This is a genomic window from Pseudomonas fluorescens, assembly GCF_900636825.1.
GTDB classification, from domain to species: Bacteria; Pseudomonadota; Gammaproteobacteria; order Pseudomonadales; family Pseudomonadaceae; genus Aquipseudomonas; species Aquipseudomonas fluorescens_BG.
Genome location: NZ_LR134318.1, coordinates 3,072,553 through 3,130,223 on the forward strand (window position 1 = coordinate 3,072,553; position 57,671 = coordinate 3,130,223).

Sequence of the window (57,671 nt, forward strand, 5' to 3'; positions counted from 1 at the left end):
CCATGCGCGCCATGGCTTCGGTGCGGTTGCTCCACGCGTGATTGGTGCCGCGCTGGACCACGACGTCACCGCGTTTGAGCTGGACTTCCTGATCGTCGAGCACCAGCCACACTTCACCTTCGGTGACGATGCCGTAATCGAGGGTTTCAGTGCGGTGCATCAATTTGTGCCGCGCATTGCCGTTGCCAGTGCCGGCGTGCGATTGGCCGATCTCGGCGAACACCGCCGCTGCATCGGCATCGCTGACCTGGTTCTGCACGCTGTCCGGCGGAATATCGACCACGCGAATGACGCTGCCCTGCCCGTCCGGGCTCAGTTGCAAGGGTTTGCGCGTTGGGTCGTCGCCGTTATCGAGCACCGCCGGGCTGGCGCTGCTGTTCCACAATTCATGAAACACCGTGCCGGGCACGGCTTGCAGCTCGAATACGCTGGCGGTCGGGCCGCAACTGGCAATCACCGCGCGGCCGTGGGCGTCATGCCCGGTGACCACGCGTTTGAAGGGGGGAAGCGCTTGCATGGAAAATCCTCGTTCAATGGCCGTTTTCGATGGAGTCGTGGCCACCGACATTCGGCCGAGCCAGCAGACCACCGAGCCTCGGCACGGAGAGACAGAACAGCGCCACGACCAGTTGCAGCCAACTGATCATGGCCAACGCTTGTGGCAGCACCGAAGTCGCGCCGCCGGTGATGCCCAGCACCGCCAGCGGGCTGATGAACTCACCGGCGAAAATCGCCGCGGTAAAACATCCCGCCGCGCGTCCGCGTTGATCGAACCCGACTTGCGCCATGATCCAGGTGATCAGCGTCGGCAACATCAAGCCGATGCCCAGGCCGTTGACCAGCACCGCGACCACCACTTGCGCGTGACTTCCGGCGGCGGCCATCAGCAAACCGCCAATGCCCGCCAGTCCATAGGCAATCAGCAACACGTGCTGGCTGCGCACGCCGCTGAGCAAACGAAAACTCAAGGCGCCGGCCAGCACGCCGAGTTGGTTGGCGCCCATGGTCATACCGATCTGCTGCGGTGCATCGACGTGCAGCAGGTTGAGCAGATAACCGGCCTGCACCGGCACGATGAACAGGCTCAGGCCGGCGAGCAGCGACAGCGCGTACATCGGCGTCAGCGCGCGCCATGGAAATGCGCGCAGCGCCGGCACCGGCAAAGCTGTCGTCGCTTGCACGCGCGGTTGGGGCTCCCAGAGTTTCCAGGCCATCAGCGGCAGGAAAATCAGCCCGACTGCGTACAAAGCAAACGGCGTACGCCAGTCGTTTTGACCGAGAAAGCCACCGAGGGCGATAAACACCGCTGCCGACAGCGAGGTAGCGACCATCTGCAAGGCGAACAGCCGTTCACGCCGCGCGCCGCTGTAGTAATCGCCCATCAACGTCGTGCAGCAGGTCATGATCCCCGCCTCGGCCAGCCCGATACCGGCGCGGCTGGCGACGATGGCCGGCAACGAGTCCAGCCACAACGGCAAGACGCCGCAGACCACGTACAGCGCCATGCTCGCCAGCAACAGCGGTTTGCGGCCGAGGCGATCGACGATCAGTCCGGCAAATGGCGCGAGCAAGGCAATCATCAACGCCGGCAGGGTCAAGACGATCGGCACCAGAACCGCACTGCCCGGCACTTCGGCGAAATGCGCCTGCATGCGTGGCAACACTGGCGCCAGTAACACCGCGCCGAGCACCGGCAAACAGCTGCCGAACAGCAACAGCAGCGATTGCATCAATCCGGCTTCACGGCCGTGGTTTTGCACTGACGATTCAACGGCCATGACAAGTCTCCCGATGCCGCGATTGGTGAACGTCCGCCAGCACGGCGCTGGGCGGCTGGGCCACGCTGATCACCTCGACCGACGCTTGCGCGCCGCGTTGAGGGCGCTGCGCCGGCAGCAGGAAGTACGCCAGCGCCGGCAGCAGCACCAGAGCGCCGACCATGTTCCAGACGAACATGAACGCCAGCAGCACGCCCATGTCGGCCTGGAATTTGATCGGCGAGAAAATCCACGTCGCCACGCCAATCGCCAGGGTGATCCCGGTGAGCATCACCACTTTGCCGGTCGATACCAGCGCGCGGTAATACGCCTCGGACAGGCTCGCGCCCTGGCGCAAATGGCCGAGCAGAATGCTCATCACGTACAGCGCGTAGTCGACGCCGATGCCGACGCCCAGGGCGATTACCGGCAAAGTCGCAACCTTTACGCCGATGTTCAGCCAGACCATCAGCGCCTCGCACAGAATCGAGGTGACCATCAGCGGAATCACTGCGCACAGCGTGGCGCGCCAGGATCGGAAGGTAATCAGACAGAGGATGATTACCGCGCCATATACCCAGAACAGCATTTCGCGGTTGGCCTGTTTGACGACGATGTTGGTCGCCGCTTCGATCCCCGCGTTGCCGGCGGCCAGGAGAAATTGCACGTCCTGATTGTTGTTGGCCGCGGCGAATTGCTCGACGTGCTCGACCAGCCGCGTCAGGGTTTCGGCCTTGTGATCGGTGAGATAGGCGTACAGCGTCAGCAGGCTGCAGTCTTCGTTGTACAGACCGCGCGGTGCGCTGGCGGTGATCATGTTGAGCATCGCCTGATTGTTCTGCAGCTCGTACCACTTGGCGCTGCCTTCGCTGAGCCCGACCAGCATGCGCCGGTTGAGCAACGCCAGCGAGTTGGTCGAATCCACCCCCGGCAGTGCGCGCAATTGCCAGTCCAGCGCATCGACTTTGGCCAGAATGTCGTAACGCGCACACTGGCCCGGCGGGGTCTTGACCATTACCGCGAACAAGTCGCTGCTGGCGCCGTAATGCCGGGTCAGCAAGGCGTCGTCCTGGTTGTAGCGCGAATCAGCGCGCAGTTCAGGGGCGCCGGCATCGAGGTCGCCGATCTTCAACTGCAGGCTGACCACAAACCCCGACACCGCCAGCGCCAGGCTGATGGCGATGCACAGGCTGGCCCAGCGCCGCTGGGTGAACAAATCCAGGAAGCGCCAGAAACCGTGACGACGCTGGCCGGCCTGTTCGTTTTGCTCGCTCTTCAGGCTCAGTTGCGCCGCGCGTGGCGTGACGCCCACATACGAGAGCAACACTGGCAAGAGGATCAGGTTGGTGAAAATCAATACCGCGACGCCGATGCTGGCGATCACCGCGAGGTCCTGAATCACCTGGATCTTGATCAGCATCAGCACGGCAAAGCCCACCGCGTCACACAGCAATGCGGTAAGCCCGGCGAGAAACAGTCGGCGAAAGGTGAACCGCGCCGCCACGACCCGGTGCATGCCGCGACCGATATCCTGCATGATGCCGTTCATTTTCTGCGCGCCGTGGCTCATGCCGATGGCGAATACCAGGAACGGCACCAGCACCGAATACGGGTCGAGCTGATAGTCGAGCAGCGGCAACAGGCCGAGCTGCCAGACCACCGCCACCAGCGAGCAGAACACCACCAGCACGGTGCTGCGCAGGCAGCGGGTGTACCAGAACAGCACCGCCGTGGTGATCAGAATCGCTACGGCGAAGAACAGCAGGATCTGCTTGAGCCCGGCGATCAGATCGCCGACTTTCTTGGCGAAACCGGTGATGTGAATACCGATCTTGTCGCTTTGATATTCGCTGCGCAGCGCTTCCAGTTGCTCGGACAGTACCGAGTAATCCAGCGCCTGGCCGTCGCTGGTAGTTGCCAGCAATGGCACGTAAATAATGCTCGAAGTCTGATCGAATGCCACCAGTTGCCCGAGTTCGTTGGAACGCTGCACGTTGCGGCGCAAGGCGTCGAGGCTCGCCGGGGTGCCAGCGTAATCATCGGGAATCACCGGCCCGCCATCCAGACCGTCCTCGGTCACCGCGACCCAACGGGTGGCCGGCGTCCACAACGACTTCATGTAAGCGCGATCGACACCCGGCAGCAAATACAGCTTGTCGCTCAGCGCCTGCAGGGTTTTCAGATAGTCAGCGTCGTAGATATCGCCCTGACGGTTGGCGACGACAATGCGCAGCGAGTTGCCCAAACCGCTCAGCTGCTTTTGATGCTCAAGATAATTGGCAATGTACGGCTGCTGGGTCGGGATCATCTTTTCGAAACTGGCGTTCAGTTCGATGCGCGTGGCCTGATAACCGAGCAATACCGTGGTCACCAGACATACAAGCAACACCCACAGGCGATGATTGAACAATGTACGTTCCACCAGCGAGCCGGAGCGCGGGTCGAAACTCGCCAGGCTGGCCGTGGCGTTATCGAATGGTTTCATAACCTCACTCCGAAGCAATTGCGGTGGGCGACGCCAGGCGCGTCAGACCGGTGAACCCGGCGGCGACCAGACTGCCGTCGGCAGCCTGCACGATGCTGGCGACCGGTTTGCCCAAGGGTTTGCCGTAAGGCTGTAGCGCTTGGCTGTCTGCAGTGGTGCGAAACATTGCCCCGCCCTGATTGACCAACAGCAACTGGCCGTCGGCGGTGCGGATCGCATCGCTGAAAGACACCGGCACCGGCACGGGAGCCGGAGCGAAGCTGGTGCCGGCGTCGGTGGAGATGAAAGCGTTGCCCTTCAGCCCGGCCGCCAGCAATGTGCCGTCCTCGCGCACTTGCAGGGCGAAGAAGCTTCCGCTGTAAGGGCTGTCGAGCGCGGCGAAAGATTGTCCGCCGTCATCGGATCGAGCCAGATACCCTTGCTCGCCGGCGATAAACCAACGCTGACCTTGCTCGGCAATGGCATACAGATGCGCGCCCATCGGGTTGTCGATACCGCCCATCAACGAGTGCCAACTGACGCCACCGTCAGCGGTTGCAAAGGCCAGGCCGTAGGCGCCGACGATCAAGCCGTGGCGGGCGTCAGTGAACCTGAGTGCAAGAAACGGTTTGTCGGCGCCTTCGTTGACCATGCGTTCAGCGGTCTGCACGCGCGCCGCCGCTGCGTCAGCGTCTGCCGCACCTGACGATTGCTCGCGTGCGGCGTGCAATTCGAGTTGCGCCGCGCGGTTGCCGTCAAGTTGCAGGCTCCAGTTTTCGCCACCGTCACGGGACATCAGCACGGCGCCGGCATGACCGACTGCCCAACCGGTATTCGCATCGACAAACTGCACCGCGGTGAGCGTCACGGAAACCGGCACTTGGGCCTGACGCCAATTGCTGCCGTTGTCATCGGAAAGCAAAACGATGCCGCGCTCGCCGACCGCGACCAAGCGTGCGCCGGCTCGCGCCAGATCCAGCAATACCGCTTGCCGGGCCTGTGGCGCGGGCATCGCCGGGGTGTTCAATACAGCGCCGACAGCAGCGGCGTGGGCCTGGCTCATGGGTAGCACCCACGGCATCGCCAGCCCTACCAGCACACGCCCGGCCAACTGACAGATTCTGTTCATACCGACCTCGAAACCACCTGTGAAACCGGATCGCGACGTGCGCCGCGACCCGGCCCGATTCAACGAACCCCGGCACCCGCCATCGCCGCAGGCGAGAATTCCGAAGCCTTGTAGCGATCGACCACGCCGTATTGCTCGGGCAGGCCGGTGTAGACGTTCTGGATAAACCAGGCGCCGGACGTCAGGTCATAGAAACCCGAGGACAGCTGCGCCTGCGCCGGCAGATCCGGCAGCACGGCCGGCAGTGACCACAGGGTTTTGGCCAGTTGGCCGTTGGCGTCCCAGCGATCGCCGAGCATTGCTTGCCAGGTGTCTTCGTCGAGGTAATAGCGGCCCTTCGGCAATTGGTGACGCTTGCCCGGTGCCAGTTCGGCGTCGACCACCCAGACGCGATGCAGCTCCCAGCGCACGTAATCGGGGTTCATGTGATGCGCGGAAAACAGGTCTTCGGGCTTGTTGGCGGTGAGGACTTTGTTGGCGTTGTACGGGATGTACATTTCCTGCTTGCCGACCAGTTTCCAGTTGAAGCGATCCATGCGCCCTTGAAACACGCTCAATTCATCGAACGACATCACCCCGGCGGTGGCCGGTGTCGGCGTGTCGCAGCAGGCGTTCGGCAACTTGCGCACGCGGCGCTGTCCGGTCAGGTAAACGTGAGCCTGCGACTTGTCGCCGTTGATGTTGGTGCGGCCCATGATCTGTTCACCGGCGCGCAGCGGCGGGCCGACGTTGAGCAAGCGGAACAGCCAGTAATCACCGGCGAACGTCTCGGGCGAACCGTCCTGGTAGTAATACGGCATGTCCTGAATCGCCTGGCCGTCAGTGGTCATCACCGATTTGCCGTCAGCGGTCATCAGGTAATGGCGGAAGTGCATGGCCAGCGACGTGCCGCGCCAGTTCAGCACATGGTTCCACATGGCCTCGGCGCCGTTGCGCGGGATCGGAAACGGGATGCCGCCGAACGCGCCTTCCGGGACTGGCCCGGCGCTGCTGTCAACCAGCTTCGCACGGGTGGCGTTTTTCAGGGTGTTGTCGTACACCCACTGCGGCGCGGCGGCCGAACGCCGGGTCGGATACACGTCGATGCGGTAGCTGTCCGGGAAACGTTTGAACATTTCCTTGGTGCCGTCGCTGAGTTTGCCAGCGTACTGCGCGAGATTTTTCGAGGTAATGCTGAACAGCGGTTTGTCTGCCGCGAAGGGGTCGCTGCGCTTGCCGCCCGGTTTGTACGCTGGATCAACCTTGGTGTAACCGCCCTGCCAGGCCGGAATGCTGCCGTCGGCATTGCCGGCGCGCTCGGCGCCCATCGGCGTCAGCGTCGTTGACAGTTTCGCCGCTTCTTCGGCCGTGGCTGCGGTCGCGCCCTGGCTCAGGACGGTCAGTGTTCCGAGCAGTGCAAAGCACAACGCCTTGAGCCGTGGCGTGCGGTTGTGGGAATCAAAAGTCATGCGCAAGTCCTCTTAAAACGTGGTCTTGACGGAAAAGGCCAGGTAATCCCGATCCTTCAGCGATTGCTTGTAATTGAACTGGCTGAGGCCATTGAGATTGGTGTCCTCGGCGCCGTAGTAATGCGTGTAGGTCAGGCCGGCAGTGACTCGGTCGAGGTAGGTGGCGGTGATGCCGATGTTGAAGTCGCCGCCGTTGTCCGGGCCGAACGAGCTGACCACCGCCGATTTGCCCAAGGGGAAGTAGCTGACGCCCACCGGAATGCTGATATCGACGCCGGAGAAGAACTGGCGATAGGTCGGCGTGTACACCAGTTTGAAACCGAGGCCGTCGTCGGTGGCGTTGGGGTCGAGCGCGGCGCGGTTTTTGGTCACGCTGAGCAAGCGGTTCCACGCGACTTCACCGACCAGCCCGGATTCGCGGGCGAGAAAGTTGGGGCCGAACGAGGCGATCACGTTGAGGTTGATGTGCGCGGTGCGACCGACCGCGTACAACGCGTCGTCATCGTTGTCGGCGACCATCCCCGGCAATACCGTTTGGCCGTTGGACACCAGCGGCATGTTCCAGCGCATCGACGCTTCGCCGGCGAAGCTGTACTCCTCCATCGTCGTGGAGAAGCTGGCGCCAAGGGCGCGGATGTCTTCCGGGTAGACCCAGTAGTACTCGCCGATCTGCCCGGTGCTGAAGTTCGGCGCGCCGGCCGAAGGTTTCAGGTAAAGCTTGGGCGTCTTGTCGTGGTACTGGATCGCGTAGAGGCCGTAATCGACGCTCTCGGCGCTGTACTTCAATTGCAACCCGCCCTGCCCCGAACTGCGTGCTTCCTTATCATTGCCATGGAAGAACGCCGCCGGGCTCGCCGGGTTGCCGCCGAGAAACGCCGGGAACGGCGCGCCGACGATCAAGCGCTCGTTGCCTTCGCCGATGGTGTCGCTGGTGGAAAAATAACTGCCGGCCGCTGGCAGCCGCGTCTCTTCCCAATCCAGTTGGTAGTAGCCGCCGAGCGAGACGTCGTCGGTTAACTGGAAAGTACCCGAGAGTTGATTGACCGGACGGGTGATTTCCTTGAACTGGGTGTTCGGCACCGATTGCGCCTTGACCACATCGACCGGGGCCATGCCGCCCGCAATGCCGTTGGCGCCGAAGAACAGGCTTTCGCCCCAGATCAACCCGTGGCGGCCGGCGCGCACCGAAGTGGCCCGCTCGGCCAGTTCACCGTTCCAGTAAACGAAGGCATCAAGGATTTCACCATCACCGCCATGCAGATGACGGGTATCATCGGTGAACTCGTTGTAGCCCACCGAACGCGCGTTGGCACGGGACGGATCGTTGTTGTCGTTGTCGTCCTGGTATTCGCTGTCATACCAACCCGCGCCGCTCAAGCGCGCGCCGAATTCCCGGTACGACAGGTCCAGCTCGGAAAGGATGTCGGTCCGACTGGAAATCAGGCCTTTCTTGAACGCACGATCACCATCGTCCTGATTGAGCGCGACCTGGCCTTTGGTCAATTTGCTGCTCGGATTTTGCGTGCGCCACGCGGCGCTGTACTTGACCGTGTTATCCCAGCGCAACTTGAAATCCGGATTACCGGTGTCGATATCAAACGCCTGGGCCGCCTGGCTGCACAGCACCAGCACGGCGGCGACGCTCAAACCAAAGGGTGCAGACGAGCAGACCCGGCGACGCGCGAGCGCCGCAGTCGTAGAACTAACCATCGCGTTAACCTCTTGTTTTTATAGTGGTAACTGCTGTGGATCAGTCGGCAGTGAGCGCTTAGATAGGCTCCGCCGTGCGCGCGAGCATTTGCTTGACCAGACCGATGCGATCGAAGCTGCGGTCGTGCTGCATCTCCTTGTCGCCGGCGAGCACCGAGCTTTCGCTGATGTATTTGCAGCGCTCGAAACGCCGCGCCATGAAGCGCTGCAATTGCGCCTCGACACTGCTGGCGGCAGATGTATCGCGGGTGAGCTCTTCGCTCAACACGATTGCGTCCTCGATGGCCATGCCGGCGCCCTGCCCCAAATGTGGCGTAGTGGCGTGGGCCGCGTCGCCGATCAGCAGCACGCGACCGCGATGCCACGGCTCATCGACGAACACCACTTCCATCGGCTTGTAGACGACTTGGCGGCTGTCGGTAATTTGCTCACGCAGTTCGCCAATCAGGCCGGTGAAACCTTGCAAGCGTTGGCGCATCTGCGGTGCGAGATCGGCGGGGTCCATCCATGGGTTGGACGGCTCGTGGGAGGTCAGGAACATGTACATCAAATCACCGGCCAGCGGCACCAGCCCGGCGTTGCCTTCGGCGCTTTGATAGTTGGCCAGGTGATCGATCTGCGGTGCGCGGGGGAAGTTGTAGCGCCACACCGATTGCCCGGTAAAACGCGGGGTGTAGGTATCGCCGAAAACCAGGCTGCGCACTTTCGAGAACAGACCGTCGGCACCGACCACCAGGTCGTAGACACCTTGGCTGCCGTCAGTAAACAGCACATCGACTTGCTGGCCGTTGTCGTCCAGCGTTTCGACGCTCAGGCCCAGCCGCACTTTTGCGCCAAGGCTGAGGGCGGTTTCGCTGAGCACCTTGTGCAGGGCCAGACGCGAAATGCCGACGTTGGCCGGATACTGCGGACCGGCCAGACGCTGCCCCGGAATGCGCGCCAGTTGCTGCCCGCCCGGGCCGTAAATGGCCACGTCTTCAAAGGCGTACGCAGCATCAAGATAGCCGTCGAGTACGCCAAGTTTGGCCATCTCGCGGACGACGTTGCTCTGTTGAATAATCCCGACGCCATAGACTGTCCATTCGGACTTGAGCTCGATCAGCTCGACCTCGATACCTTTACGCCGCAAGGCGATGGCCGCACACAAGCCGCCGATACCACCGCCCACGATCAGAACGTTGCTCACTGCACTCATGGTGTTCTCTCTTTTTATTCTTGTGATCGAAGCAGCGTCGGGCACTGCGTCGTTAGGTGAAGCTTCCCGGCAAAGCAGGGATTTGACTAATCGCGAGTAAGGATGCGATGTATCGCCGTACGCGATACCTCGATTTATCCGGGCAGCGGCACCGGTTGCGGCAACTGCACCAGCAACCAGCCGTCCTGCGCCCGCCACGGCAGCGCCTGCAACGATTGCCCGAGACACGGGCCGTAGACGCATTCGCCGGTAGCCGGGAGAAACTGCGCGCCATGGGCGTAACAGACGATCAACTGCGCATCGGCGGACAGAAAACGATCCTTGCGATACTCCAGGCGCACGTCCAGATGCGGGCAGGAATTGCGATAAATCCGCACCTCACCGCCATGGCGCAGGGCAAACAGACTGTCGCGGCCCTGCTGCAACGGATCGAATCCACGCGCCTGCCCTTCGGCCAGTTCATCCAGCCGGCACAGCGGCCACTCGCGTTCACTCATTTCCCGACTCAACCCAGCTTCGGTGGCGGGCCGCCGGGTGCCCATTTTTCCTTGCTGGTAAACAGGAACAGCTGCGAGTTGTCCGCCGACAGCGGCGCGCGCCGGGCTTCCCAAGCGTCATCGTGCTTGTCCATGTCGGCGTCGTATTCGATGTGGCAGCCCAGCGGACTGTTGAAGTACCAGAACCAGTTCGAACCAAACAGGTGACGGCCCGGCCCCCAGAAACTGGTCCAGCCCTTCTGCTCGAAACGGGTGCCGGCCAGCAGCACTTCGGTGCCGCTACCCATGTGAAAGGTGAAGTGTTCGCAGCCTTTCATGTGCGGCGGCGTCTGGATCATGAACAGGCAATGGTGGTCGTCAGAGCCGGCCGGACGCATGAACGGTCCGGCGCCGATAAACGTGTCGGTGGTGCGGAAACCCAGGCGCTGCGCATAGAACGCCTCGGCTTTGGCCGCATCGGGAACGAAATACACCACGTGCGACAAAGTGCGCGGAATCGCTTGCATGTCGAGGGTGATGCCGGGCTGGTTGAGTGGCCGTTGCGGAGCATGGCCGGCGGCGTTGCTCAGGTCATCCGGGGCGTTGTAGGGCTTGCGCACGGTGACTTGGAAAGCAATCGCAAACCCCATGTCGTCAACACTGTGCAGCACACCGTGTTGATCGCGGCGCACCGGACGGTCACGGGCGAGTTCATCTTCGATGGCATCCAGATCGCTGCTCGCAGCAACGCCGTAAACGGTTTCACGAATCGACGGTGCCGGGCCGATTGGCGCGGGTAAATCAGGATCGTCGGCGCGACGGATGATTACCGCGGTGCCGTCCAGTGCTTCGAAACGCCCGCCCTCGTTAGTGACGTTGACCGGCGTCAGGCCGTAGTCGCGCAGGCAATCGGTGCAGGCTTGGATGTCATCGACGCCAAAGATCAGGGCATCAAGGCCAATGATGTTCATGGCTTACCACTCCATTGAAATTATGATCCGGTAACCGCTGCCGCGAGCGCCGTGCAGGCGTCGGGTCAGGCTGGAAACCGGTGGTGGTGTCGGCGGCTGTAGGCCGACTGCGGCGAAGATTGGCGCAAGGGTCGGCAGCTGACTAATCGCGAGTCAGGATGCGACCTATCGGCAAACGCGATACCTGCGACGAAGGTTGACGCGCAGATGGATTCGTTCGAATGTATTGCCAAAATAAATACAACAAACGGATCCTGCCCATGCGTTTCAACCACCTGGACCTGAACCTGCTGGTGGCGCTCGATGTGTTGCTCGAAGAGCAGAACATCACCCGCGCTGCCGAACGCCTGCACATGACCCAGTCCGCCACCAGCGGCGTGCTTGGGCGCTTGCGCACCTATTTCGAGGACGAATTGCTGGTGCAGGTCGGGCGCAAAATGCAGCCCACGCCGTATGCCACGGAACTGGCAAAACCCGTGCGTGAGGTGTTGTTGACGATTCAGTCTTCGATTACTGCCAAACCGGTGTTCGACCCCGCGACCAGCAAGCGGCACTTTCGTCTGGTGACCTCGGACTACCTGATCAGCGTGCTCTTCGCGCAGGTCATCCAGAGCATTCATCAGCAAGCGCCGAACATCACTTTCGAGATGCTCGGGCCGAGCGACAACTCCGGGGAATTGCTCGTTCGCGGCGAAGTCGACCTCATGATCGTGCCCGAGCGTTACATCATTGACGGCCATCCTTCGCGCCTGTTGTTCGAAGAAGAACACGTCTGCGTGGTGTGGCAAGGCAACACGCAAATCGGCGCTAGCCTGACGCTTGAGCAGTACATGGAAATGGGCCATGTCTCGGTGGGTTTCGGGCGCACGCGGCACATGAGCATCGAAGAATGGTTCATGAATCAGTACGGTTTCAATCGCCGTCTGGAGGTGATCACCAGCGACTTCAATACTTTGCCGCAACTGATCGTCGGCACGCAGCGCATCGCCACGATGCACCAGCGCCTGGCCAATCTCTATGCGGACTATTTGCCGCTGCGCATCCTGCCGCCGCCGGTAAAAATCCCGGTCATGCGCGAGTACATGCTGTGGCATCGCAGCGTCGACGGAGACCCGATGCACCGCTGGTTGCGTGAACGCATCAGCGAGTCCATCCAGCATTTGCAGCACGCGCCCATCGGCTCCCGCGATACCTCGTATCCGCCGTCACGATTGGCCAATTAGTCGGGTGATCCTTAACGTGCCTGGTGAATGCCAAGGCAACCACAAGGACAACAATAATCATGTTCCGCTACTTCCCGACCAATTACGTTTGGAATCTTTCTGTCGACCTGGCCATCGAAATGGGCGCCCGCATGGGTGAGATCGAGGAGATGTGCGCGCCGTTGCAAGAAGCCGCCAAACAGCCGGACGCCGCCGGTACCAAGGCCTTCCGCGAGACCTGGGCGAAAATGGCCGACAAGCTCTGCGGCCTCGCCGAGGAAGATGAAGGCAATGGCCGAATGCTGTCTGCCGGCGAAAAATACAACCGCGCCGCGACCTATTACCTCACCTGCGAACGCCTGCAAGCCCACGGCGCGGCGGGTCGCACCGAGCTGTATCAACGCTTTCTGCAGACGTTCAAGCGTGGCATCGAACTGTCGCGGGAGAACTGCGAGCGCGTTGAAATCCCCTATGAAGGCAAGCATCTTTCGGGACTGCTGGTGCGCGCCGAAGGTGTCGAGGGGCCGGCGCCGATTCTGGTGCAGGTCAACGGCCTCGATTCGACCAAGGAAATGAAATATCGCGTGGGCTTGCCGGCGTGGTTGGCGAAACGTGGCATTTCGTCACTGATCGTCGACCAGCCGGGCACCGGTGAAGCGTTGCGTTTGCATGGTTTGACGGCGCGCTTCGACAGTGAGCACTGGGCCAGTCGTGTGGTGGATTGGCTGGAGACCCGTGATGACGTCGATGCAAAACGCATCGGCCTCGAAGGTGTGTCGCTGGGAGGTTACTACTGCCCGCGCGCGGTGGCGTTCGAACCGCGCTTCGCCTGCGGCGTAGTGTGGGGCGCGAACCACGACTGGCGCGATGTGCAGAAGCGTCGACTGGAAAAGGAAGGCAGCTTCCCGGTCCCGCATTACTGGGCGCACGTTTGCTGGGTCTGGGGCGCCAAGAATGTCGAAGAATTCATGGGCATCGCCGAAAACGTCCACCTCGACGGTGTGCTGGACCGGATCAAAGTGCCGTTCCTGGTGACGCACGGTGAACAGGACTCGCAAATTCCGTTGAAGTGGGCGCATCGCACTTATGAGCAACTGGTCAACAGCCCGAAATGCGAATTGAAAATCTTCACCGAACGCGAAGGCGGCGTGCAGCATTCGAGCTTCGACAACAGCATCAACGCCGGCCATTACATCGCCGACTGGGTGGCAGAAACCCTGAACGGCCGCACCGCGTAACGCGTCAAAGTCCCTTGCAGGAACTGACGATCGCAGCGAGGCTGCTTTCCAGGATCAAAAGATCGCAGCCTCGTTGCACTCGTCAGCTCCTACGAAAAACTCGCGTGGCCCCTGCGCAGCCATTGACCGCGTCAATACTCGCCCATCGATGCAATCTGCTGTTCGCGCCGCTCCCCTCGCCTTAGCCTCGCTTTGCATAACCACAACAAAGCGAAATCACCATGACTACCCTGCATCTGAAATGCCAGACCCTGTTTGACGGCACCGGTCTGCAGACCCGTCAGCAGCAAACCCTGGCCATCCAAAACGGTGTGTTTACCTACGTCGGCCCTACCGGCTCGGCGCCGCAACCCATCGCCGGCGATACGGTCATCGATGCCGGTGATCACTTTGTGATGCCAGGCCTGGTGGATGTGCATACCCACCTGGCGTTCGGCAATGCGCAGAGTGAAGAAGACATCGATATCTGGACCAGCGACGAGTTTCGTGCGCTGCGCGGCATGTTCTTCGCTCAGCATGTGCTCGCGGCGGGCGTGACCAGCATGGTTTGTCCCGGCGACAGCGGCCAGCTGAGCATCGCTGTGCGCAACGCCATCGGCGCCGGTTTGTTTGAAGGGCCGCGCATTGCCGCGAGCAGTCGGGTCATTACCAACCGCCAAAGCCTCAATGACTGGTTCCCGAGCCGCATGGGCGCGCCGGAGTTTTTCACCGCCCGCCTCGTCACCAGCCGCAGCGAAGCCCTGGCGGAAATCCGCAAGCAGGCGAAGGACGGCGTTGACCTGATCAAGATCGCCATGGACGGCACCCACCGGCGACCCGATGGCGAGATCATCGCCGCGTTTACCGCCGATGAAACCCGCGAAATGGTCGATGAAGCGCACCGTCTCGGCTGCAAAGTCGCCACCCACGCATACGGCCGCGAAGCCGTGCTCTACGCGGCTCAAGCAAAAGTTGATCTGGTTTTTCATGGCTTCTACATGGATGACGCCTGCATCGAAGCGTTGCTCGAGGCCGGCAGTATTCTGGCGCCGACGATGACGTTTCCGCAAAACACCGTGGATTTCTGCCAGCCGCATGATCCGGCAATCACCACCGGTTACGCAGGTTACTGCGCACGCACGCTGGACATCGGTTCGGCGGTGCTCAAACGCGCGAAAGCGGCTGGTGTGCCATTCGCCTGCGGCAGCGACAGCGGTTTCGCCGTGACGCCTTATGGGGAGTGGCATGCGCGCGAGCTCGAGTTGCTCGTCACCCGCCTCGGATTCACTCCGGCGCAAGCACTGCATGCCGCCACAGCGGTCGGCGCGCGCTGCATGCCGCGCGGTGAAACCCTGGGCACGCTGGAAGTCGGCAAGCAGGCGGATTTTCTGCTGCTTGATGGCTCGCCGCTGCACGACATTCGCATCCTCCAGGATCGCGCGCGCATCAAGGCCGTGTACAAGGCCGGGCAACCGGTGCGCCTGGAACGCAGCCCCTATAACCCAAAGCAAGTCTCGGATTTCAATTCACTGAAATGGACCGACCTGTACACCCGTGATCGCGTTTCGCAACTGGGCAAGTGGGCGCTGTGAGGACTATCGACATGCAACGCATCGACCTGAACACCGCGACGCTCATAGCCAGCCGCGCCATCGATATCGCCCGGCAAGCCGGATTCAAACCCATGGCCGCCGCCGTGCTCGACGCCGCGGGACATCCGCTCGCGGTGCTGCGTGATGAAGGCGCCAGTTATCTGCGCCCGCAAATCGCCACCGGCAAGGCCCGGGGCTGTCTGGGAATGGGTTTTGGCGGTCGCGAACTCGCGCGACGGGCGCAAGCGATGCCGGCATTTTTCGCCGCGATCAACAGCCTCAGCAGCGGCGAAGTGATTCCAGTGCCGGGCGGCGTGCTGATTCGCAATGCCGAGGGCGCGCTGCTCGGTGCCCTCGGGATCAGCGGCGACACCTCAGACAATGACGAACAGTGCGCCGTGCAAGCCATCGCTTACGCCGGCTTGCACGCCGACACGGGTGACGCGCCAACCGGCTGACCGAGCCGCGCAGCCTGCTCCAGCAGCAGGCTGCGAAACCACATGATCGCCGGATCGCGATCCTGATACGGATGCCATTGCAGCACTTGCACCGCCTCGGGAAACTTCAGCGGCGCGGGCAGAATGCGCAAATCAAAGCATTGAGCGAAGCGCTCGGCCTGACGGCGAAACACCGTGGCGATCCGCGGCGTGCCAATGATGAATTCGGGAATCAACGCAAAACTTTCCACCGACACCGCGACCTGCCGAGTGATACCGGCCTGCTGCAGATACTCGGCGTCCAGCGCCAGATTTCGCCCGTCGGCAAAGGCGCGCACCACATGCTCGGCTGCACCGTAAGCGGCAAGATCCAGACCCTGTGCAAATTGCGGCTGTTGCGCGCAAACGACGCAGCACAACGTGTCGCTGATCAATGGCACATGGGGATAAGCCGAATTCAGGCGCCGCTCGGGCACCACGGCGAAGTCGCTGCGCCGATAATCGAGCGCCTCACCGACCACATCGGCGTCGCGTGGCGCGGGCAGATCGCGCAGGCTCAGGCGCACGCCCGGCGCAATGCGCGCCAGTTCGCGACTGACCGCGGGCATCAATACGCCAATCACATAATCCGAGGCCACCAGCGTGAACTCCCGCGTGCAGGTCGCCGGATCGAAGTCCACGGGTGCGTCGACAATCTCCCGCGTCAGCGCCAATGCCTCGCGCACTTTCGGCAGCAGTTGCAGGCCGAGCGCGGTGGGCTCGAGACGACGGCCGACCGCGACCAGCAGTGGATCGTTGAAATGCTCGCGCAAGCGTCCAAGCGCCGAACTGGTTGCCGACTGCCCCAAGTGCAAACGCTCGGCCGCCCGGCTGACGCTGCACTCACTCAACAGGGCGTCCAGCGCCACCAAAAGGTTCAGATCGAGTCGTCGATATCGCATGGATCACTTCCTGAAAAAAGGATAGCTCGAGCGCAGTGGTGTTTAACAAGTCACAGTGAATCCCAGGCACCCTCGATCATGGCGGCGAAGATACACGACGACAATGCGATTTTACTCACACCGCCTGTCCGTATCGTGAAACCATGCAGCCGCGCCTTGAACTGATGCCCCTTGCCCTCGGTCGAACGACCACGGCGGCGGGTCAGTGCTTACTGCCTCTGTGCCTTGAAAGGATCAAGACACACGCCAAGATGCCTTCCTCTGACGCACGTCGAGCATCTCGCAACCTGGAGCAATCCTGTCCATTCCTCAGCGCGACACTACGTCCAGGAAGCACGTCCACATGAGTATCGAACAACGTAATAATGTGAAAGTCATGGGTAGCGGATCCGCCACCCTGATTTTTTCCCACGGCTTTGGTTGTGATCAGGCCATGTGGCGTTATCTCGTCGATCACTTCGCGGCGCAATTCAGAGTCGTGATTTATGACCTGGTCGGCGCCGGCCAATCCGATCTGCGCGCCTATGATCGCGAGAAGTATGCGTCCCTTAAGGGTTACGCTGCAGACCTCAATGAAATCATCGACCACTACGCAGTTGGCCCGGTGATTCTGGTCAGTCACTCCGTCAGCGCGATGATTGCCACCATCGCTGACCGACTCGTGCCCGACCGGATCGCAGCGCACGTCATGGTCGGGCCGTCGCCTTGCTACATCGACTCGGGCGACTACGTGGGCGGCTTCAAACTCGAGGATATTCATTCGCTACTCGAAACCCTTGAGAGCAATTACCTTGGCTGGTCGAGCACCATGGCCCCGATGATCATGGGCGACTCAGGCCAACCGGCGCAAAAGGAAGAACTCACCAACAGCTTCTGCCGCACCGACCCCGACATTGCCAAACAATTTGCCAGGGTGACGTTTCTGTCGGACAACCGTGACGACCTGATCGGTCTGACCACGCCGGTGCTGATCCTGCAGTCCACCGAAGACTTCATCGCGCCAGTCGAAGTCGGCGAGTACCTGCACAGCGTGCTGCCCAACAGCACGTTTTGCCTGGTGGACAACATCGGCCACTGCCCGCACATGAGCGCGCCGAGTGCCTGTTCCGAGGTGATGGACACTTATCTGTCGTCGTGGGTCGCCGTCGATGCCAGCTGAGCCACCGGCACTGCCCGATTGGCGGACCTTGCTCGACAGCGCGCCGTGCGGGTTGGTCACGACCAAAGAAGACGGGACGATTCTCTACAGCAATCAAATGCTCAGCGACTGGGTTGGCATTGAACGCGGCGCGTTGATCGGTCGCCGTTTCCAGGAGCTGCTGACGATTGGTGGACGCATTTTTCACCAAACGCACTGGGCGCCTCTGATGCGCATGCAAGGATCTGTGGCAGAGGTCAAGCTGGACCTGATGCAACAAGATCGGCGCGTTATCACCGTGCTGCTCAATGGCGTGCGGCGTGAGTACCCCACCGGCGTCATCTATGAACTGGCGCTGTTCAGCATCATTGACCGGGACAAATACGAGCGCGAACTGCTCAGTTCGCGAAAGACTGCAGAGAACCTGCTGCGGGAAAAGGTCGAAATCGAAGCCGCGCTCAGGCTCGCTCAGGCAGAACTGAATGACGCCTACGAAGGGGCTCAGCGCCGCGCCTCGTTTGCCGAACAGATGGTGACGATTGTCAGTCATGACCTGAAAAATCCGCTGACGGTGATTCGTTTGGCCTCCGATGCCTTGAATCGGGGCGAGCGCAACGCCAAAGAGGCGAAACTGCTGCATCACATCACTCACTCGGCGCACCGTGCCGAGCGCATGATCGTCGACCTGCTGGACCTGGCCCTGGTCAGAGCCGGCAAAGGCATTGCGCTGTCCAGATCATCGACCGATCTGCATCGGTTGGTCCTGCACAGCGTTGAAGAACTGCGCGTGACCTACCCCCATGTCACCCTCAATCATGAAAGCGCTGGAGTCGGTCATGCCTATCTGGATGGCGATCGAGTCCAACAGGTGATTGGCAATCTGGTGTCCAACGCTGTCGCTTACGGCGACTTGCAACAGCCGGTCACCGTTGCTTCGCTAATCGGCGACGATGAGATGGTGGTCTCGGTGAACAATTTCGGCGAGGTAATTGCCGCTGAATCCATGGCTGCACTGTTTGAACCGATGAACAGAGGCACGGATGTGGAGATTGGCGGGCGCAGTGTCGGGCTTGGGCTGTTTATCGTTCGTGAGATTGCGCGAGCCCACGGCGGTCGGGTGGCGGTGACGTCAGATCGAGCGACCGGTACGACCTTCAGCATCCATATCCCTGCCGCCGAATACCCTGTCGCCTAGAGTCATCAACGCTCTCGGGAATGAGTGACATCAATCGCGCGGGGCTCAGCAAAGAACCGACGCCCCCTGTAGGAGCTGCCGAAGGCTGCGATCTTTTGATTTTTGTTTTTAAAAGCAGATCAAAAGATCGCAGCCTTCGGCAGCTCCTACAGGGGTGATATCACAAGCGTTCGCAGAATCAGGCAAGCATTCAACAGGAATGCACTAGGGAACGGGCAGATCGACCGGGAGAATGTGTCGATCTGTTACCGGGAGCCAATGCCAATCGCATGAAACTCCGCGCCCTACCCCTTTACGTTTTTGCACCACAGGTATTGCCATGACTGTTCCATCTTCAGAAAAACGCGGCTGGAGTGCCGTGCTCGCCATGTCGTTGGCGGCATTCGCTCTGGTCGCTTCAGAATTCATGCCGGTCAGCCTGCTCACGCCGATTGCCGCCGACCTGCATATCACCGAAGGCCAGGCGGGCCAGGGTATTTCGGTGTCCGGCGCGTTTGCATTGATCACCAGCCTGGTCATTGCATCGGTTGCCGCTCGCGTCGAGCGCAAGAAATTGCTGCTGGGCCTGACCTTGCTGATGATTGTCTCAGGGACGGTCGTGGCGATCGCACCGGGTTATCCGTCCTTCATGCTCGGACGCGCCTTGATCGGCGTAGCCATCGGCGGTTTCTGGTCATTATCGGCGGCGACCGCAATGCGTCTGGTGCCGCCTGCAAAAGTCTCCCGGGCGATGGCCATCGTCAACGGCGGTAACGCATTGGCAACGGTGATTGCCGCTCCGGCGGGCAGTTTTCTCGGCTCGCTGATTGGCTGGCGCGGCGCGTTTTTCTGCGTGGTACCGGTCGCGGTGCTGGCTGCACTGTGGTTGCTGATCAGTCTTCCGTCGTTCAAACCTGAACGCAACGCGGGCAACAACAACGCCCTGCGCCTGATGCGCCAGCCAGCGGTGGCGCTGGGCATGGTCGCCGTCAGCGTATTTTTCATGGGGCAGTTCATGCTGTTTACCTACCTGCGGCCGTTTCTCGAAATCGTCACCGGGGTGAGTGTTTCGACCCTGTCGTTGATGCTGCTGGGGTTGGGCGTTGCCGGGTTTGTCGGCACCTTCCTGATCGAACGCTTCATGGGCAAAGGCCTTTATCGCACCCTGACGGTGATCCCGCTGATCATGGCCTGCATCGCGTTGGCGCTGGTCAACTTTGGCCAATCGCCGATGCTGACCGCCGTGTTGCTCGCCGGCTGGGGACTGGTCGCGACGGCCGCGCCGGTCGGCTGGTGGACATGGCTGGCGCAAACGCTGCCGGATGATGCCGAAGCCGGTGGCGGCATGCTCGTCGCCATCGTGCAACTGGCCATCGCCGGCGGCGCGGTGGTCGGCGGCCTGGCGTTCGATCTGAGCGGTTACAAAGCCACCTTCGAGCTGAGCGCCGGCGTGTTGGTTGTGGCCTCTGGCCTGGCGTGGCTGGCGGGACGCGGTGCAACTGAAGTGCATTTGAGCGAGTCGGGTGCGGCGGCTTGAGGCGATCCGATAGCCTGACTATTGCGCGGGGTTCGAAGCCGAATCGACCGCCTGCTATTGCATCACAACACCTCGAACAACCCCGCCGCGCCCATTCCACCGCCGACGCACATGGTCACAACGACGAACTTCACCCCGCGTCGTTTTCCTTCCAGCAACGCGTGCCCAACCATGCGCGCTCCGCTCATGCCGTAGGGATGCCCGATCGAGATAGCGCCGCCGTTGACGTTCAGCTTCGCCGGATCGATCCCAAGCCGCGACGCGCAGTACAGCACTTGGCAAGCGAACGCTTCGTTAAGCTCCCACAAGCCGATATCGTCGACCGTCAAACCGTGCTGACGCAGCAATTTGGGCACCGCCAACACCGGTCCGATGCCCATTTCTTCCGGCGCCAGCCCGGCGACCGCAATGCCGCGATAAAGTCCTAACGGCGCGCTTCGCAAACGCGCCGCCAAGCCACCTTCGAGCAATACGCACGCACTGGCGCCGTCAGACAATTGGCTGGCATTGCCGGCGGTGACACAGCCGCCTTCGATCACTGGCTTGAGGCCTTGCAGATCCGCCAAAACGGTAGCGGGCCGATTGCCCTCATCCTGGGTGAGCGTGACCTGCACGTGGCTGACCGCACCGTCCTCCGGGTTTACGATCTTCTTGCGTGCTGTGACCGCAACGATTTCATCGGCAAACAGGCCGGCGGTCTGGGCCGCCGCGGTGCGCTGCTGAGACTGCAACGCATAGGCGTCTTGCGCCTCGCGACTGATGCCGTAGCGCGCGGCCACTCGCTCGGCGGTTTGCAACATCGGCATGTAGGCATGCTCGTTCATGCGCAGCACAGCGGCGTCGTATGCCTCGCTCGCTAGGCGATTGTGAGTCGATTGCACAAGACTGATCTGCTCCTGACCGGCGCCGATGGTCACCTGCATGCCGTCCACGATGATTTGCTTGGCGGCGATGGCAACTGCCATGAGGCCTGATGCGCATTGGCGGTCGACGGTCTGCCCACTCACCGACACCGGCAGACCGGCCGCCAGCGCCGACAGACGCGCGGGGTTGATCGCTGCAGTGCCGCTTTGCATGGCCGTGCCCAGCACCAGGTCTTCAATCTGGTCCGGCTCGATGCCGGCACGTTCGACTGCTGCGCGAATGGCGATTGCCGTCATGCTGGGCGTCTTGAAATCATTGAACGCGCCGCGCATGGCCTTGGCAATCGGCGTGCGAGCGGTGGAAACAATCACAGCATCTTTCATGGTTCAAGATCCTAGGTCGTGGAAGCGGACAAGTTGCAGATCAGTTTCCCTAACGCCACGCGCAACCGTTCGGGAATCGGTACCGGGCAGCGTTCGATCCGATCGACAAAAACATGCACGAAACGCCCGGTGGCGCTGGCCAGTGGCTGCCCTTCGCGAAACACCGCAAGTTGATAATGCACGGAGCTGCGGCCCAATTTGCTTACCGCGAGTGCGACCTCGATGCGCTCTGGAAAAGCGACCGGAGCGTGGTAATCGCAGCTGGAGCTGACCACCAGCCCGATTACCGGACCGTCATGGATATCCAGCCCGCCCTCCCCGATCAATACGTTGTTCACGGCACTGTCAAAAAAACTGTAATAGACGACGTTGTTCACGTGCCCATACACATCGTTGTCGTGCCAACGGGTCGTGATCGAGGTGAAGTGTGAGTAGTTGGCGCGCTCTCGGATGTCGGTCATCAATAGGCCGCCTCATAGATTGCCAGCGCATCGGCTTCGCTGACGGCGCGCGGGTTGTTCACCAGCAGCCGCTGTTGTTGCATCGCATCTTTGGCCAGTTGGCCCAGGCTTTCTCTGGGCACGCCGGCATCGCGCAGCGTGTCCGGCAATCCGCAACGGGCGCCCACTTGCGCCAACTCGCAAACAAATTGCTCGCTGCGGCTCTCGCGATCGCCGGCCTGCAGTCTTGCTCCCAGCAAGGGCGAAGCCAGTTCGGCGTAGTCGGTCAACGCATCTGGCAGGTTGAAGCGCATTACATGAGGCAGCACCAGCGCATTCGCCAGGCCATGGGGAATGTGAAAATGTCCACCCAGCGGATACGCCAGCGCATGCACCGCCGCCACTGGCGCGTTGGCAAATGCCTGACCGGCGAGGCACGCCCCGAGCAGCATTGCCTGCCGCGCGGGTAGATTGCCGCCGTTGTATACAGCCTGATCAAGATTGTCAGCCAACAGCCGCAGCGCCTCTCGCGCCAACAGGCTCGACAGCGGATTACGCTTGAGTTTGCTGGTGTAGGCCTCGATCGCATGCACCATGGCATCGATGCCCGTGGCTGCCGTGACGGCCGGCGGCAGACCTAGCGTACAAACCGCGTCGAGGACGGCAAGATCCGGCAGCAGCAATGGCGAGACGATCCCCATTTTGGTGGTCTCACCGGTTGTCACAATCGCGATGGGTGTCACCTCCGAGCCGGTCCCGGCGGTGGTCGGCACCTGGATCAGCGGCAGGCGCGGCCCCTTGGCCTTGTCGATACCGTACAACTCGGTAATCGGCTGGCCGCATCCGGGATGTGCGAGCAGAGCGACCAGTTTGGCCACGTCCATGGAACTGCCACCGCCGAAGCCGACGATCATGTCGGCACCAATATGCCGTGCGCGGTCCACGGCGGCGAGCACACAGTTCTGGCTCGGATCCGCCGTCACGTCACTGAAGATCGCCAAACCAACTTTGGCGAGGGTGAAACCGGGCAAGACGTCATCAAGCATGCCAAGTCGGGCGATGCCGGGGTCGGTGATGATCAGGATGCGTCGCGCACCACGCTCGCGGCACAGGCTCGCGAGACGTTGCGCCGCGCCGCTTTCGCAAAGAATCTGCGCAGTTGTGGCAAAGCTGAAAGGCTGCATGTCAGCGACTCCCTGTTCTTGGTAATACGTCTGCGGTCAGCAACTGAAGTCACTCGCCGCCATCGCCATCAAGCAGCTCGCACCGCCCAGCAGCGCTTCCCGGTGCGCACTTGCACGGGGCAATACGCGGCGCCAGTAAAAGTCAGCGGTATGCAGCTTGGCCTGATAAAAAGCCTCATCGTCGGTACTTGCGGCCAGCGCTTCATGGGCGCGCACGGCTGCCTGCATCCATAAACCGGCCAGCAGGACGTAGGCCGAGTACGCGAGGAAATCCACGGAAACCGCGCCGATCTCCTGCGGATCGCGCTGGCAGGCCTCGATAACGCTAACGCTCAGCGCTCGCCATTCTTCGAGGCGCTGACTGATCGCTGCGGCCATTTCGTTCAATGATGGGTAAGCGCCGGCGGTGTCTGCGTGCTGTACCAATTCGTTGATCAGTGCGTGCAATTCGGCGCCGCCATCGCTGATCAATTTACGCCGGATCAGGTCCAGTGCCTGGATACCATTGGTGCCTTCATAGAGCTGGGTAATGCGACTGTCACGCATCAGTTGTTCCATGCCCCATTCGCGAATGTAGCCATGCCCGCCAAACAGTTGCACGCCGAGGCTGGCGACTTCCTGGCCGACATCGGTGAAAAACCCTTTGACGATAGGGATCAGAAGCGCGGCGCGGCGCATGGCGGCTCGACGAACGTCGGGGTCTGCTGCTGCGTGTTCCAGATCGAGTTGTCGCGCGGTATACGCACCCAACATCCGGCAACCTTCAGTGAGGGCCTTTTGGGTCAGCAACATGCGCCGCACATCGGGATGAACGATGATCGGGTCGGCAGCCTTTTCCGGCGCCACCGCGCCGGCCAGCGAACGCGACTGCAAACGTTCGCGGGCGTAAGCCAGGCCCCCTTGAAAAGCCGCTTCCGCAATGCCCAGGCCCTGCAAACCGACCTGGAATCGCGCGTCGTTCATCATGGTGAACATGCACGCCAGGCCTTGATTCGGCTCGCCGACCAACCAGCCCTGAGCACCGTCGAAATTCATGACGCAAGTCGAAGCACCCTTGATGCCCATCTTGTGCTCCAGGGCGCCGCAGCTCAGCGTGTTGCGCTGGCCGTCGGGGAGGATTTTGGGTACCAGAAACAGGCTGATGCCCTTCACGCCCACCGGTGCATCGGGAAGACGCGCGAGCACCAGATGAATAATGTTGTCGGTCAGATCGTGCTCACCGCCGCTGATGAAAATCTTGCTGCCATCGATGCGATAGCCACCATCGGCCTGGGGCTGCGCGCGGGTGCGCAGTAGCGCCAGGTCGGTGCCGGCCTGTGGCTCGGTCAGGCACATGGTGCCGGTCCATTCGCCGCTGACCATTTTGCCCAGCCAGGCATGCTTGAGGGCGTCACTGCCATGGCAATGCACGGCCAGCACCGCGCCTTCGGTCAGGCCGGAATAAATCCGGAACGACAGCGAGGCCGCCATCAGCATTTCATGCACGCAGGCCGAGACCATTTGCGGCAATCCCTGGCCACCGTACTCTGTCGGCCCGCTCATGCTTGCCCAACCATTGTCGACGTACTGGTGATAGGCATCGCGGAACCCGTCGGGCGTGCGGACGTCAGTGCCGATCATTTGACAGCCTTGCTCGTCGCTGTTGCGGTTGAGTGGTGCAATGACTTGGCCGGTAAAACGTCCGGCCTCTTCAAGAATGCCGTCAAGCGTGTCGCGGTCGAGCTCCACGCCCAGCTGTTCGCAGTGGCCCACTACGTCGAACAACTCGTGCAATACGAAACGCATATCGCGCAAAGGGGCTTGATAATTCATACCGCGCCCTCCACGACATCGGCGAAACGTTTGCCGCTGACCTTCAATCGCTGGAGCAGACCGGCTGCGCGCCAGTGCTCGCCGAACATGCCCTGCAAGTGTTCCAGCCCAGCGACCATCTGGCTTATGCCCTGCTCATCCGCCCAGTGCATAGGCCCTCCGGTTTGCGCCGGAAAACCATAGCCGTTGAGCCAGACCTGATCGATGTCATGGCTGCTGGCAGCAATGCCTTCTTCGAGAATTTTTGCCCCTTCATTGATCAGCGCGAGGAGACAGCGCTGCAGAATTTCCTGCGCGTCGATTTCACGGCGACGATAGCCCAGACCCTGAGACACCTCGAGCACCAGGTTATCTACCAGCGGATCATGCTCGGCCACGCGGCTACCTGCTGCATAGCGGTAATAACCCTGGCCGGTCTTCTGGCCGAGACGGCCGAGATCGCACAAGGCGTTGTCGATCCTGACCAAGGGATCATCCATGCCCTGCCCTGCCAATTGTCGGGCGCGCCATTCCAGATCAATGCCGACCACGTCATACATGCGGAACGGACCCATGGCAAAGCCGAATTGCTGCAACGCGTCGTCCACCTGCTGCGGCATCGCTCCTTCAAGGAGCAGTTTGCGCGCTTCGGCCACATAGCTGCGCAGCATCCGGTTGCCAATGAAACCGGGGCAGTTGCCCGCCACCACCGCCACCTTGCCAGCGCGCTGAGCAAGTAACAGCGCGGCGTCCAGCACGTCGCGGCTCGTGGCGTTGCCGCGGACGATTTCCAACAGTTTCATGATGTGGGCCGGGCTGAAAAAATGCAGACCCAGCACCTGTTGCGCACGTTTGGTCACTGCGGCGATGGCGTCGATGTCCAGTGCCGAGGTGTTGCTGGCCAGGATCGCCTGCGGCTTGAGGTGCGAATCCAGCGCGCGGAAGATTTCCTGCTTGAGCTCCAGGCTTTCATACACCGCTTCGATGACCAGATCCGCCTCAGCGAGGTCAGCGTAACTTTGCACAGGACGTACCCGCGCCAGATGGGCGTCTGCCTCCTCCTGAGTGATGCGCTGTTTGCCAACCTGCTGTGCCCAGGTCTGTTCAATCATGGTCAAGCCAGCATCCAATGTCGGGGCATTGCTTTCCAGCCATAGCACTGGGAATCCGGCGCTGGCCAGACTGACGACAATGCCTCGGCCCATGGTGCCGGCGCCGATCACGGCGACCTGCTGAATATCGAAAGGGGTGCTCACACGCGGCGCTCCTGCATCGGTAGGAAATAACAGCCGCCACCGTAAGCAGGCTTCCAGTATTTTTGAAATTTCATTTTCATATGCCATATATTTGCGGCATGAATATTTCAAATTTTGATCTGAATCTGCTGCGTATCTTCGACATGCTGTTGCGTGAGCAGAATGTTTCGCGCGCGGCCGAGCGTCTGGCGCTGACTCAGCCCACCGTCAGCAATGCCCTGGCGCGTTTGCGCGACGCATTGGACGATCCGCTGCTGGTGCGCGTTGGTCGCCGCATGTGTCCGACGCCTCGAGCGTTGGCCCTGGAAGGACCGATTCGCGCGGCGTTGCAGCAGATCGAACAAAGCCTGGCCACGGGCGATGCGTTCGACCCGGCACTCAGCCATCGACAGCTGCGGATCGCGCTCACCGACTATGTCGAACAGTTGTGCATGCCGTCATTGCTGGCCCGCTTGCAGACCCAGGCGCCGCACTTGCGCATCGATGTCGTCCACTTGACGGCGAGCCTGCCGGCGGAGGCGCTGGACCGTAGCGAACTGGACATGGTGCTGGGCCGTTTTGATCACGTACCGGCACGTTTTACCCGGCTGCGCTGGCGCAGCGAAACGTTGCGAGTGGCGATGCGTCAGGGGCATCCGCAGTCAGGCGCGGGCCTGGACCTGCAGAGTTTTCTGCAACTGCGCCACGTCTGGGTAAATGGTGGCCAGACGCGAGGCATGATTGATCAATGGCTGGCCGAACAGAATCTGGTGCGGCAGATCGTCTATACCACGCCCAATTACTTGCAGGCCGCGCACCTCGTGGCCGCTACCGACCTGTGCACGGTATTGCCGACCCAACTGGCGCAACAGTTCGCCAGGCTACTGCCTTTGGACTTGCTGGAACTGCCATTCGCATTGCCGCCCTTCGAGCTTGATCTGGTTTACCTGACGCATCGCCAACACGATCCTGCATTAGCCTGGCTGGCTGTACAGATCCTGGCGATTGCACCGGACTGAGCCATCAAAAAACACGATGGCCACCATGCCGCTCTGGTATTGGCTGCGGCCAGGCCCTCTCCCTAAAGTGGATCGCCCAAACAATAACAAGGACTTCTCCATGCGTTTTCCACCGACGTTGCTTTCACTTGCCTTGTTGGCACCGCTGATGAGTTCTGCCGCCACGCCGGCTAAAGATGCGACGGCGATCACGCTGCAGAGCAATCAACAATGGTTGCAGCGTTTGCCCTTCGCCGACCGCGGCGATTTCGAAGCGGCGCAGCGCGGTCTGATCGAGCGGTATGAGGGTGTGGTCAGCAATGCGCACGGCAAGACCGTCTGGGACCTGAATCAGTACGCATTCCTCAACCAGACCAACGCACCCGGCACCGTCAACCCGAGTCTGTGGCGCATCGCGCAGCTCAATACCATTGCCGGTCTGTTCAAAGTCACTGACGGTATTTATCAGATTCGTGGCCTGGACCTGGCCAATATGACCATCGTCGAAGGCGACAATGGCTTGATCGTGCTCGACCCGCTGCTGTCGGTGGAAACCGCTAAAGCCGGCCTTGAGCTGTACTTCAAAAATCGCCCGCGCAAGCCCGTGACCACCGTGATCTACACGCACCCGCACGTTGACCATTTCGGCGGTGTACGCGGGATCATCGACGAAGCGGATGTCACTGCGGGCAAGGTCCAGGTGATTGCACCGCAAGGTTTTTTCGAGCACGCCATCGGAGAGAATGTGTTGGCCGGGCCGGCAATGAAACGTCGCGCTCAATACATGTACGGCGCACCGTTGCCGCGCAGCGAGCGCGGCCAGGTAGATGCCGGGCTGGGCAAGGGTATTCCGGCCAACGCAACCGTCAGCTTGATCGCCCCCACCAGAGAGATCAGCCAGCCGCTTGAGCGCTTGACCCTTGAGGGTATCGAGGTCGAATTCCAACTCACCCCCGGCACCGAGGCGCCGGCGGAAATGAACATTTATTTCCCGCGATTCAAGGCGCTGTGCATGGCCGAAAATGCCACTCATGTGCAGCACAATGTGCTCACCTTGCGCGGCGCGCTGGTGCGCGATCCGAAGATCTGGGCGCATTACCTGGATCAGTCGCTGCTGCGCTACGGCAATCAGGCCGAGGTGGTTTTTGCCCAGCATCACTGGCCGACCTGGGGCGGTGCGCAGATACGCGAATATCTGGCTGACCAGCGCGACATGTATGCATTCATCGACAGCCAGACCCTGCGACTGATCAATCAGGGACTGACGCCCATGGAGATTGCCGACACCTTGAGTTCGCTGCCGCCCCGCTTGGCGAACAAGTGGTACAGCCGCGACTATTACGGCTCGTTGAGCCACAACGTGCGTGCGGTGTATCAGCGCTACATGGGTTTCTACGACGGCAATCCGGCGAACCTCAATCCACTGCCGCCGCAGGCCGCGGGCAAGCGTTACGTAGCGGCGATGGGCGGTGCCGAGCAGCTCTTGAAGCAGGCGCGCAAAGCCTTCGACGAAGGCGATTATCGCTGGGTCGCGCAACTGACCAATCATTTGGTCTTCGCCGAGCCGGACAATGCCGATGCACGCAACCTGCAGGCCGATGCGCTGGAACAGCTGGGCTATCAGAGCGAGAACGCGACGTGGCGCAACGCCTACCTCAGCGGCGCTCAGGAATTGCGCGACGGCGTTTCGGCTGCAACCGGCGGCGGCGGAAATGCCGACGATATGGTGCGGGCGCTGACCCCTGCAATGTTCTTCGATTACCTGGGCGTTCGGGTTGACGCGCTAAAAGCCGCCGACAATGACTTGACCATCAACTGGCGCTTCACCGATCTGAACGAGGATTACGCCCTGACCTTGCGCAACGGTGTCCTTACTCACCGCGACTTGACCCGGCATGACCAAGCCGACGTGAATATCAGCATGAACAAGTCGACGCTGGATCGCATCGCGCTGAAACAGACTGGCTTTTTGAAGGAGGCAACGGTGGGCGATATCACGATCGCCGGTGAGCGCGTGAAATTTCTACGCTTCATGGGTGGACTTGAGGAAGTGGACGGACGCTTCAATATCGTCACGCCCTGAACGTGGGCGGCGCTCAGGCGCCGCTTTGCAGCTCGATCATGGCGATCAACGCCAGCAAACAGACGCTCGCGCCCAACGCCAGAATCGCCACGGGCGCCGGCGATGCCTGCTCCATGCGCAGCATCGCCAATCCCTGGCGGTAGCGGCGCCCTTGCCTGGCGAGCAACCCAAGGGCGGCGACAACGCCCATCCCCAGCGACAGCCACGCACCCACTCGCCCCGCCAGAACCAGCACTACCAGCAACGCGACCAAGGTCCGTCGCCACGCCAATTCTGTCCGCTCCGCCTGCAGCCCCGGATCACCCATGCCAGCGGGGCCACAGCGCAGTGCCAATCAACATCACCGCCGTTACGCAAGCCATCGCCAACAAAGGCGCGAGCGCCGGCAATGGCAGCGGCCGACGCTGGCGCAACGCACGCTCCACCCTCAGCCAGCGCACGCAGGCACCGGCGCTGATCAACTGACTCAACACCAACAGGGTGATGGCTACGGCCATGCGCAAACCGGGCTCGAAGACCTGTGCGGCGAAGGCCTCAATGGCAATTGCACCGCCCAGTAACGCCAGTGACGTGCGAATCCAGGCGAGAAAGGTTCGTTCATTGGCCAGCGTAAATCGCGGATCGGGCGCCTCGCCGCCGCCCAGCAGGATTTCAGTCCAAGTGCGGCGCTCAGTATTCAGCGCCATCAGCGCACACCAAAGCTGCGCAATGCGCCGGGCGAAAAGTACGAGAGACTGGTCGGCACGTTGAAGGCGTAGGGGTTGCGTTGCTCGTTTATCAGGCCGGAGACGTGATATCGGCCACTTTTCAGGTCGTAGGTCACTTCCATCGCATTCACCGCCGCCTCACCGCTGGCGTGGTAAAAACTGTGCGCTTCGGAGGTGCGCCATAACGCGCCTCGCTGGTCATAGACATCGGCCTCGAGAATGGCCCAGGTGTCTTCGTCGATGTAGTAATGACGTTTGCCGTAGATGTGCTGGGCTCCCGGCTTCAACGTCGCAACCACTTCCCACACACGGTGCAGTTCATAGCGGGTGGGGACAGGGTTGACGTGGCCCGGCTTGATCAATTCGCTGTAGCGCAATCGGGGCGAGGCCAGGCGATAGCTGTTATACGGCACGTGAAGCAATTTCTTGCCCACCAGTTGCCAGTCGTATCGATCCGGTGCGCCATTGAACATGTCGCGACTGTCCGCCGTGCGCAGGCCTGCCGTCCCCGGCCCGGCGGTGTCATAAGCGATGCCCGGCGCGCGCCGCACTCGACGCTGGCTGGAGCTGTAGACCCACGACAATCGCGGTTCGGCGACCTGGTCCAGTGTCTCGTGCACCACCATCGCATCCCCAGCGAGCCGCGATGGCGCGGTCATTCGGTGGGTAAAATAGTAGAGAACATTGTCGGCAGCAGCGCCCGGCAACCCGTCAGGTCGAGCGAATTCCTGGCGCGCGCTCATCAGGGTAAATCGACCGTTGCCCTGCGGCGTGGCGCTGTCGGAGACAACGCTGTAACTGGCATTGCGGTTGCGGGTCAGGTGGTTCCAGATCACTTCCAGGCCATTTTCAGGCAGAGGAAAGGCAACCGCTCCGGCGAAATCTCGCAGACCGTTGCCCTGGTCGTCGAGCTGCGCGTGCGTGGCGTTGCGTGCGGCGGATGCGGCGAGGTGCGCGGGTATGGCGACGCTGCGATGGGTGGGGTAGACAGGCAGCTTCATCGTCTCTGGAAAACGCTTGAGCAAAGCGATCTGCCCGGCTGACAGCTGATCTTCGTACTGGCGGTAATTCTGTGCGGTTATCTCGTACAGCGGTCGTTCATCACCGTAAGGATCGACCGGCGTACCGTTGCTTTCCAGTCGCTGTTGCGCGGTTGTGAGCCCGCCTTGCCATGCCGGGATTCGCCCGTCGGGAGTGGCGTCGCGCTCGGCGCCGATCGGCGTCAGGTTCTGCGGTAATTCACTGGCGGCGAGCGCTCCTGCCGCCCACGGTATTGCCAGCAACACACAGCATGACAACGGAATAAACGACGACTGAATAAAACCTCTGGTACGTGCTGGCATCACTCTTAACCTCTTATTGTGTTTATCAGAGAGTGAACATGTGCAGTGGTCCCGCCAGACGACGAAGCGGCTGGCAGGATGATGCGCGAAAACAATTTTTAGCGCCGGTCAGATAGCCTCTGGGTGAGTATCAATGGATACTAAGTAGCCCTCTGGGCCTCGACAAATAGCGTCTTCAGATAGTTGCCATAGCACTTCGGCATAGCCAGAGATTTGCCCATGACTTTGAAACAGCTGCGTTACCTCGTCGCGATTGCAGAAGCTGGAAGCTTCTCCAATGCTGCACGCCGGGCGTTCATCGCTCAGCCTGCCCTGAGCCGTCAGATCGGTTTATTGGAAAGCGAACTGGAAATGCAGTTACTCGCCCGTCAGCACGACGGCATCGAACTGACCGATGCCGGACGACAGTTATACGAAGTGGCGCGCTCGGTGATTCAGAAGCTCGATTCGGTGAAAGACGAACTCAAATCCAGTCGGGGCAATCCCATGGGCCATGTCGCGATTTCCATTCCGGCAACCGCTTCGTCGCTGTTGTTGCCGACGATCATCACGCAAGCGCAGGCGAAATTTCCGGGGATCAAGCTGACGATATGGGATGGCCTCAGTCGCGAAGGCGGCCAGGCGATCGAGCTGGGCAAAGTGGATTTTGGCGTTGTGCCGAACGCTGAGGAACTGGAACACGTCATCGCCGAACCGGTCTTCACCGAGGACCTGTATTGGGTAGGCACACCGGTGCATGAGGCTGATCACTCGTCCATCACGCTGGCTGAAGCGGCCGCGACCCGGCTGGTGATGCCGCCGCGCGCCCTGCATCTGCGGCGTCGGATCGAGCAGGCAGCGATGGAAACCGGGGTGACCCTCGATTCAAGCTACGAGCAGCAGTCTGCGCCTGGCATCAGCAGCCTGGTGCGCGCCGGGTTGGCGGCGACCATCAGCAACTGGCCGCCGCTGACTGAATTGCTGGAGCCGATATCGGCCCGGCTGATCGTCGAGCCGCGAATCACCCGCACGATTTCCCTGGCCTATTCGCAGCACAAGCCACTGTCGTTTGCGGCCACCTGCATGCGCGATCTTGTCCGCGGCGTTCTGGTCGAGGCCGTCGTCGACGACCGATGGAAAGGCAGTTTGATCGAGCGTGCGCCCGAAGAAACCTTGAGCGCGCTCGATCACTGAGGGCGCCGCAACGGTGGGCCGTGCAGCGCCGCACAGTTCAATTGACGCGCGGCAATGCGATACCTTTCACCTCGTTCAGGCGCTGGCGGGTTTTCTGCGGATCCATCCAGAACAAACCGATCAGCCCGGCAATGATCAGCACTGCGCCACAGACTAGAAACCCTTCACCGTAACCTGCCGGATGCTCGGCCCCCGCACCCTGCACGAGGATGCCGGTGACCACCGGCGCCGACAAACCAGCGAGCGAGGCAATGCCGTTGCCGATCGCCAGAATGCCCGCACGTTGGCTGCCGGGCGTGAACTCGGCAAGCATGGCCGGCCCTACCGAATACATCACCAGCGCCAAGCCACCGCTGAACGTCAGGCTGACGATTCGCTCCAGGCTCGACAGTCCCGGCAGAAACAGCGCTGCGCTGAGCAGGCCACTGGCAATCAGGCAAAACGAAACGAATGCTCCACGCGACCAGCGCGTTGCAATCCCGCCGCGAAGCATGCGCTGCGACAGCCAGGCCATGAACAGACTCAGCGGAGTGGTCACCACCACGAACAGCACGAACACCCGGCCCGTCATGATGGGGTCGATGCCGAGCCCGTTTTCCAGATAGCTCGGCACCCAGGTCAGGGTCAGTGCCAACGACCAATTGGCGGCGAAATGGCACAGGTAATTGCTCAGCACCGTGCTGTCCGTGAGCAAGCGACGATACGGCACGCGCTCGTCGTCCTGCTTCAACTGGCCGGGACGGATGCGATCGAGCGTACCCTCGCGACCCAGCAGCCACCACAGCACGCACCAGACTGCGCCGATGACGGCCAGAACAATGAAGTTCATTCGCCAGCCGTAATGCACGCTGATCCAGGGGATCATTGCGCCCGCAACCAACAACCCCAAGGCGCTGCCGGTATGCAACAGCGCGACCGGAAGGTTGCGACGGTCATTGGGAAACCATTTGTACAAGGCGTGGGTAGCGACTGGCGAGGCCGGACCTTCGCCGATGCCCAACAGCACCCGGCAGGCAATGATCGCCCAGAGCGAAGAGACGAAGAGCATCGGCAGTTGCACGACCGCCCAGAATGCGCCCATCCCCAACAGCAACGTGCGTGTGGGACGGCGGTTAGCCACGAAGCCGCCGATGACCGCGGAAATCGCAAAGAACCAGTGCAACGCGCCCCCTACCAGGCCGAACTCGGTCGGGGTCAGGCCGAGCTCTTTGGACATCGGCACCGCCACCAGGCCGATGACCACTTTGTCGAGGAAGTTCACCAGCATCAGCAGTGCCAGCAATACAGCAATCATCCAGGCGGTGCCCAGACGTGCGGGTGTGTCAGTGTGAGTCATGGTCGTCTCTCGTTATTGTTCTTGTCAGAGCGTCCGGCCCTGCACGACCGGACGTGCGGCATGCGCTGCTAGCTCGGCATCAGGACACCCTTGGCAATGGTGTTGCGCTGGATTTCGCTGGTACCCGTCAAGATGCGCATCATTCGGGTCGCGCGGAAAATCCACTCCACCGGATGGCCGCGCAGCAACCCCGCGCCGCCGTGAATTTGCACCGCGCGGTCAGCAATACGGAAAGCGGTTTCGGAGACGAACAGCTTGCACATCGGCGCCTGGGTGCGAATATCGCCGCCGGCGTCGCTCACCGCTGCGGTGGCGTAAACCATGCTGCGTGCGGCATGCAGCTCGGTGGCCATATCGGCAATCATGTGGCTGATCGACTGGAACATCGCGATGGGCTGGCCGAACTGCTTGCGTGTGCGCGCGTAATCAATCGACAGGTTCAACGCCAAGCCTGCCATGCCTAGCAACGTCGGGCAATGCAGCAAACGGTTGAGCATGATCCGCCCCATCGCCAGTTTGAATCCTTGGCCCTCTTCGCCAATGCGGTTGGCGACAGGCACCCGAACGTCGTCGAGGAAGATATCGCCATGCGCGCCACCGCCGGACATCACCGCATAGTCGCTCTCGATCCGCACGCCGGGCGCCTTCAGATCGACGAAGAAGGCCGAAATGCCTTGGGCTCCGCCGCCAGTGCCGGTAACCGCAAGCAGCACGGCAATATCCGCATAAGGCGCGCCAGAGATGAAACGCTTGCTGCCGCTCAGCACATAATCATCGCCGTCGCGTCGCGCACTGGTGGTGATCGCCGTCGCATCGGAGCCTGCCTCGCTTTCTGTCAGCGCGAAGCACACGGCTTTTTCGGCACGGCACACCGGCTGCAAGAAAGTCTCGACTTGTTCCGGGCTCGCGACCTTGAACAGATGCCCGATGCGCGGCGGTCCGGACAGTTCGCCGAGGATGTGCGGTGCTAGCATGGAACCGCTCAGTACCGTGGCTTCCTTTACCGCGCACAGGTCTGAAACGTTCAGCCCCGCGCCACCGATCGCCTCGGGCAGCATGACGTTGTAAAACCCCTGCTCGCAGGAGCGCTGCCACACTTGCTGAAGCACTTCGCGGGGGTGCGGCTCCGCCCAACTCAGGCCGGCGCTTTGTTCCAGCGGCCGGATCTCATCGCGGATAAAACCGCCGATGGCCTCGATGATTTGGCTGGCCTTTTCACTTGGCTGATACATGGTGATCTCCTCGTCAGATGCGGCGGTCGCTGTTTTGCCAGTAGGCATCGCGAATAAGACGGCGAACGACTTTGCCGTTGGGGTTCTTCGGTAGTTCGCTGACGAAATCCACGGCGCGGGGTTTCTTGAAGCCGGCCAGGGTGCGTGCGCAGTGATCGATGACCTCGGCTTCACTCAGTGCAGTGCCCGGCTTGAGTACAACGACAGCTCGCACCGCCTCGCCCCACTGCTCATCCGGCACACCAATGACCGCCGCCTCAAAAACCTCAGGCAAGGTGTAAAGCACCTGCTCGACTTCCGTGGGATAGATGTTGAAGCCGCCGGAGATGATCATTTCCTTTTTGCGATCGACGATGAACACGTAGCCCTGTTCATCGACTGTCGCCAGATCGCCGCTGAGGTAATACCCCTCGCGCATCACCTCGGCAGTGAGTTCCGGCGCGCGCCAATAGCCCTGCATGATGTCGGGGCCCTTGACCACGATTTCGCCGATTTCGCCAGGCTTAACATCCTCGAAGTCTTCGTTGACCACTCGCAGGTCAGTCTCGAAATAGCAGCGTCCGCAGGAAGCCAGGCGCCGATAGTCGCCCTCTTCGCAAAGATGGTCTTGCTCGGTGAGTACCGTGACCAGCGAGCAGGTTTCGCCGGCACCGTAGCCTTGGGCAAGGATCGGCCCGAACACTTCGATGGCGCGTTTGACCAGCGAGGGCGCCATCGGCGCTGCGCCGTACATGACCAGACGCAGGCTGCTCAGGTCATAGCGATCGACGCCGGGGAAATTCACCAGCCGGTTGATCATTGCCGGCACCAGAAACAAGCGCGTGACGCGTTCACGCTGAATGCTTTCGAGCAGCAATTGATCGTCGTAGCGTTCCAACAGCAGGTTGCACGCGCCCACCGCCAGCAAGGGCATCAATTGCATGCCGCTGGCATGGGTGATCGGCCCGACGTGGGCCATCACATCGTCCGGCGCGGCTCGCCGGGTGGGGCTGGCGATGCTTTTGCGGATTAGCGCCTTGCGATTGCCGACGCTGAGCATGGCGGCTTTCAGCACACCGGAACTGCCCGAGGTGTAGTGCAAGACCGCCAGTGCATCGTCCGGCAGGTCACAATTGACCGGCGCCTCAGTGCCTTGATCCAGCAATGCCGAATAGGCGATATCACCGCCCTTCTCGCCCAGTGTCACCACCAGCCGCAACCCTGGGACTTCAGCCCGGCGTGCGATCAACGCCTCGGCAAACATGGGTGTGGCGATCAGTCCGACGCTGCAAGAGTCGTTGATGATCTGAATGACTTCTTCGAGCGACAGCCGCGCATTGACCGGCACTTTCACCAGGCCGGCCTTGTAGAAGGCGACTTCCGCCTCCACCAGTTCTACGCGGTTTTCCGCAAGGATGGCGACGTGTTCGCCCGTGCTGATGCCTTGGCCCAGTAACGCTGAAGCGAGCTGATTTGTCCGCTGCTCAAGCTGGGCAAAGTTCAGCCTGGTGTGACGATCGATGACGGCCATCCGCTCTGGCCAGTATCTGGCACTTCGACTGATTATTTTTCCGAGGTTCACGTTGTTGTTCTCGTCGACAGTTAAGACCGGGACGATGCTAAACAGCGTGGGCTAAAGGGGCGTAATACCAGTTGTTGATGCCGGCCATAGCGGTTTTAGCTGGCTGGAAAGCTCCCTTCCTTGCGCTGCGCCGCAGCGGTTTTTGCGGCGTCACGCCCATGCCGAAGTGTTATGGCAACGATGCAAAGACGCTATTTGTGAGCCCCGCCGGGGCCTCCCTATTATCGATACCGACCGACAAAAGCCAGACCGCCGCCGGCCAGGCGCTGAGGTGTTCTGCCTGTTGTCGGTGCGCCATCCCCTCACTCTCGAATAAACACAATAAGAGGTTAAGAGTGAATACACATGTTTGCGACCGGCTACGGTCATCGCTGGTTTTACTGTCGTGCAGCCTGCTCGCCGCCCCGGTGGGCGCAGTCGAATTTGCATTGGGCGACATAGATGGGCAGCTCGATTCGGCGCTGGCACTCGGTGTCGGGGTCAGCACTGCCAATCCGGCCAAGCTGCAACTGGGGGCCGCGAACGGCAATGACGGCCGCCGCAATTATCGATCCGGAGACGTGTTCTCGACGATTTTCAAAGGCACCCATGACCTGGAGCTCAAGCGCGACAACATCGGCATGTTCCTGCGCGGGACCTACTGGTACGACACCGCGCAACGTGATCACAGCCAACGCTTCAAGGACATCGACGACAACGATCGCCAGGCGTCGGCAAAAACCGCAGGCTTCCAGCTGCTCGATGCCTTCGTCTATTACTTCTACGACATCAACGGCGAGCCGGGCTCGGCGCGTGTCGGCAAGCAAGTGGTGAACTGGGGAGAAAGCATTTTCATCCAGGGCGGTTTGAACGTTGTAAATCCTTTCAACCAAGCGGCACTGCGCCGGCCGGGTTCGGAGGTGAAGGACGCACTGGTGCCGGTGAACTTGCTCTACATGACGCAGAACATCAATGAAGCCGTGTCCTTTGACGCCTTCTACCAGTTGGACTGGGAACAGACCCAGCTGGACAACTGCGGCACCTTCTTTTCGGGAAACGACTTCACACCCGAGGGCTGCACCGGCCTCGATGTCGGCGGACGCCTGGTCAACGCCGCCGCTGCGAATCGAGGGTTGGGCCCGTTCGGCGTGGTCATGGGCGAGGAAGGCGTGCGCATTCCCCGCAGCGCAGATCAGGACGCACGCAACAGCGGCCAATGGGGCCTGTCGTTACGCTGGTACGTCACACAACTGGATGCTGAATTCGGCGCCTATGCCGCCAATTACCACAGCCGTTCGCCGTATCTGGGAACCGTCAGCAGCCGGTATTACAGCAACACCGGTTTTGCTCCGCAATTGTGCAGCAATCTTGGTGTGCCGTCGGCAGGTTGCGGGGCTTTCCTGGCCTCCACCTCCGGCCAGACACTCGCCGGCGCGCTGCGCATGGGAACGTCTCAATACCTTTCCCAATACCCCGAAGACATCCGTTTATATGGTTTGACGTTCTCGACCACCCTGCGCACCGGTACGGCGGTGCAAGGCGAACTCAGCTACCGCCCGAATATGCCCGTGCAACTCAATGGCACGGATGTGCTGCAGTCGCTGCTCAATGCCAACGGGCGCAGTCCACTGTCCGAACCCGGCCTGAGGCCAACCACCGATTCAACTCTTTTCAACGGCTATCGGCGCAAGGAGGTCACCCAGGCGCAGGTCTCGGCAATGCATTCTTTCGGCCAGGTCATGGGGGCGAATCAATTGCTGCTCGTCGGTGAAGCCGGCGCCACTTACGTCGGTGGGCTGGAGGGCAAAAATGGGCCTCGCTATGGTCGATCCGGCGCTTATGGCAACGGCGCGCTGGTTGACAACAGCATCTGTCGAGCCATTTCCAGCAGCCCGCAATACTGCACTGACGAAGGCTTCGTCACGCCGTTCTCGTGGGGTTACCGGATGCGCGCGACCTTGAGTTATTCAGGGGTGATGCCGGGGCTGGACCTGCGGCCCAACCTGTCCTGGGCGCATGACGTCAAAGGTTATTCGCCGGGCGATGGCTCGGCGTTCAATGAAGGCTCGCGCTCCGTCAGCCTGGGCCTGGACGCGACGTTCATGAGCAAGTATTCGCTGAGCCTGTCTTACACCGATTACATCGATGGCACTTACGGCACGCGCGGTGACCGCGACTTTGCCTCCATCGCTATTGGTGCCACTTTCTAACGTAAAGGAAAACAAACATGCGCAAGTGCCCTGCCCGGTTCGCCTCTGACAAGCCCAAAGCCCCATTTGTACTGGGTGCCGCGTTGCTGCTTTCCAGCGCCATCTGCCCGGCCTTCGCTGCGAGCGGCTCAGCCGATACTGGTGTCATGCGCGGTTTTCCACCCGCACCGGAGTTTCGTGTGAACAAAACCAACGCCTTTCAACCGCCTTTCCTGCGCTGGTCAATCCGACACGCCCGGGAAGTGTCCGCAACGCGCAACATTGCCCGTGCTGCACAACCGCTGGCACTCATCGAGGCCGCGCCGCGCGATCTCGACCCGGTGACCTTCAAGGCCGGCGAAGAGGACCTGACCCTCGCCCGCTACCTGCAAGATACCGCGACCGATGGTTTCATCGTCCTGCGACGCGGCCAAGTGGTGTTTGAACGCTATCTGGAAGGCTTTGAACCCGGCCAACCGCACATCTGGGCCTCGATGACCAAATCCGTCACCGGCCTGCTGGCAGCGCAATTCATTGCAGAAGGCAAGCTCGACCCGCAAGCGAAACTGGCCAGTTATGTCCCTGAACTGAGCGGCACACCGTTTGGTGAAGCCACGGTGCAGGCCAATCTGGATATGCAGGTGGCTGTGGCCTACCCCGAAGCAGTGCCGCCGGACCTCGGTTTGTTCGCCGCGACCGGGCTCATCCCGCGCAGCGCAAAAATGCCCGGCGATATCTACGCTTTTTTAAAGGTCGCGCAAATCGCTCCCGGGGAAGGCAAGTTTTTTTATCAGAATGGCTCACCCGAGGCGATGGCCTGGGCGCTGCGGCGTATCTCCGGAATGAATTGGGCGCAGCTGGTGCAGCAGCGGATCTGGTCGCGCTTCGCTGAGGACGATGGCTATGTTCAGATCGATGAACTGGGCACGGAGATGGCCAGCGGCGGGATCAGCACGAATCTGCGCGACACCGCGCGCTTCGCCGAACTGGTCCGCCGTGAGCTGGCTCGCGAACCGGCAATGGACAGTTTCAATCAAGCCGTGCGCAGTACTTTCCAGCCGGGCGATCCGGCGGTTTTCGCGCAAGGCAATCTGGCACCTGGCCGGCCGGGTTATGCCTATCGCAATTATTGGTTTCAGCGCAATGACGGGGAAGGATCGGTGGAAGCCAGTGGTCGCTTCGGACAAAAAATTTACATCAACCCGAAGCGTGAAATCGTGATCGTTAAACTGTCCTCCACTGCCGACCAGGCCAGACGCGCCACCAGCGCGGCGGGTGAAGCAAAAGTCGCTGCACGGCTGATCGACTCACCGGTGACATTCAACAACATGGTCAGCGCGATATTGGCTGAGTTGAAGGACTGAACCTCATCGATCCGCTTCGCACAGCGCCGCCAGTGCAAACGCTGGATGCACGGCGTTACTCCCAGCCTCTACAAAATTGATGGCGTTCGTCAGTAAACGAACTCCGAGCGCCATGCATTTGCCTGCGGCCTATCGCCGTGGTTAGAATGCGATTAATTATCAATTATGTACTTTCCGGGATTCCGATGCGTAGTGACGAAACACTAGGTACTGCAGATCTGGGGCTGCTTTATCGCACCCACCACTCGTGGCTACACGGCTGGTTGATCCGACGCATTGGATGTCGCGATAACGCAGCAGATCTGGCGCAGGATACTTTCGTACGTCTACTCAAATCCCGTCAGTCCAGCCCTCTGCGTGAACCGCGCGCCTATTTGAGCAGCATCGCCCGCGGCCTGATGATTGATCAGTACCGTCGTCGCGAACTCGAACGTGCCTACCTGGAAAGCATCACGTTGCTGCCTCAACACGAGGTTCCCTCGGAAGAAAGCCGGCTGCTGATTCTTGATGCGCTCGAGCGCATAGACCGCATGCTCGAAATGCTTAAACCAAGAGTTCGCCAGGCATTCCTGTTTGCCCGACTCGACGGCCTCACCTGCGCGCAAATCGCCGAAAAGCTGGGAGTTTCCCGCGCGACCGTTGAACGCGACCTGGCCACTGCCCTGCAACACTGCTATCGCTTGCGTTATGTCGAAGCGTGAGCCGCAGGCACTGGATCCGGCCATTGTCGAGCAGGCGATTCAATGGATGGTGCGCCTGCGCTTCAATCAAGCCGATGAACAAACACAGCGCGCTTTTGAGCACTGGCTGCAGCAGCGCCCAGAGCATGTGTTGGCGTGGCAGCGTGTGGAATCACTTGGCGATGAATTCGCCGGCGTGCCAGCGCAACTGGCCCGCCAAACCCTTACTGGCACTCAGCACGGAATGCGGCGGCGGGAAAGCCTGAAGCTGCTGGGCATATTGGCAACGGTTGGCACGGCAGCCTGGCTTGGTCGGGACTACACGCCGGTCCCCGCCATGCTTGCGCAGCAGCGCAGCGGCACCGGCGAGCAGCGACGCTTCCAACTCGATGACGGCAGCCTTATCCAGCTCAATAGCGATAGCGCCGTCGACAGCGATTTCGACGCCCAGCGTCGCCTGATCATCCTGCGACATGGTGAAATCATCGTGAATGTCGGCGCCGATCAACAATCGCCTCAGGCGCGACCGTTGTGGGTGCAATCCCGTGACGGGATGATGCGCGCTCATGGGTCTCGATTTCTGGCACGCGAACGTGACGACGGCACGCTGGTCGCGGCTCAGGAAGGATCAGTCACGGTGTTTCCCGGTTCCACGCAGACTCCTGCGAGCCGCACGGTACAGGCTGGAGGTCATCTGCTGTTCACAGCCAGTGGCGCCCGAACCTTCAAGGACAGCGGCCTCGATCTATGGAGCTGGGGTGACGGCGTGATCAGTGCGCGCAATATGCGCCTTGATGATTTCATCGCGGAATTGTCGCGTTATCGTCCCGGGGTATTGCGCTGCGCCGCCGAGGTTGCTGATCGTCGCGTTTCCGGCACTTTCCAGCTCGCCGACAACGATCAGGTCCTGGCTTTGATCGCGCAATCACTGCGTTTGCACATTGATTACCGGACCCGCTATTGGGTGACCGTGACCGCTGCCACCTGAGCCCGACAAAACTTTGCGCTACCTTGAAAAATAATGAGGTGGTTTCTCATTTACGTTCGACCTCTAAGGAAGGCCGGAATACAGGCCAGTTTGCCGATGTCCTTTCTTGGAGCGAGAAAATGAGTTCGTCCCCGGTTTCACAGCGCCATCCATTGAATCGTGCCCTGCACGGTGCGATTTTGGGTTTGATCGTCAGCAGCTACGCATTGCCGTCGCTGGCGCAAACCTCGAGCGCTGACCACAGCAATCAAGTCAAGCAGTGGAACATCGCTGCCGGCCCATTGGCGCCGGCACTCGACCGCTTTGCGCGCGAGGCTGGCATCAGTCTTTCGTTCGACGCGTCGAGTGTTGCGAACCGCACCACTGCTGGCGTAAGTGGCACGCTCGATACGTCGACAGCGCTGTCATCGTTGCTGGACGGGAGCGAACTGCAAATCGAACAGCAAGGCCCGAATGCCTACCATCTGATCCCTCAAGCAAAACCCGCCGGCCCGCTGGAGCTCGGCGCAACGGACATCGAGGACTACCGACTCGCCCCGCTCATCATCAATGCCAAGGTCCGGGTCAGTGCCGACGACGACGCCAACTCGGTAGTCGCCAAGGAGCTTTGGGTAGGCGGCAAGGTGGCAACCAGCATTCTCAATACGCCGGCATCGGTGTCTGTAGTCACCAACAAGGAAATGCAACAGCGCAGCGTCAGCACCACGGAAGAAGCGCTGCAATACACGCCGGGCGTGGTCAGTGACTTCTATGGTACGGATGACCGCAACGACTATTTCCAGATCCGCGGCTTCCAGGCCACCACCTACCGTGACGGCTTGACCCTGAGTTCGATGCGCGGCGTGCGCGAAGATCCGTTCGCTTATGAGCGCATCGAAATTCTGCGTGGCGCCAACTCCACCCTGTTTGGCCCCGCGGACCCGGGCGGCTCGGTGAACTTTGTAACCAAACAGCCGCGCTTCGAGAAATTTGGTCAGGGCTATGTGACCTACGGTTCGTTCGACCATGTCGAGACAGGCATCGATGTCGGCGATGCACTGAACGACGAGAAGACCCTGGCTGGCCGCTTCACTGCCAAAGGGCAAAACAGCGACCGCGAGTACGACCACTCGCAGGACGATAACCAGTTGTTCATGGGTGGCCTCACCTGGGCACCGACGGATTTCACCTCAGCCACCATGGTTCTGGACTATCTGAAAACTGAAAGTTCGCCCAACAGTGGTGGTTATCCGCTGGATAAGGAATACGACCGCAGCAAGTTTTATGGCGAGCCAAGCTACAACTTTCACGATGTCGAGCGCACCAGCCTCAGCGGTAACGTCACCCATGACTTCGACAACGGCTTTGTGCTGCGCAGCAATCTGCGTTACAGCAAGTTGACTGATGACTTTGGCTACGTATATCTGAGCGACAGCGCTGCACGGGTCGGTACCACCGTTGACCGCTATCAGTTTGGAACGGACACCGAAGCCGACCAATTTAACGGCAATCTAATGCTGCAATACGATGCCCGCTTCGAGAACATCGACAGCAGCAGCCTGGTGGGCGTTGAGTACCTCGACTCGACCACCAGGGAAAGCTCGGTTTACTCTCCGACGACTTCGATTGACCTTGCAAACCCGGTATTTACTGGTGTTTCACGCTCAATCGCGCCATATGCCGTAAACAAACGAGACGCGACCACCAAAGCCGTATTCCTTCAGCAAAACCTGTCGTTCTACGAGCGTTTCATCGTCACCGGGGGCGTGCGCAACGACTCGATGGATCTGACCAGCAAAGGCTTGCAGACCAATGAGAAAGACACCTTTTCCGAAACCTCGTACCGAGGTGCGTTGACCTATATCGTCAACGATGAGGTGTCTACCTATGTGAGCATGGTGGAATCCGTTTCGCCGCCGCAGGTTGGCGTAACGCCGCAGACTGGCAGGCAGTACGAAGTGGGCGTGAAGTATGCGCCGATGGAAATGGACGCACTGTTCTCCGCAGCCGTTTATGACCTGACCCAGGAAAACGTCACCATCGCCGTAGTGCTGCCGAGCGGCATCATCGAGCAACAGACGGTGGGCGAATCGCGGGCACGTGGCCTCGACCTGGAAGCCAAGGCGCAGGTGACGCGCAACCTCAGCCTGATCGGTGGCTATTCCTATATGGAATCCGAGGTACTGCGCGGTTCTTTGTATGACGGCAGTTCCCTGAAGGGTAATGAGTTCTCTACGGCACCCAAGCATTCCGCTTCGCTCTGGAGTTACTACGACGTGCCAAGCACTGATGTCAGCGTTGGCCTGGGCGCGCGCTACGTCGGCTCTTATTACTTCGACGCAGCCAACTCCGGCAAAAGCGATGGCACCACGCTGTTCGACGCCGCTTTCAACTACAAGATCGCCAAGGGCACCGACCTTGCGGTAAACCTCAGCAATCTGCTGGATGAGCAACACGTGGTCGGTTCCGGCACAGCGAACTTCTACAATCCGGGTCGCGAGATCACCGCCAAACTGAGTTACAACTGGTAAGCAGGCGTCTGCGCCTTTTTCCGCTATAGGCAATAGGTAGCGGTGCCCGACTTACCGCGGGCACCGTCAACCGGGTATTTGCCCCTTCCTGTCAATACGGACTCGCCGTAGGCCGAACCACAATCTCACTGACGTCCACATCGTCCGGCTGTTCGATTGCGTATGCGAGCGCGCGGGCGATGGCGTCGGGCGTGAGCGCTACGCGGCGGAAGGCCTTCATGGCCTCACGCGCCGTGTCGTCGGAAATCGTGTCAGCCAGCTCCGATTCAACGACTCCCGGGCAGACCACGGTGACACGAATTTTGTCGGTCTCCTGGCGCAGACCATCAGAGATGGCCCGGACGGCGTATTTGGTCGCGCAGTACACCGCGGCTGTCGGCGACACCGCGAGGCCGCCGATCGATGAGATATTGATGACCTGGCCGTGGCCTTGCGCTTCCATGTCCGGCAGGACGGCGGCGATACCGTGCAGCACGCCGCGAACGTTGACGTCGAGCATTTGATTCCACTCCTCGACCTTCAACGCGGACAAAGGTGACAGCGGCATCACCCAGGCATTATTGATGATTACGTCAACCTTGCCATATTGCGCCTTGGCGAATGCCACGAAGGCCTCCATGGATTGCAGATCGGTGACGTCGAGGGCGCGAGCACTTGCCGAGCCGCCATTTGCTTCGATCTCCCCGACCAGTTTTTCCAGTCGCTCTGTACGGCGGGCGCCGAGGACCACGTGGGCACCTTTGCCGGCGATCAGCCTGGCCGCGGCTTCGCCAATACCGCTGCTGGCACCGGTGATCAGGACAACCTTGTTTTCGATGTTCGACATATCCGTAGCTCCAGCTGTATGCATTGAAGTTCAGCGCCACCCGCTGAAAATGTGGGCGTCGCTGCGGGGTACGTCGCAAAGATTAAGGGTTGTGGGCCGAGCGGCGCGTGCCGAAACCTGCGCGACATTTGCCTAATCGTGTCGGCGTGCATGGTTCGGCAATCGTAAGCGTTCACGCCCCACGGAATTCGCTTGGCGTTACACCGACCTCGCGTCGAAACACCTGAGAGAAGTGACTGGCGCTCGAATAGCCGACCTCCAGTCCGATGTCGATAACGCTGCGCCGGGTTTCCAGCAACAAGTGACGCGCGTGGGCCATGCGCAGGCGGATGAAATACTGCGAAGGCGCGAGTCCCGTTGCACGCTTGAACAAGCGGCTGAAATGGTATTCGCTCAGCTCGGCAAGCGCGGCCAGCTTGACCAGACTGAATTCGGCATGCAGATGGGCATTCATTGCATCGGTGACTTTGCGCAGCTTATGAGCCTGCAAAGCGTTGACTCGACGCACTCCCTGATTGTCGGCGAGATAGCTGCGCAGCAGATGGACGGCCAGCGCTTGCGCCAAAGAATGTGCAAATAGACCACTGGGTGAGCGTTCGAGGACCAGCTCGCTGCGCAACTGCTGCATGACAAACGCGACGCGCTCGTCCCGCGCTCCGGAAACATCGCGCAGCCGCACAGCCCCGGCGCGCTCGCCGAACAGCTCCTGCGCCGCGTTTTCGATCAGCGGCAAACCCAGATAAAGATGCATGACCTCGAAGGTCTCGCCGTCGTGAGTCTGCCAGCGCATTTCATACGGTTCATCGGAACAGGTGAGGAAAAAATCGCCGGCGCTGACTTCTGCCGCTTGCCACTCCCCACCGAGCGCGCGCTCTTCAACCCGTGCTGCTCCCGCTAACACCAAAACGAGCAGTGGCTCGACCACCGCAGGTACGAGAATCGGCTCAGTCACGCTGCGATGGGTAAACAGCTGAATAACGATGTCCTTGATTTCCGGGCGCGCAGGTAATGCCTGCGGGTCACCCGGCAGGTAGTCACGCATGAAATCGCCGCTGATGCGCAAGCCTGCGCTCGCCTGTTGCAATGCTGCTCGCCGGTTGTCTGCCATAAACCTGTCCTTTTGCCGCTGTCTTTCGCCTCGTGCCCGGGCCGAATCGATGATATCGGGCTTTTTCCGCCCGTCGAAACGGGCGCCGACGCTTTCTCACAGCACATTCGCAGCAAAACTCCGACAGCGCGAGCAATCGCGCGAAAGTCGCCTTTGCCTCGTTGCGAGACAGTAGAGCCGTCGCCGCTGACAGCGCCTTGGCACTGCCGACGCGGCCTTATTCAATCACAACGCTGGAGAAGATCATGACCGCTATCAACCACAGCATCCCGAACGAAGTCGCCGGTAAAGTCGCTCTGGTCACCGGTGCCGCCAGTGGCATCGGCAAAGCCATTGCCCTGTTGCTGCACGCTCGCGGAGCCAAGGTCGTTGCCGAAGATATCAACCCCGAAGTCGAAGCGCTGGCTCGACCTGGTCTGCTGCCACTGGTGGCCGACATCACCGAGGACGGCGCCGCGGAGCGCGCGGTCGGGTTGGCCGTCGAACAATTCGGGCGGCTCGACATCCTCGTCAATAACGCCGGCATCATCATCAACAAACTCGTCGTCGACATGACCCGCGCAGATTGGGAGCGGATACAGGCAGTCAACGCCACGGCGGCGTTTCTGCATTGCCGGGAAGCGGTCAAAGCGATGGCGCCGAATAAATCCGGTGCGATCGTCAACATCGCGTCCTACGCCTCGTATTTCGCATTTCCGACTATCGCTGCGTACACCGCTTCCAAAGGCGCGCTTGCCCAACTGACGCGTACCCTGGCGCTTGAAGTCATTGGCGACGGCATCCGCGTCAACGCCGTCGGCGTCGGCGATGTGGTGACGAATATCCTCAACGAAGTGGTCGACGACGGCCCCGGATTTCTCGCCAGTCACGGCGAAGCGGCGCCGATTGGCCGAGCCGCCCAGCCAGAGGAAATCGCCGAAGTAGTGGCGTTTCTCGCCTCCGATCGCGCCAGCTTCATCGTCGGTGCAGTGGTCATGGCTGATGGCGGCATGACTGTCACGGCCGGGTGAGCCGCAAGCTGCTCGCGACACTGGCTCGCGGTGACTGGGCGTTACGGTGAGGCCGTGGTAGAAATATCGGCGCCCGACCGGCAGTGAGCAATATTGAATATCGTCTGCCTGGAATCACCCGGGCAGACACTCATGAACACGTGCGAGAGCCTTGAAATGGATCAGAAAGACCCTTCCATTCTGCACAACACCGCCGTCTATCGCGACGAACTGGTGCGCTTGCTGACGCAACGATTTACCACGCCGGGGATTTACGAAACCGCCCTGGCGGCGCTGCAGGTCATTCGTTTCGATGCGCCGTCGGAGGTTATCCATACCGTGCACAAACCGGCGCTTTGCCTGATTGTGCAAGGGCAAAAAGAAGTCGGGCTGGGCGACGATCGTTATTTGTACGACCCGCTCAATTATCTGGTGGTGTCAGTGACACTGCCGGTTGCCGGTCGGGTGCTGCTGGCCAGCCCGGAGGCGCCTTATCTGTGTCTGCGTTTCGACTTCGAGGCGACGGACATCGCCCAGATTATCGCCGATGCACCGCCGACAGGCGTGCCGGACGAACCGGAACGTGGCCTGTTTCTGGAACAGGTCGATGTGCCGTTACTGGAAACCATGCTTCGGCTGGTGCGCCTGCTCGACGCGCCGAAGGACATTGGCATGCTGGCACCGCTGGCGTTGCGCGAGTTGTATTACCGCCTGCTGCGCGGCGTGCATGGACGCCGTCTGTATGAGCTGGCCCTCGGTGATTCGCAGACGCGACGGGTGACGCGCGCCATCGAATGGTTGAACAACCACTACACCCAACCGTTGCGCATCGAAGAACTGGCGCGCGTGGCCAATCTCGGCAGTTCGACGCTGCATCACCGCTTCAAGGCAGTGACGGCGATGAGTCCGCTGCAATACCAGAAACAACTGCGTTTGCAGGAAGCCCGCCGACTGCTGCTCGGCGAAGGGCTGGACGTGGCGAGTGCCTGTTATCGCGTCGGTTACGAAAGCCCCTCGCAATTCAGCCGCGAATACAGTCGCCAGTTCGGCTGCCCGCCATCCAAGGAAACCAGCCGGGTTCGCCGCCCGGCGTGAGTGGCTTTGGTGCATCCGGATCGGCCACCGCTCGTCGATGCCTGGACAGTGGCTGAAACGATCCAGCGAACCTTTACTCCCTGAACCCGTCCGAGTTAGGGCATCACTGCTCACCGCTCGCACGAGGTTTTCCGTTTGAAAGATGCCATCGTCAAAAAATACCGCTTGATCATCAAAACCCTGGGTTATGTCGGCTGGGCGTTGTTCTGGTTGTTGCTGTGGGACATCGCTGTGACGGTGGACTTCATGTTGTTCCTCAACGCGAAGTTGAATCTGCCGTTGATGCCGTTGACGTTGCTCGGTTCGGCGTTGATCGTGCTGATCAGTTTCCGTAACAGCAGCGCTTACAACCGCTGGTGGGAAGCGCGAACGCTATGGGGGTCGATGATCAACAATTCGCGCAGTTTCGCCCGGCAGGTGCTGACGTTGCTGGATGATCCGGGCAGCGAAGTGAATCCGGTCAAGTCGACGCTGTTGCGCCGCCATGTCGCCTATGTGAACTGCCTCGCCGCGCACCTGCAGGGCCTGCCTTGCCCTGATGAAGTCCGCGCATTTATCCCGGCCGATGAGTTCGCCCGCAGCGGCACCACCAATAACTTCGCCAACGACATCCTTACCGGCTCCGCTGCGCTGCTTGCCCGCGAGTACAAGGCCGGGCGTCTGGACAGCATTCGTCTGGCGCGGCTGGAATCGACGCTGGTGGATTTGTCCAACAGCCAGGGCGGTATGGAACGCATCGCCAACACACCGCTGCCCTACCCTTATGTGTATTTTCCGCGCCTGTTCATCTCGCTGTTTTGCCTGATCGTCCCGGTGGGGCTGGTTGAGTCCTTGGGTTGGTTCACGCCGTTGGCCTCGACCGTCGTCGGTTTCATGTTGCTGGCCATTGAACGCATCGGCACCGACCTGCAAAGCCCGTTTCGCCACAGTGAACACCAGATTCAGATGGAAGCGCTGTGCGAAACCATCGAAAAAAACCTGCAGTCCATGCAGCGTGACTCTTTGGGCGACGTACGCCGGATCGGCGAGACGGCCTGATCAGAATGCCGGCCCGGCATCGCTGTGGTCGGCCACGCGTCGGTTAATCGCCGCCTGCGCAGTCAGGCGCGATTGGGTCAGTCCCAGCCCCTGAAGAATCAGTTCCTGTCAGAAATCACACACAACCTGACAGAACAATCACTTTGCTACGCTTTTGACAGGCTTGTTGAAATTCTCAACAGCGTTACCCCCTGCCCGCGAAACGTGTGACGAAAACGGACTACGCTGAAGATTGAACTTTTGATTTAACTAGGTAGTTACCTAACTATATACTGCGCCCCTCATTTCAACGGGACACTCAACGTGAAGCAGAGTCAACGCCTCTCGGGCATATCAAAATTCATTCTGGTCGGGCTCGGGGTGATCATCGCCCTGCTCGGCTTGGCACTTGCTGCTGGCGGCGTGAAGTTGGTCAGCCTGGGAGGGTCGTGGTACTTCCTGATCGGTGGTCTGGTAATGACCGTCTCCGGTGTGCTGATCGCACGATTCAAACCGGCCGGTGCCTGGCTGTTCGCCGCGTTCCTGGTGGGCACCGCAATTTGGGCGGTCAGCGACGCCGGGCTGGTGTTCTGGCCGGTGTTCTCGCGCCTGTTCATGTTCAGCGCGATCGGCTTGGTCGTTGCGCTGGTCTATCCGCTGTTGGCCCGCGCCAATGGCCGTGATGCCGGACGTGGTGCTTATGCCGTGGCCGCCGTTCTCGCTGTTGGCCTGGCAGTCGCTGCCGGCAACATGTTCGTCGCGCACCCGACCGTCGCCGCCACCGGCACGGGCCCAGGCGTGACGCCGGTCGAGCCGGACAAGGCGCAGAAAGACTGGGCGCACTACGGTAATACCGAGGGCGGCAGCCGCTTTGCCGCGCTGGATCAGATCAATCGCGGTAACGTCGACAAGCTGAAAGTGGCGTGGACCTATCACACCGGCGACATCGCCGAAAGCGATGGCAACGGTGCCGAAGACCAGCTCACCCCGCTGCAGGTCGGCAACAAGGTGTTCATCTGCACCCCGCACAACAACCTGATTGCGCTGGATGCCGACACCGGTAAAGAACTGTGGAAAAACGGCATCAACGCGCAGTCCAAAGTGTGGCAACGTTGCCGTGGCATGGCCTATTTTGACGCCACCACCGCCATCGCTCAGCCGAGCAACTCGTCGATCATCGAAGCCACACCTGCGCCGGCCGCTAACTGCCAGCGTCGCCTGCTGACCAACACCATCGATGCACGTCTGATTGCCGTCGACGCTGACACCGGCGAGTTCTGCCAGGGTTTCGGCACCAACGGTGAAGTTGATCTGAAGGCTGGCCTGGGCGATGTTCCGGACAGCTACTATCAATTGTCTTCCGCGCCATTGATGGCCGGCACCACCGTTGTGGTTGGCGGTCGCGTGGCCGACAACGTTCAAGCCGACATGCCCGGCGGCGTGATTCGTGGTTTTGATGTGATGACCGGTGCGATGCGTTGGGCTTTCGATCCGGGCAATCCAGAGGATCGCAACGCTCCGGCCGACGGCAGCACTTATGCGCGCAGCACGCCGAACAGCTGGGCGCCGATGTCTTACGACGCAGCGACCAATACCGTCTTCCTGCCGATGGGCAGTTCGTCCACCGACATCTATGGTGTCGAACGCAGCAAACTCGATCACACCTACGGCGCTTCGATACTGGCGCTGGACGCTACCACCGGTGCAGAGCGCTGGGTATTCCAGACCGTGCACAACGATCTCTGGGACTTCGACCTGCCGATGCAGCCGAGCTTGATCGACTTCACCAAGGACGGCAAATCCGTTCCTGCGCTGGTCATCGGCACCAAGGCCGGGCAGATCTATGTGCTCGACCGTGCCACCGGCAAACCGCTGACTGATGTTGAAGAAGTGCCAGTCAAAGCGGCGAACATCCCGAACGAACCGTACTCGCCAACCCAGCCGAAATCCGTGGGCATGCCGCAGATCGGTGCGCAACACCTGACCGAATCGGACATGTGGGGCGCGACCCCGTACGATCAACTGCTGTGCCGCATCGACTTCAAAGGCATGCGTTACGACGGCTTGTACACCGCGCCGGGCACCGACAAATCGTTGAGTTTCCCAGGTTCGCTGGGTGGCATGAACTGGGGCAGCATCTCCACTGACCCAGTGCACGGCTTCATCTTTGTCAACGACATGCGTCTGGGTCTGTGGATTCAGATGATCCCGTCGCAGAACAAGGGCCAGGCCGCTGGCGGTGGCGAAGCGCTGAACACCGGCATGGGCGCCGTTCCGCTCAAAGGCACGCCTTACGCCGTGAACAAAAACCGCTTCCTGTCGGTGGCCGGCATCCCTTGCCAGGCACCGCCATTCGGCACGCTGACCGCCATCGACATGAAGACCCAAAAAGTCGCCTGGCAGGTTCCGGTCGGCACCGTTGAAGACACCGGGCCACTTGGCATTCGCATGCACCTGCCGATCAAAATCGGCCTGCCAACCCTGGGCGGCACCTTGTCCACTCAAGGTGGCCTGATCTTCATCGCCGGCACCCAGGACTTCTACCTGCGCGCCTTCAACAGCGGCAACGGCGAAGAAGTCTGGAAAGCGCGCTTGCCGGTCGGCAGCCAGGGCGGCCCGATGACCTACGTTTCGCCGAAAACCGGCAAGCAATACATCGTGGTCACCGCTGGCGGCGCACGCCAGTCGACTGACCGTGGCGACTACGTCATCTCGTACGCATTGCCATAAACCGCTGTTCGCTCACTCGCAGATCGAGTGAGCACGTCCCCAAGCGCGGCGCCTCAGGGCGCCGCGCCTTCGTTTGATTGCACTCAAGATTTTCCGCAGGAAGATTCACATGATTCTGGCTGTTCGTTTCACTCGTTCCAAACTCTGCACCGGCCTGTTGATGGGCCTGACCTGCCTCACCGCCCTCCCCGCGCTGGCCGCCAACGATTCCGGTTTGCTGACCCGCAGCACGCTCAGCGGCGACTGGGGTGGGTTGCGCCACCAACTGGATGAAGACGGCATCAAGTTCAGCGGCGACTACAGCGGCGAAACGGCTTACAACGCCGACGGCGGCCTGCATCGCTCGGCGCGCTACTCGCAAAACATCAAGCTTGGCGTGCAGTTCGATCTGAGCAAGCTGTACGGCGTGGACAATGCGGGCAAGGTGCAACTGACGATCAACGATCGACGCGGCAGCAGCGCCTCGGAAGATCTCGTCGGCAACCGTCTGCCGATTCAGGAAAACTACGGCGGCCTTTATACCCGTCTGACTGAACTGAGTTACGAGCGCAGCCTGTTCACCCCGGCACTCAACGTCAAACTCGGCTATATGGCCATGGGCAACGATCTCGGCGGCCTCGACAGCGGCATCCTGTGCAACTTCATGAACGCCGGTTTCTGCGGCCATCCGCTGAACATGTCCGGTGGCAGCGGCTGGACCAACTACCCCAACGCGCACCTCGGCGTGCGCGTGAAATACGACTTGTCGCCCTCGTGGCAATTGCGCGTGGCCGCGTTCAATGTCGACCCGCAAAGCAACGGTAACTCCAGCCGCGCCTGGCACCTGGGCCCGAAACACACCACCGGCACCGTGGTCCCGATCGAACTGGTGTACAAGCACGCAGGCGAGCTGCCTGGCGAGTACAAAGTCGGTTATTACTACGACAGTTCCGATGTCAAACGCATCGGCAGCGACGATGAAGTGTCGGGGCGCGGCGGTCATTATTTGCTGGTCGATCAAGCCGTATGGCGATCGCAGACGTCCGAAGGGCGCAGCCTGCACGCGTTCGGCCAGTATTCGGCGGCGAGTGAAGCGGCTTCGCCGTTCAGCAAGTGGTACGGCACCGGCGTGGTGTTGTACAAACCATTCGAGGGTCGCCCACGTGACACCGTCGCGTTGGGCTACGGTCGCGCCGTGCCGAATCCGCGCAGTCGCGACGTGCAGCGGGACGCCGCATTTGCCAATGGCGAGGCGTTCCCTGATCTGCACAGCGCCGAGCAGCTGATCGAACTCGGTTATGGCTACCAGGCCACGCCATGGCTGACCCTGCGCCCGAACATGCAATACATCATCGAGCCGGGCGCTTTCTCCGGGCAGGACATCGACAATGCGCTGGTGTTGGGCTTGCAGGTAAAAGCCGCGCTCTGACCCTGCGGATTTTCCTTAACGACCCCAACCGTTTCATCAACGCCCCCCCTGTAGGAGCTGCCGAAGGCTGCGATCTTTTGATCTTGCTTTGAAAAAACAACATCAAAAGATCGCAGCCTTCGGCAGCTCCTACAGGGGTTATCGGTTTGCCCGACAACCGCCCGTGCGCCGGACGGTTATCGGTTTGGCTGACAACCGTCCGGTGCATGGGCCGTTTTTTCAGGCTTGATCCAGCGCTTCCGCCACGCCCCGATCCTCGCCGAGGAAGCCGCCGCTCTGGTGCTGCCAAAGCCGCGCATACACGCCATTCTTCGCCAGCAATTCGCTGTGGGTGCCCTCTTCGATAATGCGTCCTTCGTCCATGACGATCAGCCGGTCCATCGCCGCAATCGTCGACAACCGATGGGCAATCGCGATCACGGTCTTGCCCTGCATCATCTGGTCGAGACTTTCCTGAATCGCCACTTCGACTTCCGAATCCAGCGCGCTGGTGGCCTCGTCGAGCAGCAGGATCGGCGCGTTCTTCAGCATCACTCGGGCAATCGCCACGCGCTGGCGCTGACCGCCCGACAGCTTGATCCCGCGCTCACCGACCAACGTGTCGTAGCCGCTATGGCCCATTTTATCGCTGAGCTGGCTGATGAACTCATCGGCCTGAGCGCTGGCCGCCGCACTGCGGATTTGCGCGTCGGTCGCGTCGGGGCGGCCGTAGGCGATGTTGTCGCGAATCGAGCGGTGCAGCAACGACGTATCCTGCGTGACCATGCCGATGGCGCTGCGCAAACTGTCCTGGCTGACGTGCGCGATGTTCTTGCCGTCGATGCGGATCTCGCCGCGGTCGACGTCGTAGAACCGCAGCAGCAGGTTGATCAGCGTGGATTTGCCGGCGCCGGAGCGCCCGACCAGGCCGATTTTTTCCCCGGCGCGAATGTTCAGGTTCAGGCCATCGAGCACCTGACGCTCGCCGTTGTAATTGAAGCTGACGTTGTCGAATGTCACCGCGCCACCGGAAGTCTTCAGCACGCCGGCACCCGGCGCGTCCTGCACTTTGGTGCCTTGGGTCAGTGTCGCCATGCCGTCCTGCAAAGTGCCGATGCTTTCGAACAGCGAAGTCATTTGCCACATGATCCAGTTCGACATGCCATTGATGCGCAACGCCATTGCCGTGATTGCCGCCACCGCCCCGGCGCCGACCTCGCCCTGATGCCAGAGCCACAGCGCATAACCGCCCGCCGACATGATCAAGCCGACCACCAAGGCCTGATTGACGATCTCGAACAGACTCACCAGACGCATCTGGCGAAAACCGGTTTGCTTGAAATCCTCCATCGCCGCGCGAGCAAAATGCGCCTCGCGATTTGAATGAGAAAACAATTTCACCGTGGTGATGTTGGTGTAAGCGTCAGATATACGCCCGGTCATCATCGAACGCGCGTTCGCCTGCTCTTGCCCGACCTTGCCCAGACGCGGCACGAAATACGCCATGGCCAACCCGAACAGAATGACCCAGGCCAGAAACGGCAGCATCAATTTCAGCGCAAAACCGCCGGCCAGCGCGATGATCGCAATGAAATACACGCCGATCCCGGGCAGGATCTCGATGAGGGTAAACAACACGTCGCGCACCGCGAGCGCCGTCTGCATTACCTTGGTCGTCACGCGGCCGGAAAACTCATCGGAGAAAAACGACAGGCTCTGGCGCAGCATCAACCGGTGGAAATCCCAGCGCAGCCGCAGCGGCAGGTTAATCGCCAGAATCTGGTGCTGCACCATCGTGCGCAACCCGACCAGCGCGACGCTGGCCACCATGACGATGCCCATCCCCCATAAAACCCGGCTCTCCTGCGCCGCCGCTTCGCCGCCGGCCTGCCAGGTCGACAGCAGATCGACGACCTGCCCGAGAAAGGAAAACAGCCACGCTTCATAGATCGAAACCGTGGCGCTGAGCACCGCCAGGGCAAGCACATAACCCCGCGCACCACGGGTGCACGCCCAGAGAAAGCGCGCCAGTCCGGTGGGCGGTGGCGGCACCTCGTCAGGCGGAAACGGGTCGAGTCTTCGTTCGAACACACGAAGCATGGGGGTTCTCCAAACCGATCAAATTAAAAAGGATTCTGCCATCTATTGGTGCGCGGGAGGTCTTTGTAAAAAAGTATGTGTGCAGCGAATCACGCGAAGTGGTCGCAAAGCTGGCTAGGTGCTATCATTCGCACCCTCTTTGGACTTATGCACTTACAAGGCTGTATACGAATGACTTACCTGCGCTTATTTCTTGCTTCCGCCCTGATCGCTCTCTGCACAGGCTGTGCTTCCCCCGCTCAGATTTCCGGCATGTCGGTGTCTGCCGACCAAGCCACAGTCAGCCCCTACGACTCGCAACTGAAAAAGAACGTTCAACTTTCCGAGGTCAACGGCGGCGACAAAACCAACCCATTGTGGACGTCGGAAATCGAAGGCGCTGACTTCGGTGCCGCACTCAAGCAATCGCTCGCCAATGCGGATCTGCTGGGCAACGACTCGGCTACCTATGCACTGCGCGCCAATCTGCTGCGTGTCGACCAGCCAATCTTCGGCCTCGACTTCGAAGTCACCAGCGAAGTGGAATACACGTTGATCGAGGCCGCCACGCAAAAAGTGGTGCTGCGTGAAGTCATCCGGACGCCGTTCACGGCCGGTTTCGGGGATTCCGTCATCGGCATCAAGCGTCTGCGTCTGGCGAATGAGGGTTCGGCTCGAGTCAACATCATCGCCATGCTCAAGCGCCTCAGTGATCTGAAAATCGAAGCCAAGCAAGTTGCGTTGAAGAACTGACGGTTTCAAGCGTCGTGCCGATGCCCCCTGTACACCCCGGGCATCGGCGCGCTGCGCCAGGATGTGACGTAACAAATATTACTGATACTCCCTCGCTCCAATCCCCCGCATGAACGCCGGATGATCCTGCCGTCCATTCTCGCAATACCCCTCCCCAACCTGTCGATTGCATAGAACTGTCCATCCAGCCTGAAGCTGTCGCCAGCCTTTTGCTCGACGGCCGAGCTATTCGCCCCAATCCTCGGGATTGGCAGGCTATAACTTTATGAAACACAGACGGGTTGGTTTCACGAAGGCAAAAACACGAGATTTAAATCGGCCAGCGGTGAATTATTTCGTGTCTTCATGTATCTCAGCCACAAGAGCCGCGCCATCATTGAGATGGCATCGTTGCGGCGACATGGATCAGTAAAGAGATAATCGCGATGAAACCACGCAAGAAAACCGTCAAGCCGATCGGCTTGAACGACATCACCATTGTCGACGACGCCAAGATGCGCAAGGCGATCACCGCCGCCGCGCTGGGCAATGCCATGGAATGGTTCGACTTTGGTGTCTACGGCTTTGTCGCCTACGTCTTGGGCAAGGTGTTCTTCCCCGGTGCCGATCCCGGCACGCAAATGATCGCCGCGCTGGCGACGTTCTCGGTGCCTTTCCTGATTCGGCCGCTGGGCGGTCTGTTCTTTGGCGCCTTGGGCGATAAGTACGGACGGCAGAAAGTCCTCGCTGCGACCATCGTGATCATGTCACTCAGCACCTTCGCCATCGGCCTGATTCCGTCCTACGCCACCATCGGCATCTGGGCGCCGATTCTGCTATTGCTGGCGAAAATGGCGCAGGGCTTTTCGGTCGGTGGCGAATACACCGGCGCGTCGATCTTCGTCGCCGAATACGCGCCGGACCGCAAACGTGGGTTCCTCGGCAGTTGGCTGGATTTCGGCTCGATCGCCGGTTTCGTCCTCGGTGCCGGTGTGGTGGTGTTGATTTCCACCATCCTGGGTGAAGAGCAGTTCGAATCGTGGGGGTGGCGCCTGCCGTTCTTCCTTGCCCTGCCATTGGGGATGATCGGCCTGTATTTGCGTCACGCCCTTGAGGAGACTCCGGCGTTTCAGCAGCACGTTGAAAAACTTGAACAAGGCGACCGCGAAGGCCTCGCCGGTGGCCCGAAAGTGTCGTTCAAGGAAGTCGCCACCAAACACTGGCGCAGCCTGATGACCTGCATCGGCGTGGTAGCGGCGACCAACGTCACCTATTACATG

At 60.7% G+C, this 57,671-nt stretch carries 46 protein-coding genes (2 of these 46 only partly in view); 22 read left to right on the forward strand and 24 right to left on the reverse strand.

Going from position 1 to position 57,671, the window contains the following annotated elements; all coding sequences use genetic code 11:
- The 9 genes from EL257_RS13855 to EL257_RS13895 form a co-directional block, all read right to left on the reverse strand.
- Positions 1-517: the 5' portion of a cupin domain-containing protein gene (locus tag EL257_RS13855; RefSeq protein WP_126363395.1), read on the reverse strand. It extends 65 nt beyond the left edge of the window; only the first 517 of its 582 coding nucleotides appear in the window; the start codon lies at positions 515-517; its stop codon lies off the left edge, out of view.
- Positions 518-530: 13 nt separating this feature from the next.
- On the reverse strand, positions 531-1,778 hold the full coding sequence (locus EL257_RS13860; protein WP_126363397.1) for an MFS transporter: 1,248 nt from the start codon (positions 1,776-1,778) through the stop codon (positions 531-533).
- Positions 1,768-4,242 carry an efflux RND transporter permease subunit gene (locus tag EL257_RS13865; RefSeq protein ID WP_126363399.1) on the reverse strand — a complete coding sequence of 825 codons (2,475 nt, stop codon included), beginning with the start codon at positions 4,240-4,242 and terminating at the stop codon, positions 1,768-1,770. The genes EL257_RS13860 and EL257_RS13865 overlap by 11 nt, the downstream gene beginning before the upstream one ends.
- A 4-nt stretch (positions 4,243-4,246) precedes the next feature.
- Entirely contained in the window at positions 4,247-5,350 is a 1,104-nt protein-coding gene (locus EL257_RS13870; protein ID WP_126363401.1) for a WD40/YVTN/BNR-like repeat-containing protein, read from the reverse strand.
- A 59-nt stretch (positions 5,351-5,409) separates the two neighbouring features.
- Complete coding sequence (locus EL257_RS13875) at positions 5,410-6,798, reverse strand: DUF1329 domain-containing protein (RefSeq protein WP_126363403.1); 1,389 nt, start codon at positions 6,796-6,798, stop codon at positions 5,410-5,412.
- Between the two features lie 12 nt (positions 6,799-6,810).
- Positions 6,811-8,508: a DUF1302 domain-containing protein gene (locus tag EL257_RS13880; protein ID WP_126363405.1), complete on the reverse strand. Its 1,698-nt coding sequence runs from the start codon at positions 8,506-8,508 to the stop codon at positions 6,811-6,813.
- A gap of 58 nt (positions 8,509-8,566) precedes the next feature.
- A complete protein-coding gene (locus tag EL257_RS13885) occupies positions 8,567-9,703 on the reverse strand; it encodes an FAD-dependent oxidoreductase (RefSeq protein ID WP_126363407.1) in 1,137 nt (378 codons plus the stop codon).
- 134 nt (positions 9,704-9,837) lie between these two features.
- Positions 9,838-10,200, reverse strand: coding sequence for a Rieske (2Fe-2S) protein (locus EL257_RS13890; RefSeq protein WP_126363409.1), 363 nt, complete (start codon positions 10,198-10,200; stop codon positions 9,838-9,840).
- A gap of 8 nt (positions 10,201-10,208) precedes the next feature.
- The gene (locus EL257_RS13895) at positions 10,209-11,150 is read right to left on the reverse strand and encodes a VOC family protein (RefSeq protein ID WP_126363412.1); all 942 of its coding nucleotides are present in this window, start codon (positions 11,148-11,150) and stop codon (positions 10,209-10,211) included.
- Between the two features lie 260 nt (positions 11,151-11,410).
- On the opposite strand from EL257_RS13895, the gene EL257_RS13900 reads away from it, so the two are divergent.
- The 4 genes from EL257_RS13900 to EL257_RS13915 all read left to right on the forward strand — a co-directional run bounded on the left by EL257_RS13900 (position 11,411) and on the right by EL257_RS13915 (position 15,619).
- Positions 11,411-12,373: a LysR substrate-binding domain-containing protein gene (locus EL257_RS13900; protein ID WP_126363414.1), complete on the forward strand. Its 963-nt coding sequence runs from the start codon at positions 11,411-11,413 to the stop codon at positions 12,371-12,373.
- Positions 12,374-12,432: 59 nt separating this feature from the next.
- The gene (locus EL257_RS13905; protein WP_126363417.1) at positions 12,433-13,590 is read left to right on the forward strand and encodes an alpha/beta hydrolase family protein; all 1,158 of its coding nucleotides are present in this window, start codon (positions 12,433-12,435) and stop codon (positions 13,588-13,590) included.
- Between the two features lie 221 nt (positions 13,591-13,811).
- On the forward strand, positions 13,812-15,161 hold the full coding sequence (locus EL257_RS13910) for a metal-dependent hydrolase family protein (RefSeq protein WP_126363419.1): 1,350 nt from the start codon (positions 13,812-13,814) through the stop codon (positions 15,159-15,161).
- Positions 15,162-15,172: 11 nt separating this feature from the next.
- A complete protein-coding gene (locus EL257_RS13915) occupies positions 15,173-15,619 on the forward strand; it encodes a GlcG/HbpS family heme-binding protein (protein ID WP_126363421.1) in 447 nt (148 codons plus the stop codon).
- Here the strand turns inward: EL257_RS13915 and EL257_RS13920 are convergent.
- Positions 15,574-16,539, reverse strand: a complete 966-nt coding sequence (locus EL257_RS13920; protein WP_126363423.1) for a LysR family transcriptional regulator — start codon at positions 16,537-16,539, stop codon at positions 15,574-15,576. The two genes, EL257_RS13915 and EL257_RS13920, sit on opposite strands and share 46 nt — an antisense overlap.
- A 343-nt stretch (positions 16,540-16,882) precedes the next feature.
- Between EL257_RS13920 and EL257_RS13925 the strand changes: the two genes are divergently transcribed.
- From EL257_RS13925 to EL257_RS13935, 3 genes are all read left to right on the forward strand, one after another.
- A complete protein-coding gene (locus tag EL257_RS13925) occupies positions 16,883-17,698 on the forward strand; it encodes an alpha/beta fold hydrolase (protein WP_126363425.1) in 816 nt (271 codons plus the stop codon).
- Positions 17,688-18,872 (forward strand): PAS domain-containing sensor histidine kinase, encoded by a 1,185-nt coding sequence (locus EL257_RS13930; RefSeq protein ID WP_126363427.1) that lies wholly within the window; start codon positions 17,688-17,690, stop codon positions 18,870-18,872. The genes EL257_RS13925 and EL257_RS13930 overlap by 11 nt, the downstream gene beginning before the upstream one ends.
- Positions 18,873-19,191: 319 nt before the next feature.
- Entirely contained in the window at positions 19,192-20,388 is a 1,197-nt protein-coding gene (locus EL257_RS13935; RefSeq protein WP_126363429.1) for an MFS transporter, read from the forward strand.
- Positions 20,389-20,450: 62 nt separating this feature from the next.
- Here the strand turns inward: EL257_RS13935 and EL257_RS13940 are convergent, their stop codons facing one another.
- The 5 genes from EL257_RS13940 to EL257_RS13960 are packed head-to-tail and all read right to left on the reverse strand — an operon-like array spanning position 20,451 to position 26,306.
- Entirely contained in the window at positions 20,451-21,635 is a 1,185-nt protein-coding gene (locus tag EL257_RS13940; protein ID WP_126363430.1) for an acetyl-CoA C-acyltransferase, read from the reverse strand.
- 11 nt (positions 21,636-21,646) lie between these two features.
- Entirely contained in the window at positions 21,647-22,096 is a 450-nt protein-coding gene (locus tag EL257_RS13945) for an acyl-CoA thioesterase (protein ID WP_126363432.1), read from the reverse strand.
- A complete protein-coding gene (locus EL257_RS13950) occupies positions 22,096-23,259 on the reverse strand; it encodes an iron-containing alcohol dehydrogenase (RefSeq protein WP_126363434.1) in 1,164 nt (387 codons plus the stop codon). The genes EL257_RS13945 and EL257_RS13950 overlap by 1 nt, the downstream gene beginning before the upstream one ends.
- Positions 23,260-23,295: 36 nt before the next feature.
- Positions 23,296-25,071, reverse strand: coding sequence for an acyl-CoA dehydrogenase C-terminal domain-containing protein (locus EL257_RS13955; protein ID WP_126363436.1), 1,776 nt, complete (start codon positions 25,069-25,071; stop codon positions 23,296-23,298).
- Positions 25,068-26,306: a 3-hydroxyacyl-CoA dehydrogenase gene (locus EL257_RS13960; protein ID WP_126363438.1), complete on the reverse strand. Its 1,239-nt coding sequence runs from the start codon at positions 26,304-26,306 to the stop codon at positions 25,068-25,070. The genes EL257_RS13955 and EL257_RS13960 overlap by 4 nt, the downstream gene beginning before the upstream one ends.
- Before the next feature lie 80 nt (positions 26,307-26,386).
- Between EL257_RS13960 and EL257_RS13965 the strand changes: the two genes are divergently transcribed.
- Positions 26,387-27,304: a LysR family transcriptional regulator gene (locus tag EL257_RS13965; protein WP_126363440.1), complete on the forward strand. Its 918-nt coding sequence runs from the start codon at positions 26,387-26,389 to the stop codon at positions 27,302-27,304.
- Between the two features lie 100 nt (positions 27,305-27,404).
- A complete protein-coding gene (locus tag EL257_RS13970; RefSeq protein ID WP_126363442.1) occupies positions 27,405-29,366 on the forward strand; it encodes an alkyl/aryl-sulfatase in 1,962 nt (653 codons plus the stop codon).
- Between the two features lie 13 nt (positions 29,367-29,379).
- Here the strand turns inward: EL257_RS13970 and EL257_RS13975 are convergent, their stop codons facing one another.
- The 3 genes from EL257_RS13975 to EL257_RS13985 are packed head-to-tail and all read right to left on the reverse strand — an operon-like array spanning position 29,380 to position 31,416.
- Positions 29,380-29,700 (reverse strand): DUF202 domain-containing protein, encoded by a 321-nt coding sequence (locus EL257_RS13975; protein WP_232013017.1) that lies wholly within the window; start codon positions 29,698-29,700, stop codon positions 29,380-29,382.
- Positions 29,666-30,052, reverse strand: a complete 387-nt coding sequence (locus EL257_RS13980) for a YidH family protein (RefSeq protein WP_126363444.1) — start codon at positions 30,050-30,052, stop codon at positions 29,666-29,668. Before EL257_RS13980 ends, EL257_RS13975 begins: the two co-directional genes overlap by 35 nt.
- Positions 30,052-31,416, reverse strand: coding sequence for a DUF1329 domain-containing protein (locus EL257_RS13985; protein ID WP_126363445.1), 1,365 nt, complete (start codon positions 31,414-31,416; stop codon positions 30,052-30,054). The genes EL257_RS13980 and EL257_RS13985 overlap by 1 nt, the downstream gene beginning before the upstream one ends.
- A 219-nt stretch (positions 31,417-31,635) precedes the next feature.
- Here EL257_RS13985 and EL257_RS13990 point away from each other — a divergent pair, with 219 nt between their 5' ends.
- Complete coding sequence (locus tag EL257_RS13990) at positions 31,636-32,589, forward strand: LysR family transcriptional regulator (protein ID WP_126363447.1); 954 nt, start codon at positions 31,636-31,638, stop codon at positions 32,587-32,589.
- Between the two features lie 37 nt (positions 32,590-32,626).
- Here the strand turns inward: EL257_RS13990 and EL257_RS13995 are convergent, their stop codons facing one another.
- The 3 genes from EL257_RS13995 to EL257_RS14005 form a co-directional block, all read right to left on the reverse strand.
- Entirely contained in the window at positions 32,627-33,883 is a 1,257-nt protein-coding gene (locus EL257_RS13995; protein ID WP_126368121.1) for an MFS transporter, read from the reverse strand.
- A gap of 110 nt (positions 33,884-33,993) precedes the next feature.
- On the reverse strand, positions 33,994-35,157 hold the full coding sequence (locus tag EL257_RS14000; protein WP_126363449.1) for an acyl-CoA dehydrogenase family protein: 1,164 nt from the start codon (positions 35,155-35,157) through the stop codon (positions 33,994-33,996).
- 13 nt (positions 35,158-35,170) lie between these two features.
- Positions 35,171-36,718: an AMP-binding protein gene (locus EL257_RS14005; RefSeq protein WP_126363451.1), complete on the reverse strand. Its 1,548-nt coding sequence runs from the start codon at positions 36,716-36,718 to the stop codon at positions 35,171-35,173.
- Between the two features lie 335 nt (positions 36,719-37,053).
- Here EL257_RS14005 and EL257_RS14010 point away from each other — a divergent pair, with 335 nt between their 5' ends.
- The 5 genes from EL257_RS14010 (at position 37,054) to EL257_RS14030 (ending at position 44,428) form a co-directional block, all read left to right on the forward strand.
- Positions 37,054-38,907: a DUF1302 domain-containing protein gene (locus tag EL257_RS14010; protein WP_419866582.1), complete on the forward strand. Its 1,854-nt coding sequence runs from the start codon at positions 37,054-37,056 to the stop codon at positions 38,905-38,907.
- 17 nt (positions 38,908-38,924) lie between these two features.
- Entirely contained in the window at positions 38,925-40,250 is a 1,326-nt protein-coding gene (locus tag EL257_RS14015; RefSeq protein ID WP_126363453.1) for a serine hydrolase domain-containing protein, read from the forward strand.
- Between the two features lie 185 nt (positions 40,251-40,435).
- On the forward strand, positions 40,436-40,951 hold the full coding sequence (locus EL257_RS14020) for a sigma-70 family RNA polymerase sigma factor (RefSeq protein WP_126363454.1): 516 nt from the start codon (positions 40,436-40,438) through the stop codon (positions 40,949-40,951).
- A complete protein-coding gene (locus EL257_RS14025; RefSeq protein ID WP_126363457.1) occupies positions 40,938-41,918 on the forward strand; it encodes a FecR domain-containing protein in 981 nt (326 codons plus the stop codon). The genes EL257_RS14020 and EL257_RS14025 overlap by 14 nt, the downstream gene beginning before the upstream one ends.
- Positions 41,919-42,037: 119 nt before the next feature.
- Positions 42,038-44,428: a TonB-dependent siderophore receptor gene (locus tag EL257_RS14030; protein ID WP_126363458.1), complete on the forward strand. Its 2,391-nt coding sequence runs from the start codon at positions 42,038-42,040 to the stop codon at positions 44,426-44,428.
- Positions 44,429-44,519: 91 nt separating this feature from the next.
- On the opposite strand, the gene EL257_RS14035 is transcribed toward EL257_RS14030, so the two are convergent.
- The gene (locus EL257_RS14035) at positions 44,520-45,254 is read right to left on the reverse strand and encodes an SDR family oxidoreductase (RefSeq protein ID WP_126363460.1); all 735 of its coding nucleotides are present in this window, start codon (positions 45,252-45,254) and stop codon (positions 44,520-44,522) included.
- Between the two features lie 172 nt (positions 45,255-45,426).
- Complete coding sequence (locus tag EL257_RS14040) at positions 45,427-46,362, reverse strand: helix-turn-helix domain-containing protein (RefSeq protein WP_126363462.1); 936 nt, start codon at positions 46,360-46,362, stop codon at positions 45,427-45,429.
- A gap of 245 nt (positions 46,363-46,607) precedes the next feature.
- On the opposite strand from EL257_RS14040, the gene EL257_RS14045 reads away from it, so the two are divergent.
- The 5 genes from EL257_RS14045 to EL257_RS14065 all read left to right on the forward strand — a co-directional run bounded on the left by EL257_RS14045 (position 46,608) and on the right by EL257_RS14065 (position 53,601).
- Positions 46,608-47,372, forward strand: coding sequence for an SDR family NAD(P)-dependent oxidoreductase (locus EL257_RS14045; RefSeq protein WP_126363464.1), 765 nt, complete (start codon positions 46,608-46,610; stop codon positions 47,370-47,372).
- 156 nt (positions 47,373-47,528) lie between these two features.
- Entirely contained in the window at positions 47,529-48,446 is a 918-nt protein-coding gene (locus EL257_RS14050) for an AraC family transcriptional regulator (RefSeq protein WP_126363466.1), read from the forward strand.
- A 135-nt stretch (positions 48,447-48,581) separates the two neighbouring features.
- On the forward strand, positions 48,582-49,484 hold the full coding sequence (locus EL257_RS14055) for a bestrophin family protein (RefSeq protein WP_126363468.1): 903 nt from the start codon (positions 48,582-48,584) through the stop codon (positions 49,482-49,484).
- A gap of 303 nt (positions 49,485-49,787) precedes the next feature.
- Positions 49,788-52,193, forward strand: a complete 2,406-nt coding sequence (locus EL257_RS14060) for a glucose/quinate/shikimate family membrane-bound PQQ-dependent dehydrogenase (protein WP_126363470.1) — start codon at positions 49,788-49,790, stop codon at positions 52,191-52,193.
- A 109-nt stretch (positions 52,194-52,302) separates the two neighbouring features.
- On the forward strand, positions 52,303-53,601 hold the full coding sequence (locus tag EL257_RS14065) for a carbohydrate porin (RefSeq protein ID WP_126363472.1): 1,299 nt from the start codon (positions 52,303-52,305) through the stop codon (positions 53,599-53,601).
- Between the two features lie 219 nt (positions 53,602-53,820).
- Here EL257_RS14065 and EL257_RS14075 read toward each other — a convergent pair whose 3' ends face one another.
- Positions 53,821-55,680 carry an ABC transporter ATP-binding protein gene (locus EL257_RS14075; protein ID WP_126363474.1) on the reverse strand — a complete coding sequence of 620 codons (1,860 nt, stop codon included), beginning with the start codon at positions 55,678-55,680 and terminating at the stop codon, positions 53,821-53,823.
- A gap of 252 nt (positions 55,681-55,932) precedes the next feature.
- Between EL257_RS14075 and EL257_RS14080 the strand changes: the two genes are divergently transcribed.
- The gene (locus tag EL257_RS14080) at positions 55,933-56,412 is read left to right on the forward strand and encodes a hypothetical protein (RefSeq protein WP_126363476.1); all 480 of its coding nucleotides are present in this window, start codon (positions 55,933-55,935) and stop codon (positions 56,410-56,412) included.
- 425 nt (positions 56,413-56,837) lie between these two features.
- Positions 56,838-57,671, forward strand: partial view of a glycine betaine/L-proline transporter ProP gene (gene proP, locus EL257_RS14085; RefSeq protein ID WP_126363478.1) — the 5' portion only. It continues 669 nt past the right edge of the window; the window shows 834 of its 1,503 coding nt (coding positions 1-834); it begins with the start codon at positions 56,838-56,840; its stop codon lies beyond the right edge, outside the window.

What these genes read in the sequence shown, in the direction of transcription:
- EL257_RS13995 (WP_126368121.1), bottom strand. Translation starts at nt 33,883, where the DNA reads ATGATTGCTGTATTGCTGGCACTGCTGATGCTGGTGAACTTCCTCGAC.
- EL257_RS13860 (WP_126363397.1), bottom strand. Translation starts at nt 1,778, where the DNA reads ATGGCCGTTGAATCGTCAGTGCAAAACCACGGCCGTGAAGCCGGATTG.
- EL257_RS14035 (WP_126363460.1), bottom strand. Translation starts at nt 45,254, where the DNA reads ATGTCGAACATCGAAAACAAGGTTGTCCTGATCACCGGTGCCAGCAGC.
- EL257_RS13990 (WP_126363447.1), top strand. Translation starts at nt 31,636, where the DNA reads ATGACTTTGAAACAGCTGCGTTACCTCGTCGCGATTGCAGAAGCTGGA.
- EL257_RS13885 (WP_126363407.1), bottom strand. Translation starts at nt 9,703, where the DNA reads ATGAGTGCAGTGAGCAACGTTCTGATCGTGGGCGGTGGTATCGGCGGC.
- EL257_RS14065 (WP_126363472.1), top strand. Translation starts at nt 52,303, where the DNA reads ATGATTCTGGCTGTTCGTTTCACTCGTTCCAAACTCTGCACCGGCCTG.
- EL257_RS13920 (WP_126363423.1), bottom strand. Translation starts at nt 16,539, where the DNA reads ATGCGATATCGACGACTCGATCTGAACCTTTTGGTGGCGCTGGACGCC.
- EL257_RS14020 (WP_126363454.1), top strand. Translation starts at nt 40,436, where the DNA reads ATGCGTAGTGACGAAACACTAGGTACTGCAGATCTGGGGCTGCTTTAT.
- EL257_RS14015 (WP_126363453.1), top strand. Translation starts at nt 38,925, where the DNA reads ATGCGCAAGTGCCCTGCCCGGTTCGCCTCTGACAAGCCCAAAGCCCCA.
- EL257_RS13985 (WP_126363445.1), bottom strand. Translation starts at nt 31,416, where the DNA reads ATGCCAGCACGTACCAGAGGTTTTATTCAGTCGTCGTTTATTCCGTTG.
- EL257_RS13955 (WP_126363436.1), bottom strand. Translation starts at nt 25,071, where the DNA reads ATGAATTATCAAGCCCCTTTGCGCGATATGCGTTTCGTATTGCACGAG.
- EL257_RS13980 (WP_126363444.1), bottom strand. Translation starts at nt 30,052, where the DNA reads ATGGCGCTGAATACTGAGCGCCGCACTTGGACTGAAATCCTGCTGGGC.
- EL257_RS14000 (WP_126363449.1), bottom strand. Translation starts at nt 35,157, where the DNA reads ATGTATCAGCCAAGTGAAAAGGCCAGCCAAATCATCGAGGCCATCGGC.
- EL257_RS13945 (WP_126363432.1), bottom strand. Translation starts at nt 22,096, where the DNA reads ATGACCGACATCCGAGAGCGCGCCAACTACTCACACTTCACCTCGATC.
- EL257_RS13940 (WP_126363430.1), bottom strand. Translation starts at nt 21,635, where the DNA reads ATGAAAGATGCTGTGATTGTTTCCACCGCTCGCACGCCGATTGCCAAG.
- EL257_RS13950 (WP_126363434.1), bottom strand. Translation starts at nt 23,259, where the DNA reads ATGCAGCCTTTCAGCTTTGCCACAACTGCGCAGATTCTTTGCGAAAGC.
- EL257_RS14080 (WP_126363476.1), top strand. Translation starts at nt 55,933, where the DNA reads ATGTCGGTGTCTGCCGACCAAGCCACAGTCAGCCCCTACGACTCGCAA.
- EL257_RS13890 (WP_126363409.1), bottom strand. Translation starts at nt 10,200, where the DNA reads ATGAGTGAACGCGAGTGGCCGCTGTGCCGGCTGGATGAACTGGCCGAA.
- EL257_RS14040 (WP_126363462.1), bottom strand. Translation starts at nt 46,362, where the DNA reads ATGGCAGACAACCGGCGAGCAGCATTGCAACAGGCGAGCGCAGGCTTG.
- EL257_RS13915 (WP_126363421.1), top strand. Translation starts at nt 15,173, where the DNA reads ATGCAACGCATCGACCTGAACACCGCGACGCTCATAGCCAGCCGCGCC.
- EL257_RS13910 (WP_126363419.1), top strand. Translation starts at nt 13,812, where the DNA reads ATGACTACCCTGCATCTGAAATGCCAGACCCTGTTTGACGGCACCGGT.
- EL257_RS14075 (WP_126363474.1), bottom strand. Translation starts at nt 55,680, where the DNA reads ATGCTTCGTGTGTTCGAACGAAGACTCGACCCGTTTCCGCCTGACGAG.
- EL257_RS13870 (WP_126363401.1), bottom strand. Translation starts at nt 5,350, where the DNA reads ATGAACAGAATCTGTCAGTTGGCCGGGCGTGTGCTGGTAGGGCTGGCG.
- EL257_RS13865 (WP_126363399.1), bottom strand. Translation starts at nt 4,242, where the DNA reads ATGAAACCATTCGATAACGCCACGGCCAGCCTGGCGAGTTTCGACCCG.
- EL257_RS13900 (WP_126363414.1), top strand. Translation starts at nt 11,411, where the DNA reads ATGCGTTTCAACCACCTGGACCTGAACCTGCTGGTGGCGCTCGATGTG.
- EL257_RS13930 (WP_126363427.1), top strand. Translation starts at nt 17,688, where the DNA reads ATGCCAGCTGAGCCACCGGCACTGCCCGATTGGCGGACCTTGCTCGAC.
- EL257_RS13880 (WP_126363405.1), bottom strand. Translation starts at nt 8,508, where the DNA reads ATGGTTAGTTCTACGACTGCGGCGCTCGCGCGTCGCCGGGTCTGCTCG.
- EL257_RS13875 (WP_126363403.1), bottom strand. Translation starts at nt 6,798, where the DNA reads ATGACTTTTGATTCCCACAACCGCACGCCACGGCTCAAGGCGTTGTGC.
- EL257_RS13905 (WP_126363417.1), top strand. Translation starts at nt 12,433, where the DNA reads ATGTTCCGCTACTTCCCGACCAATTACGTTTGGAATCTTTCTGTCGAC.
- EL257_RS13965 (WP_126363440.1), top strand. Translation starts at nt 26,387, where the DNA reads ATGCCATATATTTGCGGCATGAATATTTCAAATTTTGATCTGAATCTG.
- EL257_RS13895 (WP_126363412.1), bottom strand. Translation starts at nt 11,150, where the DNA reads ATGAACATCATTGGCCTTGATGCCCTGATCTTTGGCGTCGATGACATC.
- EL257_RS13925 (WP_126363425.1), top strand. Translation starts at nt 16,883, where the DNA reads ATGAGTATCGAACAACGTAATAATGTGAAAGTCATGGGTAGCGGATCC.
- EL257_RS14030 (WP_126363458.1), top strand. Translation starts at nt 42,038, where the DNA reads ATGAGTTCGTCCCCGGTTTCACAGCGCCATCCATTGAATCGTGCCCTG.
- EL257_RS14025 (WP_126363457.1), top strand. Translation starts at nt 40,938, where the DNA reads ATGTCGAAGCGTGAGCCGCAGGCACTGGATCCGGCCATTGTCGAGCAG.
- EL257_RS13935 (WP_126363429.1), top strand. Translation starts at nt 19,192, where the DNA reads ATGACTGTTCCATCTTCAGAAAAACGCGGCTGGAGTGCCGTGCTCGCC.
- EL257_RS14045 (WP_126363464.1), top strand. Translation starts at nt 46,608, where the DNA reads ATGACCGCTATCAACCACAGCATCCCGAACGAAGTCGCCGGTAAAGTC.
- EL257_RS14050 (WP_126363466.1), top strand. Translation starts at nt 47,529, where the DNA reads ATGGATCAGAAAGACCCTTCCATTCTGCACAACACCGCCGTCTATCGC.
- EL257_RS13970 (WP_126363442.1), top strand. Translation starts at nt 27,405, where the DNA reads ATGCGTTTTCCACCGACGTTGCTTTCACTTGCCTTGTTGGCACCGCTG.